This is a genomic window from Actinopolymorpha sp. B17G11 (assembly GCF_040196095.1).
Lineage (GTDB): Bacteria > Actinomycetota > Actinomycetes > Propionibacteriales > Actinopolymorphaceae > Thermasporomyces.
The window spans coordinates 57,672-105,132 of record NZ_JBEFTW010000030.1 but is presented as its reverse complement, the minus strand read 5'-3'; the positions used below and the strand labels follow the sequence as shown (position 1 = coordinate 105,132).

General features: G+C 69.8%; 44 protein-coding genes and 1 riboswitch (1 of these 45 running past the window's edge). Of the genes, 23 read left to right on the top strand and 21 right to left on the bottom strand.

Annotated elements, in window-relative coordinates; genetic code table 11:
- Positions 1 to 300 precede the first annotated feature (300 nt).
- The 4 genes from ABN028_RS26200 (at position 301) to ABN028_RS26185 (ending at position 4,898) form a co-directional block, all read left to right on the top strand.
- Positions 301 to 1,038, top strand: coding sequence for a formylglycine-generating enzyme family protein (locus ABN028_RS26200; RefSeq protein ID WP_349698456.1), 738 nt, complete (start codon positions 301 to 303; stop codon positions 1,036 to 1,038).
- A 135-nt stretch (positions 1,039 to 1,173) separates the two neighbouring features.
- On the top strand, positions 1,174 to 1,953 hold the full coding sequence (gene hisF / locus ABN028_RS26195; RefSeq protein WP_349698455.1) for an imidazole glycerol phosphate synthase subunit HisF: 780 nt from the start codon (positions 1,174 to 1,176) through the stop codon (positions 1,951 to 1,953).
- Between the two features lie 12 nt (positions 1,954 to 1,965).
- The gene (locus ABN028_RS26190) at positions 1,966 to 2,820 is read left to right on the top strand and encodes a phosphotransferase family protein (protein WP_349698454.1); all 855 of its coding nucleotides are present in this window, start codon (positions 1,966 to 1,968) and stop codon (positions 2,818 to 2,820) included.
- Positions 2,821 to 3,053: 233 nt separating this feature from the next.
- Complete coding sequence (locus tag ABN028_RS26185; RefSeq protein WP_349698453.1) at positions 3,054 to 4,898, top strand: glycoside hydrolase family 15 protein; 1,845 nt, start codon at positions 3,054 to 3,056, stop codon at positions 4,896 to 4,898.
- A 96-nt stretch (positions 4,899 to 4,994) separates the two neighbouring features.
- On the opposite strand, the gene ABN028_RS26180 is transcribed toward ABN028_RS26185, so the two are convergent.
- The 6 genes from ABN028_RS26180 to ABN028_RS26155 form a co-directional block, all read right to left on the bottom strand.
- Positions 4,995 to 6,662 (bottom strand): dipeptide ABC transporter ATP-binding protein, encoded by a 1,668-nt coding sequence (locus tag ABN028_RS26180; RefSeq protein ID WP_349698452.1) that lies wholly within the window; start codon positions 6,660 to 6,662, stop codon positions 4,995 to 4,997.
- The gene (locus ABN028_RS26175; RefSeq protein WP_349698451.1) at positions 6,659 to 7,537 is read right to left on the bottom strand and encodes an ABC transporter permease; all 879 of its coding nucleotides are present in this window, start codon (positions 7,535 to 7,537) and stop codon (positions 6,659 to 6,661) included. The genes ABN028_RS26180 and ABN028_RS26175 overlap by 4 nt, the downstream gene beginning before the upstream one ends.
- Positions 7,534 to 8,481, bottom strand: a complete 948-nt coding sequence (locus ABN028_RS26170; protein WP_349698450.1) for an ABC transporter permease — start codon at positions 8,479 to 8,481, stop codon at positions 7,534 to 7,536. The genes ABN028_RS26175 and ABN028_RS26170 overlap by 4 nt, the downstream gene beginning before the upstream one ends.
- 12 nt (positions 8,482 to 8,493) lie before the next feature.
- Entirely contained in the window at positions 8,494 to 10,089 is a 1,596-nt protein-coding gene (locus ABN028_RS26165) for an ABC transporter substrate-binding protein (RefSeq protein WP_349698449.1), read from the bottom strand.
- Between the two features lie 99 nt (positions 10,090 to 10,188).
- Positions 10,189 to 10,878, bottom strand: a complete 690-nt coding sequence (locus ABN028_RS26160; RefSeq protein WP_349327997.1) for an HAD-IA family hydrolase — start codon at positions 10,876 to 10,878, stop codon at positions 10,189 to 10,191.
- A gap of 79 nt (positions 10,879 to 10,957) precedes the next feature.
- Positions 10,958 to 11,857 (bottom strand): DUF4037 domain-containing protein, encoded by a 900-nt coding sequence (locus ABN028_RS26155; protein WP_349698448.1) that lies wholly within the window; start codon positions 11,855 to 11,857, stop codon positions 10,958 to 10,960.
- 133 nt (positions 11,858 to 11,990) lie between these two features.
- Here ABN028_RS26155 and ABN028_RS26150 point away from each other — a divergent pair, with 133 nt between their 5' ends.
- Complete coding sequence (locus ABN028_RS26150) at positions 11,991 to 13,274, top strand: hydroxyacid-oxoacid transhydrogenase (RefSeq protein ID WP_349698447.1); 1,284 nt, start codon at positions 11,991 to 11,993, stop codon at positions 13,272 to 13,274.
- A 16-nt stretch (positions 13,275 to 13,290) separates the two neighbouring features.
- Here the strand turns inward: ABN028_RS26150 and ABN028_RS26145 are convergent, their stop codons facing one another.
- The 4 genes from ABN028_RS26145 to ABN028_RS26130 form a co-directional block, all read right to left on the bottom strand.
- Positions 13,291 to 14,880, bottom strand: a complete 1,590-nt coding sequence (locus ABN028_RS26145; RefSeq protein ID WP_349698446.1) for a glycosyltransferase family 39 protein — start codon at positions 14,878 to 14,880, stop codon at positions 13,291 to 13,293.
- A 139-nt stretch (positions 14,881 to 15,019) separates the two neighbouring features.
- Positions 15,020 to 16,696 carry an ArnT family glycosyltransferase gene (locus ABN028_RS26140; RefSeq protein ID WP_349698445.1) on the bottom strand — a complete coding sequence of 559 codons (1,677 nt, stop codon included), beginning with the start codon at positions 16,694 to 16,696 and terminating at the stop codon, positions 15,020 to 15,022.
- 156 nt (positions 16,697 to 16,852) lie between these two features.
- Positions 16,853 to 18,466, bottom strand: coding sequence for an ArnT family glycosyltransferase (locus tag ABN028_RS26135; RefSeq protein ID WP_349698444.1), 1,614 nt, complete (start codon positions 18,464 to 18,466; stop codon positions 16,853 to 16,855).
- Positions 18,467 to 18,545: 79 nt separating this feature from the next.
- Positions 18,546 to 19,280, bottom strand: a complete 735-nt coding sequence (locus ABN028_RS26130) for a hypothetical protein (protein ID WP_349698443.1) — start codon at positions 19,278 to 19,280, stop codon at positions 18,546 to 18,548.
- A 577-nt stretch (positions 19,281 to 19,857) separates the two neighbouring features.
- Between ABN028_RS26130 and ABN028_RS26125 the strand changes: the two genes are divergently transcribed.
- Together ABN028_RS26125 and ABN028_RS26120 are read left to right on the top strand one after the other, a co-directional pair.
- Positions 19,858 to 20,739, top strand: a complete 882-nt coding sequence (locus tag ABN028_RS26125) for a helix-turn-helix domain-containing protein (protein WP_349698442.1) — start codon at positions 19,858 to 19,860, stop codon at positions 20,737 to 20,739.
- Between the two features lie 20 nt (positions 20,740 to 20,759).
- Positions 20,760 to 21,026 carry a DUF397 domain-containing protein gene (locus ABN028_RS26120; protein ID WP_349328005.1) on the top strand — a complete coding sequence of 89 codons (267 nt, stop codon included), beginning with the start codon at positions 20,760 to 20,762 and terminating at the stop codon, positions 21,024 to 21,026.
- 11 nt (positions 21,027 to 21,037) lie between these two features.
- On the opposite strand, the gene ABN028_RS26115 is transcribed toward ABN028_RS26120, so the two are convergent.
- The 7 genes from ABN028_RS26115 to ABN028_RS26085 all read right to left on the bottom strand — a co-directional run bounded on the left by ABN028_RS26115 (position 21,038) and on the right by ABN028_RS26085 (position 29,028).
- Entirely contained in the window at positions 21,038 to 21,844 is an 807-nt protein-coding gene (locus ABN028_RS26115) for an energy-coupling factor transporter transmembrane component T family protein (RefSeq protein WP_349698441.1), read from the bottom strand.
- On the bottom strand, positions 21,841 to 23,406 hold the full coding sequence (locus ABN028_RS26110) for an ABC transporter ATP-binding protein (RefSeq protein WP_349698440.1): 1,566 nt from the start codon (positions 23,404 to 23,406) through the stop codon (positions 21,841 to 21,843). Before ABN028_RS26110 ends, ABN028_RS26115 begins: the two co-directional genes overlap by 4 nt.
- Positions 23,403 to 24,032 (bottom strand): ECF transporter S component, encoded by a 630-nt coding sequence (locus ABN028_RS26105; RefSeq protein WP_349328008.1) that lies wholly within the window; start codon positions 24,030 to 24,032, stop codon positions 23,403 to 23,405. Before ABN028_RS26105 ends, ABN028_RS26110 begins: the two co-directional genes overlap by 4 nt.
- Positions 24,033 to 24,179: 147 nt before the next feature.
- Positions 24,180 to 24,298: riboswitch (TPP riboswitch) on the bottom strand.
- A gap of 93 nt (positions 24,299 to 24,391) precedes the next feature.
- Positions 24,392 to 25,027 carry a TIGR03085 family metal-binding protein gene (locus tag ABN028_RS26100; protein WP_349328009.1) on the bottom strand — a complete coding sequence of 212 codons (636 nt, stop codon included), beginning with the start codon at positions 25,025 to 25,027 and terminating at the stop codon, positions 24,392 to 24,394.
- Entirely contained in the window at positions 25,024 to 28,323 is a 3,300-nt protein-coding gene (locus tag ABN028_RS26095; RefSeq protein WP_349698439.1) for a GH92 family glycosyl hydrolase, read from the bottom strand. Before ABN028_RS26095 ends, ABN028_RS26100 begins: the two co-directional genes overlap by 4 nt.
- 49 nt (positions 28,324 to 28,372) lie before the next feature.
- Complete coding sequence (locus ABN028_RS26090) at positions 28,373 to 28,573, bottom strand: DUF6186 family protein (protein ID WP_349328011.1); 201 nt, start codon at positions 28,571 to 28,573, stop codon at positions 28,373 to 28,375.
- Positions 28,570 to 29,028 carry a hypothetical protein gene (locus ABN028_RS26085; RefSeq protein ID WP_349698438.1) on the bottom strand — a complete coding sequence of 153 codons (459 nt, stop codon included), beginning with the start codon at positions 29,026 to 29,028 and terminating at the stop codon, positions 28,570 to 28,572. Before ABN028_RS26085 ends, ABN028_RS26090 begins: the two co-directional genes overlap by 4 nt.
- A 67-nt stretch (positions 29,029 to 29,095) precedes the next feature.
- On the opposite strand from ABN028_RS26085, the gene hisI reads away from it, so the two are divergent.
- From hisI to ABN028_RS26065, 4 genes are all read left to right on the top strand, one after another.
- Complete coding sequence (gene hisI / locus ABN028_RS26080; RefSeq protein WP_349698437.1) at positions 29,096 to 29,500, top strand: phosphoribosyl-AMP cyclohydrolase; 405 nt, start codon at positions 29,096 to 29,098, stop codon at positions 29,498 to 29,500.
- 2 nt (positions 29,501 to 29,502) lie between these two features.
- Complete coding sequence (locus ABN028_RS26075; protein WP_349698459.1) at positions 29,503 to 31,002, top strand: anthranilate synthase component I; 1,500 nt, start codon at positions 29,503 to 29,505, stop codon at positions 31,000 to 31,002.
- Complete coding sequence (locus tag ABN028_RS26070; protein WP_349328014.1) at positions 30,999 to 31,688, top strand: Trp biosynthesis-associated membrane protein; 690 nt, start codon at positions 30,999 to 31,001, stop codon at positions 31,686 to 31,688. The genes ABN028_RS26075 and ABN028_RS26070 overlap by 4 nt, the downstream gene beginning before the upstream one ends.
- A gap of 91 nt (positions 31,689 to 31,779) precedes the next feature.
- Positions 31,780 to 32,073: an HGxxPAAW family protein gene (locus tag ABN028_RS26065; RefSeq protein ID WP_349698436.1), complete on the top strand. Its 294-nt coding sequence runs from the start codon at positions 31,780 to 31,782 to the stop codon at positions 32,071 to 32,073.
- A 16-nt stretch (positions 32,074 to 32,089) separates the two neighbouring features.
- Here the strand turns inward: ABN028_RS26065 and ABN028_RS26060 are convergent, their stop codons facing one another.
- The gene (locus ABN028_RS26060) at positions 32,090 to 33,190 is read right to left on the bottom strand and encodes a Gfo/Idh/MocA family protein (RefSeq protein ID WP_349698435.1); all 1,101 of its coding nucleotides are present in this window, start codon (positions 33,188 to 33,190) and stop codon (positions 32,090 to 32,092) included.
- A gap of 6 nt (positions 33,191 to 33,196) precedes the next feature.
- Complete coding sequence (locus ABN028_RS26055; RefSeq protein ID WP_349328017.1) at positions 33,197 to 33,787, bottom strand: P-loop nucleotide/nucleoside kinase family protein; 591 nt, start codon at positions 33,785 to 33,787, stop codon at positions 33,197 to 33,199.
- Positions 33,788 to 33,879: 92 nt separating this feature from the next.
- On the opposite strand from ABN028_RS26055, the gene ABN028_RS26050 reads away from it, so the two are divergent.
- The 4 genes from ABN028_RS26050 to ABN028_RS26035 all read left to right on the top strand — a co-directional run bounded on the left by ABN028_RS26050 (position 33,880) and on the right by ABN028_RS26035 (position 38,938).
- Complete coding sequence (locus tag ABN028_RS26050; RefSeq protein WP_349328018.1) at positions 33,880 to 34,335, top strand: Lrp/AsnC family transcriptional regulator; 456 nt, start codon at positions 33,880 to 33,882, stop codon at positions 34,333 to 34,335.
- Between the two features lie 192 nt (positions 34,336 to 34,527).
- Positions 34,528 to 35,418 carry a dimethylargininase gene (gene ddaH, locus ABN028_RS26045; protein WP_349698434.1) on the top strand — a complete coding sequence of 297 codons (891 nt, stop codon included), beginning with the start codon at positions 34,528 to 34,530 and terminating at the stop codon, positions 35,416 to 35,418.
- Complete coding sequence (rocD, locus tag ABN028_RS26040) at positions 35,415 to 36,653, top strand: ornithine--oxo-acid transaminase (protein WP_349328020.1); 1,239 nt, start codon at positions 35,415 to 35,417, stop codon at positions 36,651 to 36,653. The genes ddaH and rocD overlap by 4 nt, the downstream gene beginning before the upstream one ends.
- A 191-nt stretch (positions 36,654 to 36,844) precedes the next feature.
- The gene (locus ABN028_RS26035; protein ID WP_349698433.1) at positions 36,845 to 38,938 is read left to right on the top strand and encodes a GxGYxYP domain-containing protein; all 2,094 of its coding nucleotides are present in this window, start codon (positions 36,845 to 36,847) and stop codon (positions 38,936 to 38,938) included.
- Between the two features lie 45 nt (positions 38,939 to 38,983).
- Here the strand turns inward: ABN028_RS26035 and ABN028_RS26030 are convergent, their stop codons facing one another.
- Both ABN028_RS26030 and ABN028_RS26025 read right to left on the bottom strand, forming a co-directional pair.
- The gene (locus ABN028_RS26030; protein ID WP_349698432.1) at positions 38,984 to 39,424 is read right to left on the bottom strand and encodes a DUF2752 domain-containing protein; all 441 of its coding nucleotides are present in this window, start codon (positions 39,422 to 39,424) and stop codon (positions 38,984 to 38,986) included.
- Between the two features lie 171 nt (positions 39,425 to 39,595).
- Positions 39,596 to 40,216 (bottom strand): hypothetical protein, encoded by a 621-nt coding sequence (locus ABN028_RS26025; RefSeq protein WP_349698431.1) that lies wholly within the window; start codon positions 40,214 to 40,216, stop codon positions 39,596 to 39,598.
- Positions 40,217 to 40,255: 39 nt separating this feature from the next.
- On the opposite strand from ABN028_RS26025, the gene ABN028_RS26020 reads away from it, so the two are divergent.
- From ABN028_RS26020 to gltB, 8 genes are all read left to right on the top strand, one after another.
- On the top strand, positions 40,256 to 40,699 hold the full coding sequence (locus ABN028_RS26020; RefSeq protein ID WP_349328024.1) for an RDD family protein: 444 nt from the start codon (positions 40,256 to 40,258) through the stop codon (positions 40,697 to 40,699).
- 252 nt (positions 40,700 to 40,951) lie between these two features.
- The gene (gene trpC, locus ABN028_RS26015; RefSeq protein ID WP_349698430.1) at positions 40,952 to 41,755 is read left to right on the top strand and encodes an indole-3-glycerol phosphate synthase TrpC; all 804 of its coding nucleotides are present in this window, start codon (positions 40,952 to 40,954) and stop codon (positions 41,753 to 41,755) included.
- Positions 41,756 to 41,764: 9 nt separating this feature from the next.
- A complete protein-coding gene (gene trpB / locus ABN028_RS26010) occupies positions 41,765 to 43,042 on the top strand; it encodes a tryptophan synthase subunit beta (protein WP_349328026.1) in 1,278 nt (425 codons plus the stop codon).
- A 3-nt stretch (positions 43,043 to 43,045) separates the two neighbouring features.
- Positions 43,046 to 43,846, top strand: a complete 801-nt coding sequence (trpA, locus tag ABN028_RS26005; protein WP_349328027.1) for a tryptophan synthase subunit alpha — start codon at positions 43,046 to 43,048, stop codon at positions 43,844 to 43,846.
- Complete coding sequence (locus ABN028_RS26000) at positions 43,836 to 44,399, top strand: MauE/DoxX family redox-associated membrane protein (protein WP_349698429.1); 564 nt, start codon at positions 43,836 to 43,838, stop codon at positions 44,397 to 44,399. Before trpA ends, ABN028_RS26000 begins: the two co-directional genes overlap by 11 nt.
- Complete coding sequence (locus tag ABN028_RS25995) at positions 44,396 to 45,157, top strand: DsbA family protein (RefSeq protein WP_349698428.1); 762 nt, start codon at positions 44,396 to 44,398, stop codon at positions 45,155 to 45,157. The genes ABN028_RS26000 and ABN028_RS25995 overlap by 4 nt, the downstream gene beginning before the upstream one ends.
- A 92-nt stretch (positions 45,158 to 45,249) precedes the next feature.
- On the top strand, positions 45,250 to 46,290 hold the full coding sequence (gene lgt, locus ABN028_RS25990; RefSeq protein WP_349698427.1) for a prolipoprotein diacylglyceryl transferase: 1,041 nt from the start codon (positions 45,250 to 45,252) through the stop codon (positions 46,288 to 46,290).
- Positions 46,291 to 46,558: 268 nt separating this feature from the next.
- Positions 46,559 to 47,461: the 5' end (the start) of a glutamate synthase large subunit gene (gene gltB / locus ABN028_RS25985; protein ID WP_349328031.1), read on the top strand. 3,651 nt of this gene lie beyond the right edge of the window; the window shows 903 of its 4,554 coding nt (coding positions 1-903); the start codon lies at positions 46,559 to 46,561; its stop codon lies off the right edge, out of view.

Sequence of the window (47,461 nt, the reverse complement as noted above, 5' to 3'; positions counted from 1 at the left end):
TCGCACCCACGAACCAAGAACGTCCCGATCACCGTCATGCAACACCAACGCCGCAGCAGGAGGATGAGCCATACCAGCATCCTCCCAGGAACAACCGTCCAATCATTAACGCCACGCCGTACTAGGGGCGCGGCATCCCGGCCGGCTTCGGGTGTCTGTTCGAGTCGCGTTGGCCGCATCGTCTACGCATTGCGTCAGGCTGTGGCCTGACGCGACGTTCCTGCTCCGATAGTGGGTGCCTCCTCAGTTCACTCCAGAAAGATCGACAGAGCAGATGATGACGCCGGGTAGGGTGGCTTGGTGGAATCGGGGCCAGACAACGAGATGGTCGCGGTCCCGCCAGGACAGGTGACCATCACAGACCGGCGGACGCAGACGAGTTGGCCGGTCGAGGTTGCACCGTTCCAGATGGCAGCGATGCCAGTCACTCAGTCGTTGTACGCACAGGTCACCGGTCTACGGCCGAGCACTGCCCAAGGCGACCGGTTCCCTGTTGAGGGCGTTTCGTGGTGGGACGCGGTCCGGTTCTGCAACGCGTTGTCCCGGCGTGAGGGGCTGACACCCGCCTATCGACTTCATGCCGACGAAGAGGCGGTCGAATGGAACGCCTCTGCCGATGGGTACCGGCTGCCAACCGAGGCTGAGTGGGAGCACGCCTGCCGTGCGGGTACCGCCGGCCCTCGGTATGGCCAGCTTGACCAGATCGCTTGGTACCGGGGCAACTCGGACTGGCAAATCCGCCCCGTTGGCGGCAAGGAGCCCAACACGTGGGGTCTGTACGACATGCTGGGCAATGTGTGGGACTGGTGCTGGGACGTCTACGACGCCGAGGTGTACGGCACCTACCGTGTGCTCCGTGGCGGTGGATGGGCCGACGAGCATTGGAGCTGCCGGGCCTCGGTTCGGCGGCGCAGCCACCCGACCTTCCGCATCGACGACGTGGGATTTCGCATCGCGCGCTCACCCCTGCCTTCCAGAGGTCGCCAACATCCCGTGGCTTCTGCCCTGGCGCAGCACCATCCGGTCCGCTCCGGGTAGGGGCGGGCATCTGACTCCTCCCGGTGATGACATCTGGGCTCGAGCCACCGCGGCGGCGGTGTCGAGTCTGCGCCGCGAGGATGGCACACCCCGCTCGGCGGGGAGGCCAGACCGGGGGCGGCTAAGGTTCGCCGTATGAGCAACAGCCTCGCGGTGCGGGTGATCCCGTGCCTTGACGTCGACGCCGGCCGGGTGGTCAAGGGCGTCAACTTCGCCGATCTGCGCGACGCGGGTGATCCGGTGGAGATGGCGACGATCTACGACGCGGAGGGTGCGGACGAGCTGACCTTCCTCGACGTCTCGGCCTCCGCCCACGGCCGCGAGACCACCTACGAGGTCGTACGCCGGACGGCCGGCCAGGTCTTCATCCCGCTCACGGTCGGAGGCGGAGTCCGGGCGGTCGAGGACGTCGACCGGCTGCTGCGGGCGGGTGCGGACAAGGTGGGGGTGAACACCGCGGCGATTGCCCGGCCGGAGCTGGTCGCCGAGATCGCGCAGCGGTTCGGTTCGCAGGTGCTGGTGCTCTCGCTGGATGCTCGGCGCGCGGTCGGCACCGCCGACCAGCTCCCGTCCGGCTTCGAGGTCACCACACACGGCGGCCGGCGCGGCACCGGCATGGACGCCGTCGCGTGGGCGGCCAGGGGAGCCGAGCTGGGTGCCGGGGAGATCCTGCTCAACTCGATGGATGCCGACGGCACGAAGGCCGGCTACGACCTGGAGATGATCCGGGCCATCCGGGCCGTCGTCGACATCCCGCTCATCGCCAGCGGTGGTGCCGGGACGCCGGAGGACTTCCCGCCGGCCGTCGACGCGGGAGCGGACGCGGTTCTCGCGGCGAGCGTCTTCCACTTCGGTGAGCTGCGGATCGGGGATGTCAAGGCGCGCCTGCGGGAGGCCGGCCATGTCGTGCGTTGAGCGGGCGGGCCGGTGAGCACGGGCGCGGCATCCCGGAACGCACGGCGCGAGCACGACCTGCCGGAACTCCTGGCCAGCGTCGGACTCCCGGCCGACGCGACGGCCGAACCTGCCGGCGGAGCCACCGGCCAGCTGTGGAAGGTCACCGCACCGGGTGGTCCGTTCGCGCTTCGGACCGGATCCGCCTTCACCATCGGGCGCCAGCAGTCGGTCATGGGGGTCGCGGGCCGGGCCGGGCTCCCCGTGCCGGAGGTGCTCCGGCGGGTCGACATGGGCTTCGACGCCGTGCTGCTGCTGTCCTGGCTTCCGGGTGCGACGGTGTTCGACGCCGTACGCACCAATCCCGCCGATGCCCACCGGATCGGCGCCCTCATGGGCGAGGCGCAACGGCGGCTGCACGCACTGGCGGCACCGCCGGCGCTCAGCGCCGTCGTCGATGGCGAAGGTGGCGGTTGGCCCACCTCTGGCGTACCCCCGATCGAGGGACTACCGCAGGGCACCTCGCTGCTCCACCTGGACTGGCACGGGCTCAATCTCCTCGTCGACGGCGACCGGATCAGCGGCGTCCTCGACTGGGACAACGCCCGGGCGGGGCATCCTCTGCTCGACCTCGCCCGCAGCCACACCCTGCTCACCGTGGAGCCGACCTTCGCGACATTGCAGCCGTACGAACGCGAGCTGCTCGCCACCCTGGCTGACGGCTGGGCCACGGGATACGGCGAGGAGGCGCGATCGATCCCTGCGTCCTGCCTGGCCTGGGCGGGCCGGGCGATGCTTGCCGACCTGGCCGGACGATACGCCGACAAGCCGGAGGTGCTCGCGGATCTCCAGCGGTGGACCGGCTCCCAGGAACGCCTCGGTTCCTGACGGGAGGACCTTTGGGTCTGGCGGTCCCACCTTCGTCGGTGGTCGCCTGGCCTGCATGAGCGCGAGGAGCCCCCGCGGAGGTACGCCGAGGTACGAGGTGTGCCGGAGTGAGGCACCGCAGTGGTCATGCGAAAGGGGCACGGCATGAGCGCGAGGAGCCCCCGCGGAGGTACGCCGAGGTACGAGGTGTGCCGGAGTGAGGCACCGCAGTGGTCATGCGAAAGGGGCACGGCATGAGCAGTACGCCGATCGCCAGCTATGCCGTGCTCTCGGATCGGCACTCGGCCGCGCTCGTGAGCCGTGACGGGTCGCTGGACTGGCTCTGCTTTCCGCGCTTCGACAGCCCGTCGGTCTTCGCGCGGCTCCTCGACGAGGATGCCGGCCACTGGTCGATCCGCCCGGTCGGCGACTATGCCGTGACCCGGGAGTACCGGGAACGGACGATGGTGCTGGACACGACATTTCGTACGCCTCGCGGGACTGTCGTCCTCACCGACGCCCTCCTGCTCGGCCGCCACAACGGCGACCACCTGCTCGGTGTCGGCGCGCCGCACATCCTCGCCCGGGAGGTCACGTGTGTCGAGGGTACGGCGGAGATCGAACTCGAGTACCGCCCGCGCCCGGAGTACGGCCTCATCACTCCGTTGCTGTCCGCGGTCGACGACGGCGTCACCAGCCGCGGTGGTGCGGAGTGGTTGGTGTTGACGACGCCCGTGGCGCTCACGCCCAATGCCGGAACCGTGCGCGGTTCCACCACGCTCCGACGGGGGGAAACACTCAGATTCGCGTTGCATCGTTCGACCCTGGACGAGACCCCGGCACGGGTCTGGGAGCAGGGGCAGATCGCCGGGTGGCTGACCGATACGGTCAGGGCGTGGCGTTCGTGGTCCGATCTCCATCAGGCGTACGTCGGTCCTTGGCGTGACCTGGTCCACCACAGTGGTCGGGTCCTTGAGGCACTGTCTTTCCAACCCAGCGGCGCGATCGTGGCGGCCGCGACCACTTCGCTGCCCGAAGGTGTGGGCGGTGAACGCAACTGGGACTACCGCTACTCCTGGGTCCGCGACGCGAGTCTCACCATGGACGCCCTCTGGGTGGCGGCCTGCCCCGACGAGGCCAGCGACTTCTTCGCTTTCCTTGCCACCGCCGCACCGTCGCTCGACACGGACAAGGCGCTGCAGATCATGTTCGGTGTCGGTGGCGAGCACGACCTCACCGAACGCACCCTGCCGCACCTTCGCGGTTGGCGCGACAGCCGGCCCGTACGCATCGGCAACGACGCATGGACCCAGCGGCAGATCGACGTCTACGGCGAACTTCTCACCGCCGCGCACCGGCTTGCCGACCAGATCGTCGACATCGACGTCGACACCCGCAGGTTCCTGCGGACCTGCGCCGACGTCGCGGCCGAACGTTGGCGGGAACCAGATCAGGGAATCTGGGAGATACGCGGCGAACCGCGGCACTTCCTCTACTCCAAGGTGATGTGCTGGGCCGCCGTCGACCGGGCGATCGAGCTTGCCGACGCCTTGGAGGCGGGGGACCGGATCGACCGGTGGCGGCAGGTGCGTGACGAGATCTGGCAGACCGTCGTAGGCGAGGGATGGTGCGAGTCCGAGGGCGCGTTCACGCAGTACTTCGGGTCCACAGCATTGGACGCCTCCGCCCTGATGATGCCGGTCGTCGGCTTCCTTCCCGCGGACGATCCGCGCATGCTCGCCACCATCGACGCCATCGAGGATCGGCTCACGGACGAGCGAGGGCTGGTGTACCGCTACCGGACAGCGCGGGGTGTCGATGAGCACGGGGTGGACGGCCTGGCCGGTACGGAGGGGACGTTCGTGATGTGCACCTTCTGGCTTGCGCAGGCGCTGGCGTTGTCCGGCCAGGTCGAGCGCGCCCGGTCCGCCTTCGAGCGCGCGGTCGCCTGCGCCAACGACGTCGGGTTGCTCGCGGAGGAGGTCGACCCGGCCACCGGTGAGTTGTTGGGCAACTTCCCGCAGGCGTTCAGCCACATCGGTCTCGTGAACGCCGCCTGGGCGATCAGCGAAGCCGAACAAGGTCAGCCGCGGACCTGACACGGTGGTGAACGCCGGTGCCGGATGCCCGTGCAGCATGCCGTGCCGGATGCGCGGCGCGGACCTCCTCTGCCGCGGTGACTAGGGCCTGACTCCTCACCCAGGCAGGGTGGGAACCGCCGCGAGGAGGGCCCGAGTGTACGCATGCGCCGGCCGTTCGTAGACCTCCTCGGTCGGGCCGTGTTCGACGATCTCACCCTGGTGGAGGACGGCCACCGTGTCGCACACCTGCCGCACGACGTGTAGGTCGTGGGACACCAGGACCAGCGTGAGGTCGTACGCATCCGCGAGCGATGCCAGGAGGTCGAGGACCTGCGCCCGGATCGAGGCGTCGAGCGCGCTGACCGGCTCGTCGGCAAGGAGCACGGTGGGCGAGGGTGCGAGGGCGCGAGCGATGGAGATGCGTTGGCGCTGCCCACCGGAGAACTGGTGCGGATAGCGGTCCGCGGCATCGCGCGGAAGTCCGACCGCGGCGAGAAGTTCGTCGACCCGACCGGAGTGCGCGCGGACCCGCGACCGCCGGCCGCCGCCGCGGGCGACCAGCGGTTCGGCCACGATCTCACGTACCCGCATCCGAGGATCGAGAGAACCGGCCGGGTCCTGGAACACGACCTGGACGTCGTCCCGCACGAACCGCAGTCGATGTTCCGGAAGGTGGCCGATGTCTTTGCCGGCGAAGTGGACGGAGCCACCGCTCGGTCGGTCCAGGCCGGCGAGCAACCGGAGCAGCGTGGACTTTCCCGAGCCGGACTCACCGACGATGCCGAACCGCTCTCCTGGTGCGATCTGGACGCTGACGTCGTGGAGAGCCCGCACCCGGGGTGGTTTCGCCAGCAGCGTCGTGCGGCGCCGCGGGAAGGTACGGGTGACATGGCGGAGCTCGAGCACCCGCGTCTCCGTACCGCTGTTACGGCGTACCGGATGGCGACGGCGCCGCTCGCGACCGCCGTGACGAGTCGCGTCGATGAGCGCCTGCGTGTGGGGATGGTTCGGCCGGGACAGCACCTCGGCGACCCGCCCGTCCTCGACGATCTCGCCCGCCCGCATCACCATCACCCGGCTACACACGGCCGCGACGACCGCGAGGTCGTGCGAGATGAACAGCAGGCCGGCGTCCCGGCGCAGGGGCCCGTCGGCGATCAGGTCGAGTATCTGGGCCTGCACGGTGACGTCGAGCGCGCTCGTCGGCTCGTCGCAGATGAGCACCGCCGGGTCGTTGGCGAGTGCCATCGCGAGCATGACCCGCTGGCGCCCGCCGCCGGAGAGCTGATGGGGGTACGCACGCGCCGTCCGCGCCGGATCGGGTAGGCGCACCTGGTCCAGCAGGTCGACCGCCCGGGTGCGCGCCACCGCGCGATCGGCCTCGGGCCGGTGGATGCGTACGGCTTCGGCGATCTGGTCGCCGACCCGCAGCACCGGGTTGAGCGCGGACATCGGCTCCTGGAAGACCATGCTCATGCGGTGGCCACGCAGCCGGGAGAGTGCGCGTTCGCCGGCGCCGAGCAACTCGTGGCTGGCACCGGCGAGATGCACCGACCCGACCGGTGCGAGGCCGTCGGGGAGCAGGCCCATGAGGGCGAGTGCCGTCAGTGACTTTCCGGAGCCCGACTCGCCGATGAGTCCGACCCGTTCGCCGGGGGCCACGGTGAAGGTCACGTCGCGTACGAGGGGGTCGCCCCGCCGCCCGACACCGAGCCCGGTGACAGTCAAGACGTCCTTGCGTACGTCCGGGGCGTCGTCGGTCAGCGCTGGAGGTGTGCTCACCGCTCCTCCATCCGCGGGTCGAACCGGTCGCGCAGGCCGTCACCCAGCAGGTTGAAGCCGAGGACGGCCGCGACGATCGCGAGTCCTGGCCAGACCGCCAGCAGCGGATGGATGAACAGCAGTTCCTGCGACTCCTGCAGCATCCTCCCCCACGAGGGCGTCGGCGGGGCCGTGCCGAAACCGAGGAAGGAAAGGCCGGCCTCGGCGAGTACGGCGATCGCGAACGACACCGACGCCTGGACGATGACGAGTCCCATGACGTTGGGGAGCACGTGCCGCAGCCCGATGCCGAACCGCCGGCGTCCCGCAGCCCTCGCCGCAAGGACGTACTCGGTCGCCATCACCCGCAGCGTGCCGGCGCGCACGATCCGGACGAACGCCGGAACGCTGGCGAGCCCGATCGCCACCATCGCCGTCAGCGTGCTCGCTCCGAACACCGCACCGAACATGATGGCCAGCAGCAGCGCGGGAAACGCCAGCGCCAGATCCGAAGCGCGCAGGAGGAGTCCGCTCCGCCAGCCGCGAGCCATCCCGGCGACGACGCCGAGCGGGGCGCCGACCAGCGCGGCAGTCCCGACGGCGACGACCCCGACGAACAGGGTGGTCCGCGCACCGATCATCAGCCTGCTGGCGATGTCGCGGCCGAACTTGTCGGTGCCGAGCCAGTACGTCCCGGTGGGGTCGAGCAACCGGAGGGCGCTGTCGATCCGGAACGCGTCGTGGGGAGTCCAGGCGTAGGACAGCAAGGCCACGACGACGATCGCGCCCACGAGGACTCCGCCGGCGAGCAAGGACGGGTTGACAGCTCGTCGCCGCGGCCCCCGCCCCGGCGGCGCAGGTGCGGGCGCGACCGATGGTGTCTCGAGGGGCTTCATTGGCTCACCCGCAACCGCGGGTCGAGGGCCGTGTAGCACAGATCGACGACATAGTTGACGATCAGGACCACGACGACGATCACCATGACGACGCCCTGCACGAGCAGCAGGTCACGGTTGGCCACGCCGTCGAGTAACAGGCTGCCGAGCCCCGGGATGACGAAGACGCGTTCGATCACGATGGCGCCCACGAGCAGGGTCGCGAGTTGCAGCCCGAGCACGGTGGCGACCGGGATCGCGGCGTTGCGGAACCCGTGCCGGACAAGGGCCCTGCCCGGAGTGAGTCCCTTGGCCCGGGCGGTGCGGAGGTAGTCCTCCCGGAGCACGTCGAGGATCGCCGAACGCACGTACCGCGCCAGCACGGCGGCCTGCGCGACACCGAGCGCCGCCACCGGAAGGACCAGGTGACGGACGAAGTCCACCGGACTCTCGGCCGGTGCCACCCACCCACCCGATGGCAACCAGCCCAGGCGTACGGAGAAGAACGCGACCGCGAGAATCCCACCCAGGAACGCGGGAACGGCGATGCCGAGCTGGCTCATTGCCGACAACGCGAGGCCGGACAGCTGGCGGTGCCGGAGCGCCATGACCGTGCCGAGCGGCACTGCGAGCACCAGCGCCACCACCATCGCCGACCCCACCAGCCACAAGGTGACGCCGAGCCGGTCGACGACCTGCGGGCCGATCGCCTCGTGCGTGACGTAGGACCGGCCGAAGTCACCGACGGCGAGTCCGCCCACCCAGTCGAGGTACCGCGCCGTGAGCGCCCGGTCGGTGCCGAACTCCTTCTGCAGTTGGGCAACTGCCGCCGGCGTGGCGTTGACACCCAACGCGACACGGGCGGGATCGCCGGGAAGCACCGCCATGAACGCGAACACCACGACGCTCGCGCCGACCAGGCTGGCGGCGAAGACACCGGTACGGAGGACGATGCGGTACAGCATGAGGCGGCGGGCTCAGGTCGGACGGACCGACACGGAGGTCAGGTCGAACGACTCCGACACGACGTTGGTCGGCAGGCCCTTGACCTCGGGTGTGGTCACCATGAGGTTCGGCAGCAGGAACAGCCAGTCGGCCGCGGCATCGTCGGCGAGGATCCGCGCTGCCCGGCGTAGCAGTGCAACCTGCTCGGCGGGGGTGCCGGCGTCGGCCTCGGCAAGCAGCGCCCGCACCCGGGGATTGTCGTAGCGCCAGTAGTAGTCCGGGTTGCCCCAGCTGGCGAGGTCGCGCGGTTCGACGTGGGCGATGATCGACATGTCGTAGTCGGCTTTGGTGAACACGTCGTCGAGCCAGCGGGCCGGGAACTCCAGGACATCGATCGACGCGGTCACGCCCACGTCGGCGAGTTGGCTCTTGACGACCTGCGCGGCCGCCACCGCGTAAGGCAGGTTGGGGATCCGCAGCCGGAGCCGGAGCGACCCGACGCCCGCATCGGCGAGCAGCCGCTTCGCCCGGGCGGGGTCGTGGGGATAGGTCCGCGACAGGTCTTCGTACCACGGATCCGTCGGTGGCACCATCGAGCCGATCAGCGTGCCGTGACCCGCCCAGGCGGTGTCAAGGATGGCTTGCCGGTCGATCGCGAGGCACAGCGCCCGCCGCACCCGGCGGTCTGTCAACGGTGCCTTGCCATGGTTGAACGACAGGACCACCTCGCCGTTGCTCGTCCCCTCGATCACGCGGTACTTCGACGTGTCGGCGAACTCCGCCAGGCTCTCCGGCGTCTGCACCGTGCTCACGACGTCGATTCCGCCCGTACGCATGGCATTGTTCATCGCCGTCGGGTCCTTGAAATACCGCAGCGTCACCGCGTCAAGGTCCGGTTGACGTCCCCAGTAGCCCTTCCTGGCCTCCAGCACGAGGGCGTCGCCGCGCGTCCACCGCGACATCACGTAGGGTCCGGTGCCGACGGGGATGGTCGCGAGATCGGAGACGCCGTCGGTCGAGAACATCGCGCCGATCCGGGTCGTCATCGCGAAGAGCCAGGAGTTGCTGGGCCGCTTCAGCGCGACCCTCAGCGTCGTCGGCGAGACCGCATCGGCCCGCTCAACCACGTCCATGCCCGACTTCAGCGAGACCGTCCAGTCGGTCCTGACGCGGTTGATGCTGAAAACGGCGTCCTCGGCGGTGAAGTCATCGCCATTGCTGAACCTCACCCCCTCCCGCAGGGTGAACGTGTAGGTCCGGCGGTCCGGACTGACCTCCCACGCCTTCGCCAGCAACGGCACGATCTCGCCGTCGCCGTCGAGCTTGACGAGCCCTTCGTAGACGTTGACGAGCAGCGCCTGGGGGATCGCGGCGCCGTCGTTCTTCGTGAAGTCCAGGCTTGCCGGCTCGGCGATGAAACCGACGTCGAGTGCGGACCCGCGTCCGGGGCCAGGGCCGGACGTGTTCGATCCGGTCCGGCTGCCTGCGGTGCACGCGGTGAGGGCGAGGACGAGTGCGAGGACGCACGCGGACACGGCAGTGTGGAGCGTCGGCAACGCGACGCGGCGGGGCGCCTCCGCCGTGGCGGCTGCTCGGGCGTCGACGTTCCGGAAAGGGGATGCCCCCATGAGTGACCTCCTGCGGGTGTGCCCTGCATGCCGACAGGTGCCACGGCCACGACAGGGCCGGGTTCCTCGCCGATCACACGGGCTGAACAGGACGACCCATCATGCCTCGCCGTTCACCACGATGGTGAGCGCGGCACCGTCAAGCTCGACGCGAAGGTTCTGTAGCCCTTCGACAACGACGTCGGCGTCGAGGTCGGCCGCGGGGTGCGTCGTCGTCACGCCGATCGCCCGCATCCCGGCCGCACGGGCGGCGGCGAGGCCGGCCGGCGCGTCCTCCACGACGAGACACCGCGCCGGGTCAGCCCCGACCCGCCGCGCGCCGAGAAGGTAGGGCTCGGGATCGGGCTTGCCCCTGCCCACGTCGTCGGCGGTGACCAGGACGGTCGGCTCGGGGAGGCCGGCTGCCCGGAGCCGCGCCCTCGCGACCAGCTGGTTACCGGACGTCACGATCGCCCAGCGGTCGGGTGGGAGGGCGGCTACCAGGGCCTTCGCGCCCGGCAACGCCGTGACGTCGGCGACGTCAGCGGTCTCGAGTTCGCCGACCCGCGCGAGCCCGGCTGCTCTCCGCTCCGGCGGAAGCAGCCGCGCGACGATGGCCGCCGCGGTCAGCCCATGTCCCAGGGCCGCGCGCACCTGGGCGGGGGTGAGGGCGTGCTCCTCGGCCCACTGGCTCCACGACCGGATGAGGGATGGCAGCGAGTTGACCAGGGTGCTGTCGAGGTCGAGAAGGACGGCGTCCGCGGTGAGGGCGGCTGTCGTGCGGCCCGGGCCGCCTGTCGTCGTGGTCACGTCCTCCGACGGTACCTGGTAGGCGAAAACGGCAACCGAACGCGGCGTGACCGGTACGTCCACCACGAGTCGCCGCTGGTCAGCTCGCCGGAAGCTCGTCGAGGGGGAGGCGACGGTGGCCGAAGACACGCCGGAGCCGGTCCACGTCAGCTTCGGGCAGGCCGGCTTCCACCAGGTCGAACGTCTCCCGCACGAGGTCGGTGAGCAGCGTTGCCGCGACGTCCGGTTCCGACGCGAACACGGTGCCGATGCGGTCGGCCAGACCAGGCGGCGCGTGGTCGAGGGACGCGGCGATCGTGGGGAGCCACTTCAGGTTCGGTCCGTACCGCCTGTTGAGCGCGAGGAGCATCATGACGACCCGCTCGCAGACGGCGGCGAAGTGCTGGGCCAGCATCGCCGGATTCCGTCGTTCGGCGTACATCTCCCAGCGCCAGAAGTGGTCGATCACGCCAGCCCGCTCGACGACCGCGACCGCGAGCTCACGCGGGTACGCCGCTGCCCGTCGCTTCCAGCCGGCGAGTAGCTCCTGACCGTGGTAGGCGATCCCGTCCACGACACCCTGGGCGCGGTTCAGCCCGGCCGGGTCCGGATCGTGGTCGTCGAAGACGTCGGCGAGTGCCTTCTCGGTGGCCACGGTCTCGGCGTGGACGACCTCCACCAGGAGGCCGGACCCGATCGGCCCGCCGAGATAGATGTCGTCGCACCAGACCGCTTCGGGCTCGTAGAGCGGGAAGATATGGGCGTCCCGCATGCCGCCTGCCAGGGCGAGCCGCCGACGCTCGTCCTCTGCCGGAGGACGCGACCAGAACACCCCGATCTCGGCATCGGACCAGCGGTCGGCGTTTCCACGGGCGGCCGAGCCACTGAGCATGACCGCTTCGACGTCGGGCTCTCCGGCGTACACGTCGATGAGCGGTTGAACGGCATCGCGGCGCCAGCACGCGGCTTCCGACGGTGTGTTCGGTATGGGTCGTGTCATCGGTGCTCCTGAGGGGTCCGGCACGATCCGTTGGCTGCCGCCGCCTTGCGTTCCGGCGGCATGTGGGTCACGGTCACAGCAGGCAGCGCCGGCGCGCAAACCCATTTCCGAACGTCGCGGGAGGCGGTAACGCATGCGGGAGACGGTAGGCATGCAGGAGACGGTGTTCACCTGGGGCGGACCGGCACTGAAGTTCGGAGCCGGTGCCATCGAGGAGATCGGGTACGACGTCGCCGCGCTGGGTGCGACGCGGGTGCTGGTGGTGACCGATGCCGGCGTCGCCGCCACGGGGACACCTCAGCGGGTCGTCGAGCAGTTGCGGGCGGCCGGGCTGGTCGCCGCTCTCTACGACGGTGTCCACGTCGAGCCGACCGACGAGAGCATCCAGGCCGCCGTCGACACCGCCGCCGGCGGGCGCTGGGACGGGTTCGTCGCGGTCGGCGGCGGTTCGAGCATCGACACGGCCAAGGCCGTCAACCTGCTGACCTCGTATCCGGGCGACCTGCTCGGCTACGTCAATCCGCCGATCGGCCGCGGGCTCGCGCCGCCGGGACCGGTCAAACCGCTGGTCGCGGTCCCGACGACCGCCGGCACCGGCGCCGAGAGCACGGCTGTCTGCGTCATGGACCTGCTGGCCGAACGGGTGAAGACCGGCATCAGTCATCCGCGGCTGCGACCGGTGCTGGCCGTGGTCGACCCGTCGGTCACCCTGTCCGTGCCGCCCGGCGTCACGGCGGCGACGGCGTTCGACGTGTTGTGCCATGCGTTGGAGTCGTTCACGGCAAGGCCGTACGACAGCTTCCCGAGGCGCCGGCCCGAGCAACGGGTGGCCTACTGCGGCGCCAACCCGATCTCCGACATCTGGGTCCGGCAGGCGCTGCCGTTGCTCGCCCGCTCGCTGCGGGTCGCCTACCGTGACGGGAACGACGTCGCGGCCAGGACCGACCTGTTGCAGGCGGCGCTGTTCGCCGGTCTGGGCTTCGGGAACGCGGGTGTCCACCTCCCGCATGCGTGCGCCTATCCGATCGCGGGACAGGTACGCGACTTCCGCCCGGCCGACTATCCGGAGAGCGAGGCGATGGTCCCGCACGGGATGGCGGTCGTGCTGACCGCTCCGGCGGCGTTCCGGCGTACGTACGAATCCAGCCCCGATCGCCACCTCGAGGCGGCGCACGTACTCGATCCCGCCACGGACACCATGGCCGACGCGAGGGAACGGCTACCGGAGGCGATTCGCCGGCTGATGCGCGAAACCGGCCTGCCCAACGGCCTCGGCGCGGTGGGCTACGAGCCGACCGACGTCGACGCCCTGGTCGACGGCGCCCTCAAGCAGCAGCGGATCCTCGCGCTCGCGCCGATCGAGGCCACCGCCGGACTCCTGGGTGAGGTCTTGGCCGACTCCTTCACGCTCTGGTAGCCCGCGGGCCCGCCTGTCAGCGGACCTCGTAGACCTGGACCACGTCGTCGTCGGTGGTGAACACGAGCCGCCAGGTCGCCGGCGGGCTCGCCGGCCGGCTGTCGAGAAGGACCTCGGCGTTGCCCCGGCAGTATCCGCAGATCGTGGACCGGAGGCTGTAGAACATGACGTGATCGCCTGCCTTCGGCGCCCCCGCCGCCATGCCGGCCGGCACCTGCTCCGGCGTGTACCAGGTGGCGATCCGACCGCGCCAGACGGGCTCGCCGAACGTGCCGTTGACGAAGACCCGCACCAGCCGGACCGAGCGCTGGTCGGCCCAGATCGTGTCGACGTCGCCGCCGTCCGCGGCCAACCAGGAGCGGAACTGTTCCAGCTGCGTACCACCGTTGACGGCGTACGTCGCGTTCAGCGGATCGTCGCGATCGGTTATGCGGACGTGCTGGGCGATGCTCACGGGCACCACAGCGACCGCGAGAGCGGTGACACCCGCGACGACTCCGGCGTACGCACGAACGGGCGGCGCCCGCCGCACCACCGCATGAACGACGAGCCAACCGGCAACCACAGCGCCCAGCATGATCGCGGGCATGAGCGGCAGCCAGTAGCGCTCCTTGAGGATCCGGACCATCGGATGGTCGGGATCGATGACGCCACCGAACGCGACCAACGGGACGTAGAACAGTACGGCCCAGGCGGCGAGGACCACCAGCTTGCGCGAGAACACCGCACCGAGCACCGTGACGACGAGCGCGCCCTTGAGCCACTGACCCTCGGGCGCCGCGCCGAGAACCGCGAGCACCCGGGTCAGATACCAACGGCGGCTGTGCCCGAGGAAGTCCGTGACCGCCGGCGCGACGCTCCCGTGTGCGGCGGAGGCGTGCAGGCGCGCCAGTGGGTCGCCGAAGAGGACCGCGTTGACGATGGCCTCGCCGCCGCCGATGACCACGAGCGGCAACGCCACCCACAGCCACCTGCGCAGCGGAACCCGCCGGAGGAAGAGGAGCGGGATGAGCGGCCAACAGAACACGATGTACTCACGGGTGAGATAGCTCCACCCGAGGAGTACGCCCAGGACGAGCAGCGCAACGGTCTCCCGCCGCCGGGTCACGGTCACGACGCGCCGACGCTGCCGGATCGCGACCGCGACGACGACGGCCCAGCAGAAGAGCGACGTGGCGAGCAGGTCGGGCAGAGGCTGGGTGAGCTCCGGGAAGACGATGGAGTTGCCGACGGTGAGGACGGCGCCCGCCACCCCCACCGTGCGGTTGAGGAGAAGGACGCCGAGCAGATAAACGCCGACGGCGAGAGCGACTCCGGCGGCGACAGGCACCAACAGATAGGCCCCCTGCGAATACCCGAAAACCTCCTGGGCGAGACGCATCGGAAAGACAAGTCCGTACCGCAGGAACTGATGAACGAATCGCTGGAGAAAAAGTGAGTTGTCGGCCAGGGGACTAGCGGGAAAACTCTCGGCGAAATCGAAGTAATAGAGCTGGTCGGAGGGATACGGCGGAAGCCGGTAGACGATCTCGACCAGCACTGTGGCAATCGCGAGCAGACCCCCGACGACAAGCGTGTGGAGCCGTTCGCGGGCGCGCACAGGCATCGGCGGACCGTCCCTTCCGAAAAAGGAGCACCATCAAGGCGATGGCGGCGTGATCGGAAACGGGCCGAGAATAGTCGACGTGGCACGAGTACAACGGACCAGGGGAGTGGCAGAGCAGGCCGGGAAGACGGAACCTGATTCAGCGAACTCGGTAGACCTCGACCTGCCGGTCGTTGGCCTGGAAGACAAGCCGCCATGAGGCGGGGATCCGGACCGGATCGCCGAGGATGTTCTGCGCGTGGACCATGCAGGCGCCGCAGGTCGGCGTCCGGGCGCTGTAGAGCACGACGTGATCACCGGGCTGCGGATCATCCACCCGATGCCAGACCGTCAGCTCGCCGTCCCACGCCGGCCGGCCGAACGTCGGGTTGAGGTAGATCCCCACGACCCGGTTCGTACTCGGGTTCGCCCAGAGGGTGTCGACCGAATCCGTCCGCTGCAGCCAGGATCGGAAGTCCTCGAGTTCGGTGGCACCGTTGGCGGCGTAGCGTGCGTACGGATCGGTGTCCCCGGTGGCGCGGGCGTGCTGTGCGAGGCCGACCGGCACCGCCACGGCCGCCAGCACCGCCAGCGAGGCGAGCGCCGAGCGGAGCCGGGCCCGCTCACGCAGGAACGGCACCACCCTGGCGCGGTTGCTGACGAGCAGCCAGGTGACGGCCACGAAAGCGAGCACGATGGCGGGAATCAGCGGCAGCCAGTACCTCTGCACGTTGATCCGCAGCCGCGGCTGGTACGGATCGAGCAGGCCGCCGAGCGCGACCAGCGGCACGTAGAACAGCAACGCCCACACCAGCAGGAACCCGATCCTGCGGTGGAAGAACGCACCGACGACGGTCGCCGCGACGGCGGCCTTGAGCCACAGCGCCTCCGGAGCCGCGCCGACGATGGCCGCGAGCCGGGTGAGGTACCACTGGGCGCTGTGTCCGAGATGTTCGTTGCGCCACGGCTCGTCGCTCAGCGGCGGTCCGTCGCCATGGTGTGCGGCGACGTGCAGCCGGGTCAGCGGATCGCCGTAGGCGAGCGTGTTGAGGAGGGCTTCCCCGCCGCCCACGACCAGCAGCGGGACGATGAGCCAGCCGAGCCGGATCATGCGTACCCGCCGGATCAGCATCAGCGGGATCAGCGGCCAGACGAACACCATGTACTCGCGGGCCAGGTAGCTCCATCCGAGCAGGGCGCCGACGATCAGGAGCGCCACGATCTCCCGTCGCCGCGTCCCCGCCACGAGGAGTCGGCGTTGCCGGAGGGCGAGCGCGACCGCCAGCGCGGCGCACATGAGCGCGGTCGCCAGCACGTCGGGCAACGGAGTCGTCAGGTTGGGGAAGACCACGGAGTTGCCGACCGTGAGGACGGCCGCGGCGAAACCGACCGTCCGGTTGAACAACAACAGCCCGATGACGTAGACACTCACGGCCAGGAGTACGCCGGACAGGATCGGGACCGCGAGGAAGGCGGCCTGGGAGTAGCCGAAGAGTTCCTGCGCCATCCGGATCGGGACGGTCAGGCCGTGCCGGAGCACCTGATGATCACTGATGTACGACGTATGACTGGGAAAGCCCCACGCGGCGTCGAAGTAGTTGACCTGGTCGAAGGGCACCGGCGGTAACCGGTACAGCACCTCGACCACGCCGACGCCGACCGCGAGAAGGCAGCCGATGGCGACGGTGAGCGGGCGCGAATGCCGCCAGCGGTCCACGCGGGTGGGAGTGCGTGGCGTGCCCCCGGCGGTCGGAACGGCTGGGCCCGCGCCGGTCCCGACAGGTCCGGCAGCGGCCGCAGCCGACACGACGTTCGGCGGGGAGGTGGCAGTAGACAAGATCAGGGTCTCCCGTTGCGTTGCTTCCCCTGCCCGTTATGGCTCAGCACAGCGGAGACTAAACGCCCGGGACGGAAGTTTTGTCGAACAGGCAAAGCGGCTGCGGACGGCGAGACGACTCCGGACCACCGCCGTCCTCGTCAGCCCGTCGATCCGTCACCGGACCTGGTAGATCTCCACCACGCGGCGGGAACTGATGAACGCCGGCTGCCAGGACGCCGGCACGTGGACCGGACTGCCCAGCAGCGCCTCGGCGTTGTCCCGGCACGGTCCACAGACCCCGGAGCGTGGGCTGTAGAGCACCACGTAGTCGCCGGGAAGCGGCTGCGGGTGGCTGGCGCCGGGAAGCCAGAGTTTCAACTCTCCGGACCAGACCGGGCCGCCGAAGGTTCCGGTGGCGAAGAGCTTGACCAGGCGGTACGTCCGCGGCTCCGCCCATACCGTCGTCACTCCGGTCGAATGCTGGTCGAGCCAGGGGCGGAGGTGCTCGAGTTGCACGCCACCGTTCGCGGCGAAGCTCGCGTTCTGCGGAGTGGGTTCGGTCATCCGGGCATGCTGCGCGATGCCGACCGGCACGGCCACGACGGCGAGCGTCACCCAGGTGGCGACCACCCGCGAACGGCCGCGCAGCGCCGGCACGACCGTGGCACGGTTACGCGCCAGGAGCCAGACACCCGCGACCGCGCACAGGCAGACCGCCGGCATCAGGGGAATCCAGTACCGCTCCTTGGTGATCCGCAGCATCGGGTGGTCGGGGTCGAGGAACCCGCCCAACGCGATCAGGGGCAGGGCGAAAATCGCCGCCCAACCGGCGAGGAACGCGAGCCTGCGGGAGATCAGGGGCGCCGCCACTGTCGCGAGGAGCGCCGCCTTGAGCTTTTTTATTTTAGGGGTACCACCGAGAATCGCGGCGGGCCGGGAGAGGTACCACTGCCGGCTGTGCCCGATGAAGCTGGTACTCCTCGGCGACTGGCCGTGCGAGGCCGAGGCGTGCAGCCGGGCGAGCGCATCTCCCGAGGCGGCGGCGTTGAGGCCGAGCTCCACGAGTCCGATGGCCGTGAGAGGAGCCACGATCCACAGCAGCCGTCGGTACGGCAGCCGCTTCCAGAGCAGGAAGGGAACGAGCGGCCAGCAGAAGACGATGTACTCACGGGTGAGGTAGCTCCAGCCCAGCAGGATGCCCACCATGACGAGGGCGCCGGCCTGCCGGCGTGCGCTCGCGGTGACGACGTGACGCCCCTGTCTGATCGCGAGGGTGAGCGCCACCGCACCACACAGCAGGGCGGTCGCCAGGAGGTCCGGTAGCGGTGCGGTGAGGTCGGTGAAGACGATGCTGTTGCCCACGGTGAGGACCGCCGCCGCGAAGCCCACCGTGCGGTTGAAGAGCAGGACACCGAGGGCGTAGACGGCGACCGCGAGCCCGATCGCCGCGAGCGTCGGGACGAGCAGGTACGCCCCCTGCGAGTAGCCGAACAGCATCTGCGCCAGGCGCAACGGGACGATCAGGCCGATGCGCAGGAGTTGGTGCTCACCACCGCCGGTGCTCGACCGGTGAGGAAACTCGCGCGCGGCGTCGAAGTAGTTGAGCTGGTCCGACGGATACGGCGACAGCCGGTAGAGCACCGCGATGGCGGCCACCCCGAGGGCGAGCAGGATCCCGACCAGGACCGTGGTGACTCCGGGGTGCGGTCGGGGCTGCTGATCGACGTGATCCTGCGGTGGAAGGGTGCGTGTCGGAGCGGACGAGGGCGCGCTCACCTCGGGCGTCATGGGATTGCTCGAACCTCACGATGGTGCGTACGGGAACGGTGCCCGAGTGCCGATGGCACTCGTCGGGCGTCGGTCCTCCTCAGAGCCGCCAGATCCGGCCGGAGCAGCGGTGCCCGAGCCAGGCGAACTGGCCGAAGGACGTCACGCTGAGACCGAACGAGTCGAACGCCGGTTGGTCGTGGTCCAGCCACCACTTGTAGGCGGCCTCGATCTCCCGCCACAGCAGGCGCGGGCCGTGTTGCTCGACCTGGATCTCCCCGGACGGACCGCGGACGGCGCAGGCGCAGGAGGTCCCGTCGTAGACCCACCGCCGGGACTCGGCCTCGGTCCCGTCCGGGCGCGGAGTCATGTCCTTCTGCGCCTGGTCCGCCCTTGGTAGGCGTTGCGGGCCTGTCCTCTGGCCGACCGACCGCAGCCGGGGGAGTCGGACACCCAGGGCGAAGAGCGCGGCCGGGTCGGACCACACGGTGTCGGGATCGAGTGGCGTGGTCGTGCGATACCACGGGACCGCGTTCTCGGCCTCGGCGATCACTGGTGTGGGTTCGTCCTCGCAGGCGACGTCGGCGAGTTCGACGAAGTTTCCGGCCGCCCGCCCGTCGGCGGCGACGCTCAACCGTGCGATGGCCGCTCCCGCGAACGGGTTGTGCCACGTCACCACCAGTTCGCCGCCCGGGCGGACGAGCTGCACCCAGGGGTAAGGCACGTCGCGGACCGGGACGGTCGCGATGACCTGGTCGTAGGTGGCGCCGAGGTTGCCCGCGTCCGGCGCGGTGTCACCCGGGCCGATCTTCAGGGTCAGCGAGGATGTCGTCATGGGCTCTCCTCGCAGATCTCGCGGCTGAGGTTGCCGAGTGTGGACAGCCGTCCATGCGCCCACGCGGCCGGCGGGCAGAGCCACTGCCGTCCGCAGAAGACACAGTGCGAACGCTCCAGGGTGGGCCAGGGAACGAGCCTCCATCGGCGGCGCCAGCTGAGTGCGTCACGTTGGGGCCGATGGATCGTCGCCAGCTCGCGTGCCCGGCGGTCGAGTTCGTCTTCGACAGCTCCGGATGGGCGTGCGCCTGCCGCCAGGAACCAGACATCGGCGTGCGACGCCGGTGTTCCCGCTGGTTTCCGCGTGCCCCTCTTCCCTGGGCCCCTTTTCCAGGTGACCGTGGGTGTCGTCGTTGCCATCGCTACGAACCTCCCCGTCGAGGTGATGGCGCTGCGGCACTGCTTCTGCACCGACGGTAATCCTGTGGTAGTGCGCGTACACCACGAATGCGCAAATTTGCACTTGTGTCGTTCACTACGCGGGCCAAACGATCATCGCCGATGATGTGCCGGGATGCGCGAGATCAGACATTCGCGTCACCTACGGCCACATTCCCCACCAGAACCGGAAGAAACGGATGTACGCCACACGCTCCGGAACGAAGTCCCCCACCATCCAGCGCCGGCGACTGGCGGCCGAACTGCGCCTCCTCCGCGAGCGCGCCCAACTCACACTCGAGGATGTCGGCGCCCGGCTCGGCTGGTCCGTCGCCAAGATCAGCCGGATCGAGACCGCCGTCGTCGGCATCAGCGCCAAGGACCTGGGCCACCTGCTCGATTCGTACGGCGTCGAGGGTGAGCGCCGGACGGCGATCCTCAGCAAGACGCGCACCGCGCGGACGAAGGGCTGGTGGGACGCCTACGCGGAGTTCGTGCCCAGCGACTACGCCGACTACATCGAGGTCGAGGCGCAGTTGGCAGGGATGCGCTGCTACGACGCACACCTCGTCCACGGGCTGATGCAGACCGAGGACTACGCTCGCGAGATCATCCATGCCGCATCGATGGGGCTGTCCTCGCCAGCCGAGATCGACCGCCGGGTGGAAGTACGCATGACACGGCAACGGCTGCTCACCCGGGAGGAGAATCCGCCTCGGTTCTGGACCGTCCTCGCCGAGCCTGCGCTCTCCTGGCTGGTGGGTTCGCCGAAGGTGATGGCCGAGCAGTACGACCGGCTCCGCGCCTTCGCCGCACAGGACAACATCACCCTGCAGGTCCTACCGACCTCCGCCGGAGCGCATCCGGCGACGAGCGGGACATTCGCGATCCTGGAATTTCCTGAGCCATCTGAGCCGGATGCCGTCTATGTCGAAACTATGACGGCTAATCGATATGTCGAGCGAGATGTCGAGATCTACCGGTATAGCCTGGCTTTCGACCACTTGCGTGCGATGGCCCTCAGCCCAATGGATTCGGTGGACTATCTCGCGCAGGCGGCCGACAAGATCATCAGAAGTTGAATCCGACGAGGGGATTGACCATGCGGGTTTGCACACCGGACCCGTTGCGCCTGGCGTGGCGGACGAGCAGTTACAGCGGTAACGGTTCCAACTGTGTCGAGGTCGCTGCGTGGCGGGCCAGTAGTTACAGCGGTAATGGTTCCAACTGTGTCGAGGTCGCCGGGCTCGGTCCGCAGATCGCGGTTCGCGATTCGAAGGACCGTGGCGGACCGATTCTCGCGTTCAGCGTTGGCTCGTGGCAGGCGTTCGTCGCGGGTGTGCGGGCCGGCGATTTCGAGACCGCCTGATCAGCAGCCCGTCACCAGAACAGGAACCGCCAGGTTCCCAGGCCGAGGCTGAACGCCGTCGCGCCGACCATCACCGCGACCGTCGCGAGGAAGAACACGCCGTCGGCCGCTCGGAGGGGTTGTGGTCGGGCAAGCGTCCGACCGTGCTCGCCAGTGAACCCCCGCGACTCCATCGCCGTCGCCAACCGGATCGCCCGCCTGATCGCGCAGACCAGGAGAGCGAAGACCCCGGAGGCGAAGAGCCGGACCCTGCGTAGCGGTGATCGGCCGGGGTCGATCCCACGCGCGCGCCGGGCCAGCATCAGGGTGCGCCACTCGTCGCCCAGGACCGGCACGAGTCGCCACGCGGCAAGGGCGCCGAACGTGAAGCGTGGTGGCGTACGCAGGTGCTGGACGAGCGCGTCGGCGAGCTCCGTCGGATCGGTGGAGGCGAACACCACGACTCCCGGGAGAGCGATCGCCAGGATCCGGAGGCTGATCGCGAGGGCCGCGAGCGCACTCTCGGTGGTCACCAGGAGCGGCCCGGCGTCCAGGAGGGGAGCCCCACCCTGGCGGTCGGTGAACAGCAGTGTCGAGGCCGCGAGCCCACCGGTCAGGAGGATCAGCAGCCAGAGCCTTCGCAGGAAGACCCGCCACCTGACACCGGCCGCCGAGACCGCGGCGAGTTCGGCGGCGAGCACGAGCGCAGGTGTCACGGCGTCACCGGTGAAGAGCAGGCCGACCATGACGATCGTGGCCGCCGCGAGTTTGGTGACGGGGTTGAGGCGCCCGAGCAGGGCCTTCGGGTTGGCGACGATCGGCTCCGCCAGCACACTCATGCGCATTCTCGCTTCGCTGCCATCCGCTGGTCGCTCTCGTGGACAAGCCGTCCCGCCCGCATCTCGAGCGTGCGGTCGGCGAAGGCCGCTACAAAGTCCGCGTCGTGGCTCACGAAGGTCACCGCATGTCCTTCGTCGCGCAGGTTCGCCAGCAGGTCGAGCAGTTCGAGCCAGGTGCTCCTGTCCTGTCCGAACGTCGGCTCGTCGAGCACCAGTGCCGCCGGCCCGGTCGCGAGAGCGGTGGCGACGGAGAGGCGCCGCTTCTCTCCACCGGAGAGGGTGAACGGGTTGGCGGCGGCGAGATGCGCGAGCCGCAGGCGGTCCAGCAGGTCGTCGACGCGCGACGTCACCTCGCCGGGGGAGCAACCGATGAGCCGGGGACCGAGCGCCAGCTCGGCGCGGACGGTTGAGGTGAGGAACTGGTGCTCGGGGTCCTGGAAGACGGTGCCCATCGCGCGGACGAGCTCCGTCGCCCGCCAGGTGTGCAGCGGTGAGTCGCCACTCTGCCGCTGGAACAGCCGACGTCGGGCAGCCGTCCACCGGGGGTCTAGCCCGGCCCGGAGGTACAACGACGGCATGGCACGGACGTGGCCCGCCGACGGAGGCAGCAGCCCGGCGAGCAGCATCGCGAGGGTGGACTTGCCGGACCCGTTGGTACCGGTGAGCGCGAGTGCCTCGCCGGCGTGGAGCCGTACGTTCGCGTCGACCAGCGCGGGCCGGCCGGCGGCGGGATAGGTGTGGGTCAGCCCCTCCGCTGCCAGCAGCGGTTCGGTGGCGGGTTCCGGTGCGCGCCGCCGAGGCGGCCGGTGCCCTGGAACCCACACCCCTGCGGCGGCCAGCCTCTCGCCCTGGGTGGCGAAGACCTGCGCCGGTTCGCCGTCGGCGAGGACACCACCGCCGGCGCGCAGGACCACGACCCGGGAGACGAGCGGCAGCCAGTCGTCCACCCGGTGGTCGACGACGATCAGGGTGCTGCCGCGAGCCGCGACGACCCGTTCGACCGCCGTACGCACAAGGGCGGCGCCGTCCGGGTCGAGGTTCGCCGTGGGTTCGTCGAGCAGCAGGAGGGCGGGAGAGAGCGCCATGACGCCGGCGAGGACCAGGCGCTGTTTCTCGCCACCGGACAGCTGACCGGTGGGCTGGTCCCGGTCGTACGGGAACCCGGTGAGTTTCAGTGCCTCCTCGACCCGCGGCCAGATCGCGGGTGTCGGCACTCCGCGGTTCTCCAACCCGAACGCCACGTCGTCGCCGGCCCGGGCCATGACCAGCTGGCTCTCCGGATCCTGGAACGCGATGCCGACCCGCTCCCGTACCTCCCTCGGCGGAGCCCCGCCGACGGTGAGGGCGCCCTCGACCTCGCCTGCCTGTTCGGGGTCGAGGAGTCCGGCAAGGGCCGTGAGAAGCGTGCTCTTGCCCGCGCCGGACGCGCCCGCGAGCAGGATCCGTTCCCCGGGCTCGACGGTGAGGTCGAGCCCGCGGACGGCCCACGCCTGCCGACCGGCATGGCGGTAGCCCCAGGCGCGGGCGCGGACGCCCAGGGCCGCTGGGTGCGCCGGTGTCATGTCGTGGACTGCTCGCGCCCCGCGGCGAACGGTGCGAGGACACCGGTGCTGGCCAGCGCGCGCACGAGCACATAGCTACCCACTCCGGCCAGGGCGACGGTGCTGGCCACGACCAGGACGCCGTAGGCGAGCATCCACGCCGGTGCCCACGCGGCGTTGTAGAGGATGTTGTCGAGGACGGCTGGTACCAGCCCGGCCGTCAGACCTGCGACCAACGCGGCCGGCAGCCGCCAGGACCGGTAGCGCAGCGCCGCGAATCCCAGCTCCGCGCCCATACCTTGCACCAGCCCGTACACCACGATCATCAGCGGGGCGGGCGCGCCGAAGAACACCGAGACGGTGGCGGCGACGAGTTCGGTGAACACCGACGCACCGGGCTTGCGGATGACCAGGCCGCCGAGCACACCGGGAACGAGCCACATGCCGTAGAGCACCGCCTGGGCGGGGGGAAACCAGGTGAACGCTGGAGCGGTCGCGGCCCACAGTGCGTTCCACCCGGCGAACACCACACCGAACGCGGCAGCGAGCACGGCCGCCACGATGATGTCGACGGTCCGCCAGCGAAGGCGGGTGGTGGGTGGGGAGTCGAGGCGACCGGTCGGGGTCTCGGTGGAGTCATGGGACATGGCGTTGCCCTCCCTGCTCGTGCAGAACCCTGCCCACGCAGAGCCTGCTCACGCAGATGACGGGCGACCGCGTCCTGCCGGATCCGTTCGGGCGCAACAACGCACCTGCTCGTGGGGTCCGAGTCAGGTGCGTACGTCACGTTGCCGTGGCCGGACAGACCGACTTCCTGCGCTGGAATTACCCAGATCAGGTTCGAGGGTCTGCGGGTGTGCCAGTTTGCGTGGCCCCGCACTCTCAGCGCTTCCGCGCTCCCCTGTCGTCTGCTGCTTTGTCGCTGGTTACATCATTGGGTCGACGCGTCGATGCGGCGACCTGACCCGGAGGCTAGCACGACGCCCGCGACCAGTCAGGACACGCGCTAGAAACCGAGCGGAGCCTGGGCGAGAGCCTCGACGGCGGCGTCAGGTCCGCTGGTCTCGACCAGGGCGACATCCTTGCGTCCCCACATGTAGAGCGCGATTTCGCTCGGCTTTCCCGCGAGCACGGCGGTGGGCTCCCCGTTGCGTACGCGGACGGTGGAGCCGTTGGGACGGACCACGAGTAGACCGACGGCACAGCGGCGGAACAGGAACCGGCCCGGCCCGGTGACCCGGCGCCACAGTGTCTCCTCCAGGTCGGCCGGCAACTCGCGTGGCTCCCAGTCCGGCCTGGCCCGGCGGACGTCCTCGTGGTGGACGTAGAACTCCATCGTGTTGGCCGCCTCGTCGATGCCATGGATCCGCATCGGTGACCAGCGAGGTGGGCCCTTCCGGAACCGGTCGACGACCTCGGTGTAGCCGAGTCGCCGCACCATTGCGTCCATCGTCGTCTTCGTACGACCTGCCAGTGGGCCAATCACCATGCCGGCCGCGGCCACGACGTCGCTCTCCCGGATGACGAGATGCGCCACGAGATCGCTGGTCGTCCAGCTACCGCACAGCGTGGGGGCGTCGGGACCGACCTCGAAGAGGAGGTCGGCCAGCGCCTGGCGTTCGGTCCGGGCGTGGTCGCTCATGCCTCGATCCTAGTGTTCGACCCGCTCGCGGCCGGCTCGGCGAGGAGCTCGATCTGGGCAAGGGCGAACGGCTTGCCGTCGCCGCCGGTGAACTCGAACCGGTAGTGCGTGCAGGCCGCCGGCCGTGCGAGGGCGAACACCCGGGTCTGCGAGCGCCACCGGAACTCCTCGTCCGTACGCGTGTCGAGCACGTCCCACCCCACACCGTCTCGCGAGCCCTTGACCACCCACGCGCTCGGGTCACGTCCCACGGATGCCGAGGTGAGGGTGTAGAGCTCGACCTGCGTCGCGCTGTCAACCTCGCATTGCACCCAGGCGTCGGGTCGGTCGAACCCGACGTCCACACTCGCCGTGTCGTCGAACAACCGCGCCGCCACGATCCCCGGGCCGGCGGTGACCTCGCCAGCAGTCGTGATGTCAACGAGGGGTTGCGGCAGGGCGCCGGTCGCCGTCAGTGACGGCGGCGCGCTGCGCGGATCCGTGCCCCACGTGGACGGTCGTGATCCCATCACGAACTCCAGCACCGCTCCCTCGGCGAGCAGGTCGTGGGGGAGCGTCGTCGCGTCGTACGCCTCACCATTGACGGTCAACGACTGTACGTAGGGAGTTTCCGGGCCGTTGCCGGGTGCACTGACGACCAGGCGGCGGCCATTCTCGAGATGGATCGTGGCCCTGGTGAAGAGCGGCGAACCGACGGCATACGCCGGTCTGCCCACCTGCAGAGGGTAGAGGCCGAGGGCGCTGAACACCTGCCAGGCCGACATCTCGCCGTTGTCCTCGTCGCCCGGGTAGCCCTGGCCGATCTCGCTGCCGAGATAGAGCCGGGCGAGGACGTCGCGCACCTTCTCCTGAGTCTTCCACGGCTGGCAGGCGTTGAGGTACATGTACGCGATGTGGTGGGCCGGCTGGTTGCTGTGGCCGTACATTCCCATGCGTACGTCCCGCGCCTCGGTCATCTCGTGGATGACCTGGGAGTACCACCCCTTGACCTCCTCGGCTCCGGTCTCAGGTGTCGCGAAGAACTCGTCGAGCTTGGCCGCCAGCTTCTCCCTTCCCCCGTAGAGATTCGCGAGACCCTCCCCGTCGTGTGGGGCGTGGAAGGCCATGTTCCACGCGTTGGTCTCGGTGTAGTCGAAGCCCCAGATCCGTGGGTCGAACTCCTCAGGCGACAACCGCCGCCGGCCGTCGGCGAGCCTGCCCTGGAAGAATCCCACCGCCGGGTCGAAGAGGTGGACGTACCCTCGCGCCCGCCGGGAGAAGTACGCCTGCTCGGCCAGGTAGCGGTCCCGGCGCGGATCGTCGCCTTCGCAGCGTTCGGCCAGCTTCCCGGCCATCATCGCGATGCCGAAGTCGTTGATGTAGCCGTCCATCGCCCACGACATCGCCTCGTGGGTCGACTCGTCGGCGGTGTAGCCGAGGAAGCGGGAGCTGTCGATGCCCTTCCGGCCCACATGGTCGTTCGGCGGGCGCACGGTGGCGTTCTTCAGCGCGGCGTCGTAGGCCGTCTCGACGTCGAAACCCGTGACGCCCTTGACGAACGCGTCGGCGAACGCCACGTCGGAGCTCGTCCCGACCATCAGATCGGCGTAGCCGGGTGAGGACCAGCGCGAGATCCAGCCGCCGTCGCGGTACTGCTGCAGGAAACCGTCGACCAGTTCGCCCGCCAGACTCGGCGTGAGGAGGGCGTACGCCGGCCAGGTGGTGCGGTAGGTGTCCCAGAACCCGTTGTTCACATGGACCTTCCCGGGCACGACCCGGGCGCCGGTGGAGGTCGGCGTGCTCGGTGGCGTGGTGACCGAGGACTGGACCGCGTGGGCGTAGACCGGTTCGGCCGCCGTCCCGATGTTCTCGTACGCGGAGTTGGGATAGAGGAAGAGCCGGTACAGGTTCGAGTAGAGCGTCACCAGTTGGTCCTCGCTGGCGCCTTCCACCTCGATGACGGCGAGCTTCTCGTCCCACTGTCGCTGTGCGCGCTCGCGGACGCCCTCGAACGTCTCGTCCGGGCCGAGCTCCAGCGCGAGGTTGCGTTCGGCCTGTTCGAGGCTGATGAGCGAGGTCGCGATCCGCATGGTGACCGTCTTGTCGGTGGAGGTGTCGAAGCGCACGTAGCCGCTGGCGTCGCGGCGCTCACCGGTGCCGGTCGGCCGCCCACTCGCCACGACCGGGTGGTCGAACGACGCAACGACGAACATCCGGGTCGCGCCGTTGGAGAGCCGGCTGCGTACGTCGGTGAACCCGGTGACCACGTTGCGCCCGGGGTGCACCATCACGCCCGCGTCGGCGTTCACGTTGTCGAAGAGCAGGGTCGACGTGTCGCCCGGAAAGGTGAACCGGAACATCGCCGCATGGTCGGCCGGCGCGATCTCGGTCCTGATGCCGTTGTCGAACGTCACCGCGTAGTAGTGGGGTCGGGCGATCTCGGCGTCGTGCCCGAACGCGAGCGCCCGCGCGGAGCGGTCACCGTCTGGCTCACCCTCGGCGCTTGACGGCATCACCTGGAACGTCTGCCGGTCGCCCATCCACGGACTCGTCTGGTGGCTCAGTGCGAACGCCTGCAGCTCCGGCCGGTTGTCGGCGTTGTTCGCGCGGTGGTATTCGTACACCCAGGTCAGGGATCCGGCGTCGGTCACCGGCGTCCAGAAGTTGAAGCCGTGCGGCACGGCGGTCGCCGGAATCGTGTTGCCGCGGGAGAACTCCGCACTGGAGTGGGTGCCCCTGGTCGTGACCACCTGGTCGGAGGGGCGGGCCGGTGGTGGCGTCCTCGGCCGCTCGTCGAGTCCGATGGCGTCGACCCAACCCGAGACGCTGCCGGGTCCCACCGGAGCGTCGTAACCGACGAGGACGGCGCGGACGGTGCGCCCGGCGGCGACGTCACCGATCCGCGCGTACCGGTAGTTCCACTGGTCCACCGAGAGTGTCCGCGCCTCGCCCTGCTCGCGCGGGCCGAGGACGACGCCGTGCTGGTCCCGGACGCCCAGGTCACTGAGCCGGGTGCCGTCACCGAACTCGAGGTCGACGGCGGTGAAGGTCGCGAGATACCGCAGGTCGCCTGGGGCGAAGTCCGGGAGGAGGACGTAGGACAGCACGGTGTCGGTCGTCACCTCGACGTCGACCTCGAACAACCGGGCGGCCGCGCCGGAGCAGACCGCGCTCCCCTCGAAGCGGTACGCCTGCCGGCTGGTGAACCCCACGCCTGCCTTCGCCGCCGGCGCAGAAGCCGGCCCGCCGCCACCACCACCGAAGGCCCGCAGCTCGCCGGGTTGCCCGCTCGTCGATGTCGGAATCGGTGTCTCCATGGTCGGTCAGCCTGCCACGAGTGCCGCGGCCTCCCGTTCCGGGTCGGCTTCAGCGGGCCAGGGCGTGCCAGCCCAACCAGGCCCAGCCGCAGAGTACGAGGATCCGGACCTCCGCACGCACCATCACGTGGGCGAGGGCCTCTCCGAGGGTGGCCAGCTGCACTCGGTGGATCCGCGCCAGGATGACCAGGGAGCAGGCGAGCAGCAACAGCACCACGAAGCCGGCGATCACGACGAGCCGGGTGGTCACGGTCGCGCCAATCGAAGCCCCGCACCGAGCCACGCGAGCCAGGCGACGAACCGTACCGGCCGCAGCTCCAGCAGCGGATCCAGCAGGACCGACAAGGTGGGGTAGTCGGCGCTGCTGACGTTCCATGCCGGCTGGTGAACGAAGGCGTACGCCTCCCACCCGAGCGCGGCCGCGAGCAGGACCGCCCAGCAGATGACCGCCCGCCGCAGCCGTGGCGTGGCCACGCGTCGCCGCGTCCGCGTCCCGGTTGGTGCCCGGGACCTGGTCCGGCGCAACGCCAGGATGCCGACGCCCAGCGCTGTGGTGACGACGAGTGCGGTCGACGGCCAGGTGTGCGGACGAAGGCCCGATCCGAGCCACGCGAGCACGACGACCGCCGCCACCACCAGCACGCTGCCGAGCACCGGCCATCGGCCGCTCAGGTGCACCTGCGTCGGAGCTGGCTCGGTGGTCACGTTTCCATGATGCGTCCGGGTGCACCCGGGCCGGAAGCCGTCCGACCCACCGGCGAGAATGGCGGCCATGCCCGGTGACACACCGCTCGCACCCTCCAGCGGGCTCGACCCCGAGATCGCGGCACGTCTCTCGCGCGACGCCCAGGGACTCGTTGTCGCGGTCGTCCAGCGCCACGACTCCGGCGAGGTCCTGATGGTGGGCTGGATGGACGACGAGGCGCTGCACCGCACCCTCACGACCGGGCGTACGACGTTCTGGAGCCGGAGCCGCCGGACGTACTGGGTCAAAGGCGAGACTTCCGGGCACCGCCAGTGGGTCAAGGAGGTACGCCTTGACTGCGACGGCGACAGCATCTTGGTCAAGGTCGACCAGGAGGGACCGGCCTGCCACACCGGGGACCGCACGTGCTTCGACGCCGACCTGCTGGATGCCGTCGTCGGCGTACCCACCCCGCAGGGAGTGCCCCGGTGACGATGCTCGGTACGACAAACCCCGATCTGGCGGGATTCCGCGACCTTGCCCGGAACCTGCGGGTCATCCCGGTCACCCGGAGGTTGCTCGCCGACGCGGAGACGCCGCTCGGTGTCTATGCCAAGCTCGCCCGCGACGAGCCGGGAACCTTCCTGCTCGAGTCCGCCGAACAGGGTGGGGTGTGGGGGCGCTATTCGTTCGTGGGCGTCCATTCCGCCGCCACCCTGACCGAGCGCGATGGTGCCGCGCACTGGCTCGGCACCCCACCGGTCGGCCTGCCCGAAGGCGGAGACCCGCTCGAAGCGGTCCGGGAGACGCTCACCCGTCTGCACACGCCGCACCTTCCCGACCTGCCGCCGCTCACCGGAGGTCTGGTGGGTTACATCGGCTACGACGCCGTACGCCGGCTCGAACGCCTGCCCGACCTCACCACCGACGACCTGCACCTTCCTGAGCTCTCGCTCATGCTGGCCACGGACCTCGCCGTTCTCGACCACGAGGACGGCACGCTGCTCCTGATCGCCAACGCCGTGAACTGGGACGACAGTCCCGAGCGGGTCGACGAGGCGTGGGCCGACGCGGTAGAGCGGCTCGACACGATGACCAAGGCCCTCAGCCAGCCGACGCCGTCGTTCGTCGCGGCCGCTGACCTGCAGGCCGATCCGGCGTACGAACGGCGCCGGACTCAGGCCGAGCACATGGCGGCGGTCGAGCGGGCGAAGGAGGAGATCCGCGCCGGTGAGGCATTCCAGGTCGTCGTGTCCCAGCGCTTCGAACGCCGGACGACGGCGCGCGCCTTCGACATCTACCGCGTGCTGAGGTTCTCGAACCCGTCGCCCTACATGTACCTCCTGCGCTACGACGACTTCGACATCGTGGGGTCGAGCCCCGAGGCGCTCGTGACCGTGACCGGCGAGAAGGCGATGACGCATCCGATCGCGGGCACCCGACCCCGCGGCAGCACCCCAGAACACGACCACGCCCTGGAAGTCGAGCTGCTCGCGGATGCGAAGGAACGCGCCGAGCACCTCATGCTGGTCGACCTCGGCCGCAATGACCTCGGCCGCGTCTGCGCGCCCGGGACCGTCGAGGTCGTCGACTTCATGACGGTCCGCCGCTACAGCCACGTGATGCATCTGGAGTCGACGGTCGTCGGGCGCCTGGCCGAGGACAGGACGGCGTTCGACGCGTTGTGCGCCTGCTTCCCGGCGGGGACGCTGTCGGGCGCGCCGAAGCCCCGGGCGATGGAGATCATCGAGGAGCTCGAGCCGACCCGCCGGGGGCTCTACGGCGGCGTCGTCGGCTATCTCGACTTCGCGGGAGACCTCGACGCCGCCATCGCCATTCGTACCGCCCTGCTGCGCGAGGGTGTGGCCTACGTCCAGGCCGGCGGCGGCATCGTCGCCGACTCCGACCCACTCGCCGAGGACGCCGAGACCCGAAGCAAGGCGGCGGCGGCCCTGCGGGCCGTGGCGGTCGCGGAGACGTTCACGCAGCCATGACGCCCCGGCGGGAGATGACGGTCGCACTCGTCCTGGTCCTGGCGGGTGCCGCGCTGGCGTTGTTCGCGGCGGGTCGTACGTGGGTGAGTGCCGAGTGGGCAGTCCCCGACTACCCGGCCGTTCGGGTGATGGTGGGTGGGGTAGAGGCCGCACCCCTCGTCCGCGCCGCCGGCCTGGTCGGGCTGGCCGGGCTCCTGGCGGTACTCGCCACCCGCCGGTCCGCCCGGCGGATCGTGGGCGTCGTGCTCGTCCTCACCGGTGTGGCGATGGTGGCGGCCTGCGTGGCGTTCTGGCTCCAGGACTCCGCGATCGCCGACAACGCGCTCGCGACGGCGGTGGGGGACCCGACCCTCACCGTGCACGCGTCGGCGCGGGCGACGAGCGGCTGGCCGGTGGCCGGCTGCGTGGCCGGCGTACTTGTCACCGTCGGTGGTCTGTCGACCGCACTCGGTGGTTCCCGCTGGCCCGCGATGGGCAGCCGGTACGACGCGCCGGGTGGCTCCGGGGTGGCCCGCTCCACCAGACCGGCCCACTCCACCAGACCGGACGGCGCCACCGAGTCGTCTCGCGCCACCAGCGCAGCGCGGGCAACCGGGTCGGCACCGCCGGAGCGGTCCAGCCATCCAGTGGCCGATGATGCCTGGGCCGCTCTTGACCGGGGCGAGGACCCGACCACCCGCGGCTGAGGACCACCCCGCCGTGATCGCCGCCCCCTGGGCCGGCCGATCTGGGACGCGGGAGACAATGATGAAGGCAACGGGCGAAGGAGAGGTACGAATGTCGGACGCACCGGGCGGCTCGATTCACCCAGGTCACGGCAACAGTCCAGCGGCCTGGACGACCGTCACGATCATCTTCCTCGGCTCCGTGGTGGCCGGTGTGGCTGTCGTCATGGCGGAGTGGTGGCTGTTCTTCGTCGGTGCGGTCGGCGTGCCGTTGGTGGGTCTGGTGATCGGAAAGATCCTCTCGAGCGCCGGCCTGGGCACCGGCCGACCGCCGCGCTACAGCGCCGAGGACGTCGCGCATGCGGGTGCCCGGAAGTCCCGGGAGGAAGGCGCCGAGACCTCCTGACGGCCACGCTCGCCGGTCAGAGTGCGACGGCGCGTCGCTCCTGCGAAGAGCGCCCGATCGCCTCGATGAGGCGGTGGCGTCGAAGTGCCTGGGCGAAGTCAGGGTCGTAGGGTTCGCCGTCGCGTAACGCATGGGCGATGCGGTGGTAGGCCTGTGCCACGTTCCACGGGCTGCCCGCCGGAGTGTCGCCCGGGATCGGTGTGTAGCGCGCCGGCGGGGTGAGCTCGGTCATCGGGTCCGAGCCACGCGCGCCAACAAGCTGGTTGGGGCCGATCTGGGCAGACGGGCCGGTGAGAACCAGACTCCCCTCGCTGCCGTGGATCTCGATCCGCGTGCCGGTCGGGTTCGTCGGCACGGTGGCGACCTGGAAAGCGACCTCGGCGTCACCCACCAGGCGACCGGCCACGCTGATGCTGTCGGGAGCGGTGACGCGGACCTCTTCACCGGTGTCGGTGTGCCGCCAGTGCCGTATCCGGGTCGCCACCCGCGCCGACACCTCCGCGAACTCGCCCAGCAGGAAGCACAGCGCGTCGATGGTGTGGCCACCGGGGATGGTGAGCGGGTTCGCCCCGTTCGCGAGGTCGGCCTGCCAGATACGTCCCGTGCCCCGCTCGGTGATCGCCTGGGGTTTGACCGTGACGTTCGCGACCAACACCTCACCGACGTAGCCGTCCGCGATGAGGTCGCGGGCATACCTGACGTGGGAGTCGCTGCGCGCCTGGAGCCCCACCATCGTGCGCAGTGACCGCTCACGGGCGGCGTCGGCCATCTCCTGGGCCTCGGTGAGATTGGCGCCAAGTGGCCACTCGCAGAAGACCGGCTTCCCGGCGCGCAGTCCGGCCATCACCAGGTCACGGTGCCAGGGCACACGGACCACGACAGCAACGAGGTCGACGTCCGGGTGGGCCACCATCTCGTCGATGTCGTGGAACGCCAACTCGGCGCCGAACGCCTGTGCAGATGCCCGGGCAGTGCCTTCGCGGGAGGTACAGACAGCCTTGAGTTCGAACTCGGGAAGGGCCTGCAGCGCGGGCACGTGCGCATTGGCTCCCCAGCCGCTGCCGCCGGTCGTGACGGTGGCACCCACGATCCCGACGCGGACTGGTGTGGTTGCCATGGCTCGTCAACCTCCTGGATGTGGGCTTCGACCATTCTCCCAAGACTGGTCCGAGGACTCGCACCAGGCGGCCAGCTGGTCGACGTCGACGTCGCCGCTTGTGTCGACCCTGCGGACGGGGCCGAGCGCCAGTGGTTGCCCGTGTTCCACCATCCGCGCCCACTCCTCGCTGTGGCTCATCAGGGCGCCGTGGATCGGGTGGGACGACTCCGCCCGCGCGACGTACCGCGACCAGGCAAGCTCGGGTGAGACGTCACACCACACCTCCACCGGGCAGCTGACGCCGGCGTGGGTGAGGCCCGCTTGCACGAGCGGGCGGACGTCCGCCCGCCAGGAGCTCTCCAGGACCGCTCCGGCCGATGCGTACGCCAGCAGGGACCACATGGTCTCGCTCGCGGCTCGTCCCAGGGCGGCGTTCCACTGCCGTTGTGTCCGGCCGTCCGGTGAGGCGACGCCGAGCACGTCGGCATGCGTCTCCTTGATGACATCCTTGCTCAACAGCGGGAGGCCGAGCGCCCGCGCGAGCTTCGGGGCGAGCGTCGACTTGCCCGCGGCGGGTAGGCCATTGACCAGGACGACGAGCCGGCGCGGAGACATGACCCGCAGACTAGGGGAACACCCCTTGAGCGACCATGTGCGGCAGGTTCGGTTGCCACGGTCGACCGCGATCCCGCGAAGGAGCGTGACCTGTGCGGCTTGACACCCTCGACGAACGGATCGTCTCGCTCCTCCTCGACGACGGTCGGGCGAGCTTCGCCGACATCGGCGCCAAGGTGGGCCTGTCGGCGCCCGCGGTGAAGCGCCGGGTCGACCGGCTGCGCCAGTCGGGCGCGATCACCGGTTTCACGGCGAAGGTCGAACCGGAGGCGCTGGGTTGGACGACCGAGGCCTACGTCGAGCTGTACTGCCAGGGCAAGACCTCGCCGACGACGATCCGCGACGGGGTCGCGAGGTTCCCGGAGGTGGTCTCGGCCTGCACGCTCACCGGGGAGGCAGACGCGCTCGTCCACGTGCTCGCGGCCGACATCCGCCACTTCGAGGAGGTGCTGGAACGGATGAACGCCGAACCTTATGTCGTACGCACGAAGAGTGCTCTGGTCCTGACCCGGCTGTTGGACCGGCCAGGTCTCACGCCGGCCGGCTGAGCATTCCCGTCGGACACAATGGACGCGAGCGCTCCCACGCAATGATTCGCTGTCTGTGCCCGAGATGACGCAACGATCCGCTACCTGGAAGGACGTGCCGCGCATTGGATCGCCCCTGGTCGGCGACCTACGCTCATGACGTACGTACGCGAAGGGGCGACGATACGTACGCATCGGGGCAAGGGGGGCGCGATGACCGAGCGTCGTGAGGTCATGCACAGGCAGAGCACGCGGCCGGCGACCCGGCGGCGGTATCTCATGTGCCGGCCGAGGTATTTCACCGTGGCGTACTCCATCAATCCGTGGATGCATCCCGACGACCCGGCCGCTCGCGTGGACGGCGAGCGCGCGCTGGCTCAGTGGGAGACGCTCCGGCAGACCTATGTCGACCTCGGCCACGAGGTGCACCTGATCGACCCGGTGCCCGGCCTTCCCGACATGGTCTTCGCCGCGAACGGCGCCGTCGTCGTCGACGGCCAGGCGTTCGGTCCGCGGTTCCGTCACGTCCAACGGCTGCCCGAGGCGGTGCACTACCTCGCCTGGTTCAAGACCCACGGCACGACGGTGGGGGTGCGCGACACCTACGTGCCCCTGTCGGTCGCCGAAGGCGAGGGTGACTTCCTCACCATGCCCGACCTGATTCTCGCCGGTACCGGTTTCCGGACCGAGCCGGGTGCCCATCGCGAGCTGGCCGAGTTCACCGGTCGCCCGGTGGTGTCCCTCGACCTGGTCGACCCCCGGCTGTACCACCTCGACACGGCACTGGCAGTGCTGGACGAGGAGACGATCGCGTACTACCCACCGGCGTTCTCGCCGGAGAGCCAGGATCGGCTGCGGGAGATGTACCCGCACGCGATCCTCGCCGACGAGGCCGACGCCATGGTCCTCGGGCTGAACGCCGTGTCCGACGGGCGCCACGTCGTCCTCCCGGTCCAGGCGACCAGTCTCGCTCGTCAGGTCGCCGAGCGTGGCTTCGAACCGGTCACGGTCGACGTGTCGGAACTCCGCAAGTCCGGTGGCGGCCCGAAGTGCTGCACGCTCGAGATCCGGCCGGCACGGGAGCGCGAGGAGGAGCGGCGATGATCAGCGACGTGACCTCGCGGGCGGGCGAGGCCATCGGCCTCGCCGAGCGGTACGCCGCGCACAACTACCACCCACTTCCGGTCGTCGTGGCGGAGGCCGAGGGCGCCTGGGTGACCGACGTCGACGGTCGTCGCTACCTCGACTGCCTCGCCGGCTACTCGGCGCTGAACTTCGGTCACCGGCACCCGCTGCTCCTCGCCGCCGCGCGGGAACAGTTGGACCGGGTGACCCTGACCAGCCGGGCGTTCCACCACGACCAGTTCGGGCCGTTCTGCTCCGAGCTCGTCGCGCTCACCGCCACCGCGGGCCTGCCCGACGACGCGATGGTGCTCCCGATGAACACCGGAGCGGAGGCCGTCGAGACCGCGTTGAAACTGGCGCGCAAGTGGGGCTATGAGGTCAAGGGCGTGCCCGACGGAACGGCGAAGGTCATCGTCGCGAGCGGCAACTTCCACGGTCGCACCCTCAGCATCGTGAGCTTCTCCGACGACCCGGACGCACACGACCACTACGGTCCCTACACGCCGGGCTTCGTCACCGTGCCGTACGGAGACGCCGGCGCCCTCGCCGACGCGATCGACGACACGACGGTCGCGGTTCTTCTCGAACCGATTCAGGGTGAGGCCGGCGTCATCGTGCCGCCGGACGGCTACCTGGCCGCGGTACGCCGGGTGTGTACGCAACGCGGTGTGCTGCTTCTCGCCGACGAGATCCAGTCCGGCCTCGGGCGTACCGGCACGACACTCGCCTGCGAACTGGCCGGTGTGGTGCCCGATCTCGTGATTCTCGGCAAGGCATTGGGTGGTGGGATCGTCCCGGTGTCCGCGGTGGTCGGCTCGCGTGAGGTCGTCGGCGTCGTGCGGCCGGGCCAGCACGGGAGCACCTTCGGTGGCAACCCGTTGGCGTGCGCCGTCGGTCGCGCGGTGGTCGGCCTCCTGCGGGAGGGTACGTACCAGGCCCGCGCCCGCGAGCTGGGCGCGGTGATGCACGAGCGCCTGCAGGGCTTGGTGGGTTCCGGGCTCCACGCGGTGCGCGGCGTCGGCCTGTGGGCCGGCCTCGACGTCGACCCGGCCCTCGGCACCGGCCGGGACATCTGCGCGTCGCTCGCTGAGCGGCGTGTGCTCGCCAAGGACACGCACGGCTCCACCATCCGGCTCGCACCGCCCCTGACGGTCGAGCCCGCGGACCTCGACTGGGCACTGGACCAGCTGGCTGACGTCCTGCGTACCCGCTGAGCCCGACCCGTCGGATGGCCCGCCGCAACGCCCGGCGGCCTGCTGTGGCCAACGACCTTGTCGACCCCGCCACCGTCCTCCACAATCTCACTCGACCGGCGACGGGTCCCCGTCGCATCGGACGAACTTCCTTGCATTGTTGAGGATTCGCGCCTGCCCTCCTCAAGGGTCGGGCATGAGAGGTGTGGCATATGCGACCCGAGATCCAGGGCGCGGGGGACGACCGTTCCAGCATTCTTCCTACGCCGTCGCGCCGGTCCGTCCTCGGCGGCATCGCGGTCGGCGTGCTGGCCTCGACCGTCGGCACACAGACCGCGACCGCGGCCACTGGCGGCGGGATCAGTTGGCCGAAAGGCCAGGCCCTCCCGCGCTTCGCCGTGCCGACGCGGCTCGACGCCGCCGACATCACGACGCTCTCGGGCGACGAGAAGCTGTTGCTCGGCACGCTTCAGGGCATCGTCAACCGCACCTCGCCCAGGGTCTACCTCATCGGTGACGACGCGACGGGCGGCGAGGGTCGCACCACCTGGCTGGAAGCCGTGGGCGTTCCCTTCACCATCCACGACAACGCGTGGACGCTGGTGGACGAGTACCACACCACCGCACGCGGCATCATCGTCTACGACCCCGACCTCCCCGACTCGATCAACGTCGCCACCACCCTGGCCGGGCTGGAGAACGCGGTCGTGGCGAGCCCCGCACTGGCCGACCGGCTGACCGGCGACTACGGCTTGCAGGTCCTCGAGGATCTGCGGGGGCGCTTCACCAGTCGGGTCGAGGCGTACACCTGGCAGTTCGACCACCTCTGGTCGCGTACCACGCACCGCATGCTGGTCGGACTTCCGCCACAGCGCGACGTCAACCTGCCGCCCGGTGTGCCGGACGGCTACACCACCTTGGCCAAGGTCGACGCACACGAGCACGACGCCGCCAACCGGCAGGTGTACGAGTTCGACCTGACCGACCACCTCGGCACCGAGGGTGTGTGGGTGCGCTTCGACGACGCGTTCACCGGTGACGGCTGGGGACCCGCCGTCACCGAGGTCGTCCTCACAGCGGACGGGGCCGAGGTCGCGCGGTTCACGCCCGGCACCGACGTCGAGGAGCCGTACCTCTTCGACGCCAACAACTCCCAGACCAGCCTCGGTCCACCGCTACACCGGTTCGCCGACGGCGACCGCTACTTCGTCTACCGGTTCGAGCCGCCGGCGGGTGCTCAGCAGCTCACGCTGTCGGTCGAGATGTGGAACGAGTTCACGCTGTCGGTGACGGGCGTCGAACCGGTGATCCCTGGCCAGGAAGGGTTCGCCTACCTGCGCGACTACGCGGTGGCGAACAAGGCGATGACGTTCTGGCTCGACCCGAACGTGCCGGAGGAGCGGGCCCTGTTCGAGCAGATCATGTCCGACGTCGCGCCGACGACGCCGTACCTCGGCTGGTTCGCGCAGGACATCGCGGGGGAGTTCGGCGGCACCGAGCTCTGCTCCACGCACGGTGTCTACGTGCTCGCGGCGGACTGGTTCGAGAACATGAGCGTCCACTCGGGTGCGAGGGCGCCGATCTCCGACGAGCAGAAGCCAGCGCCGAAGGTCCCGCTGGAGAACAAGATCTACGTCACGTTCACGATGTCCGAAGGTGACAACCTGCAGTACAACGAGCACCGGCTCCGCGTCCTGTGGGACAACCCCGCCCGCGGCGACGTGCCGATCAACTGGACGACCACACCGATTCTGAAGGACGCGGCTCGACACTTCCTCAGCTACTACCAACGCACGGCCACAGAGAACGACCTCCTCGTCGCCGGTCCGTCGGGCGCCGGCTACATCTACCCAAACCCTTGGCCGGACGAGACGTTCGCCACGTTCACCAAGCAGACCCGGCGCTACATGGCCGACACCGGCATGGACATCATGTACGTCCTGAACCGGGTCGATCACGCCGACGTCGACCTCAGCGAGGCGAAGGCCCGTGCCTACGTCGAGGACGTCGGTCCCACCGGGATGCTGCTGAACTGGGGCGGGACGAGCGAGACCTCGTTGCTCCTCGGTCGTACTCCGCTGTCGACCATCCGCGGTGTGGGCGCCGTCGACGAGGCGCAGAACACCTTGGCAGCCGCCCTCGAAGGCTGGGACGGCACCTCGCCCGCGTTCGTCGCTCTCGGCGTCAACGCCTGGAGCGTCACCCCGGAGGACCTGGTGACGGTGACCGGGTCGCTGGGTCCGGAGTTCCGCGTGGTGCGAGGCGACCAGTACTTCGACCTGGTGGCGACGGCGCTCGACGCCTGAGCCGGTCAGCGCATCGCCTGGGCAGATCAGACGACGGCTGGTCGGTCAGGCGCCGAGGACGGTGAAGGGCTCCCAGGGCAGGTTGCGTACGACCATGAACACCACCGCAAGGCCGATCAGTGCGCCGGTCAACCGGTGTCGGCCCACAGGCGTGAGGCGGGGGCGCGGCAACCGCAACCGGCGGTTCCCGTGCCGCTCCAGCACCCAGCTCATCCAGACGTAGCCCGCCACCGTTGCCGCCACGAGAACCGGCGCGTTGAAGAGGAGCGCGCTCGTGAGGTCGCCGTGCAACAGTGCGGCGACCATGCGGGTCGTCCCGCAGAACGGGCAGGCCAGGCCAGTGGTGCTCCGCAGCAGGCAGGGGATGCGGAGGGTGCCGCCACTCCAGGAGTAGATGCCCGCGATACTCAATCCGCCGAGCGCGGCGACCGCCATTCCCGCCAGGACGCTGGCTGGCGGGGTGGCTGGTGGATGGGAGTCCGGCACACCTCAACGGTAGCCGTCGGCAGGCGCGCGGCGCGGGTCCGAGGCGTACGACCCAGGGTTGGTGTCGGCGCCTGGTAGCGCGTGGTCGCCATGGACGGCAGACTCTCTCCCTGGGACTCACCCGGGAGCTGTTCCCTGCGCGCCTGCGGGTCGCTAGCCTGCTCGGGTTCACTAGGACACTTTCGAATGGAGACGGTTGTGAGTACGCCGAACCCGCCTGCGGGCTCTGACCCCCACGAGCAGGGACAGTCGTCGGGCCGCGGCGGGCAGCAGCCCCACGGTCAGGGCGAGTACGGCCAGCCGGAATACGGCCAGCCGGAATACGGCCAGGGCGAGTACGGCCAGACTGGGCAGTCGGGTCAGCAGTACGGCCAGGGCCAGTCCGGCCAACAGCAGTACGGCCAACAGCAGTACGGCCAGCAACCGTATGGCCAGCCCCAGTCGGGTCAGGGTCAGTACGGTCAGCAGCCGTATGGCCAGGGTCAGGGCCAGCCAGGTCAGGGCCAGTACGCCCAAGGCCAGGGCCAGTACGGCCAGCAACCGTATGGCCAGCCTCAGCCGGGTCAGGGCCAGTCGGGTCAGGGTCAGTACGGTCAGCAGCCCTATGGGCAGCCTCAGCCGGGTCAGGGTCAGCCGGGTCAGGGGCAGTACGGCCAGCAACCGTATGGCCAGCCTCAGCCGGGTCAGGGCCAGCCGGGTCAGGGCCAGCCGGGTCAGGGTCAGTACGGCCAGCAGCCGTATGCCGGTCAGCCCTACGGTCAGCAGGCCTATGGCCAGGGGCAGTACGGCCAACCGGACCCCTACGGCCAGTACGCGCAGCAGTACGCCCAGATGGTGGGACAGCCCGGTCCGGACCAGCTCGGCACCTGGTTGCAGCGCGTCGGCGCCACTCTCCTTGACGGACTGGTCACCGGCATCCCCCTTGCCGTGAGCTATGCGCTCTACATCCCGTCGCTCGCGCAGGGCACTCCGCCGGACGGCGTGACCGGCATCATCGCCGGCCTGCTCGGGCTTGTCAGCCTCGGGTTGGGGATCTGGAACGTCGTCATCCGGCAGGGGAGTACCGGTCAGACCGTCGGCAAGCAGGTCCTTGGCCTGAAGTTGCTCCGTGAGTCCGACGGTCAGCCGGTTGGTGCCGGGGTGGCGTTCGTGCGTGCCCTCGCCCACGTTCTCGACGGCATGGCCTGTTACATCGGCTATCTGTGGCCCTTGTGGGACCAGAAGCGCCAGACGTTCGCCGACAAGATCATGTCCACCCTCGTCGTCAAGGTGTGACTCCTCTCCGTACGACGATTCCTCAGGGCCCCGCGCTGTGTGCGGGGCCCTCGCTTGTGTCCCGGCTCGGGTCGACTCGAGGCGGGCTTGGGGCAGGCTCGGGGTGGGCTTGGAGCACGCTCGGGGGAGCCATCCGGTGTCGGCCCGGCGACAGGGCGTCGTTAGTCTGAACCTCGTCCTCAGGGAGTGCACGGGCCGCGGGGAATCGGGTCCGTTCGAGCCCTGGTAGCCGCGCAGGAAGGACCTGACCGCGTGAGCGTCCTCGACGACATCCTCGACGGCGTGCGTGCCGATCTAGCCGAGCGCCAGGCGAGAGTCTCGATCGAGGATCTCAAGGCTCGGACCGCGCACCTGCCGTATGCGATCGACCCGATGCCGATGTTGCGCGGCGACCGAGTGGCGATCATCGCCGAGGTCAAGCGCTCGAGCCCGAGCAAGGGTGCGCTGGCCGCGATCGCCGATCCGGCCGCATTGGCGGTGGACTACCAGGCCGGCGGCGCGGCGGCGATCAGCGTGCTCACCGAGAACCGCAGGTTCGGCGGCACGATCGATGACCTGCGGGCGGTCCGGTCCGCTGTCGAGGTCCCCCTGTTGCGCAAGGATTTCGTTCTCACCAGTTATCAGTTGTGGGAGGCCAGGGCCTACGGTGCCGACCTGGTGCTGCTGATCGTCGCGGCACTGGACCAGAACGCACTGGTCTCGCTCATCGAACGTGCCGAGTCGATCGGCCTCACTCCGTTCGTCGAGTGTCACACCGAGGAGGAGGTCGTCCGCGCGGCCGACGCGGGCGCGAAGGTCATCGGTGTCAACGCCCGTGACCTGAAGACGCTCGAGGTCGACCGGACCGCGTTCGCCCGGCTCTCGCCCAAGATCCCCGACAACATCGTCAAGATCGCCGAGTCGGGCGTTCGTGGACCCCATGACGTGATCGAGTACGCACGAGCCGGCGCCCACGCGGTGCTGGTCGGCGAGAGCCTCGTCACCGGCAAGGACCCGCGCTCGGCGGTCGCGGATCTCGTCGCGGCCGGTGCGCATCCCGCCCTTCACCACGACTGAGTGGCGCCCATGACCGATCTTGTGACGAGCTTCCCCGCCGGAACACCGGCCGGACCCGACGCGACCGGGCACTGGGGCCGCTTCGGCGGCCGGTTCGTTCCTGAAGCCTTGATCGCGGCCCTGAACGAACTGGACGCGGCACGGGCAGAGGCGCTCGCGGACCCGGAGTTCACCGGAGAGCTCAACCGGATGCTTCGTGAGTACGCCGGCGTGCCAAGCCTGCTCTATGACGCGACCCGCCTTTCCGAGGTCGCCGGTGCCCGGATCCTGCTCAAGCGGGAGGACCTCAACCACACCGGCGCCCACAAGATCCGCAACGTGCTCGGGCAGGCCCTGCTCACCAAGCGGATGGGCAAGCGACGCGTCATCGCCGAGACAGGCGCGGGCCAGCACGGCGTCGCCGCCGCGACCGCCGCCGCCTACCTCGACCTGGAGTGCCTGGTCTACATGGGCGAGGAGGACACCCGTCGGCAGGCGCTCAACGTCGCCCGGATGCGGATGCTCGGCGCCGAGGTGGTTCCCGTCCGTTCCGGCAGCCGCACCCTCAAGGACGCGATGAACGAAGCGCTCCGCGACTGGGTGGCGACCGTCGACCACACGCACTACCTGATCGGCTCGGTGGCCGGGCCGCACCCGTTCCCGGCGATGGTGCGTGACTTCTGCCGCGGGATCGGCGACGAGGCGCGCGCCCAGTCGCTCGAGCTTCTCGGCCGGCTGCCGGACGCGGCCTGTGCCTGCGTCGGTGGTGGCTCCAACGCGATGGGGTTGTTCGCGGCGTTCGTTCCCGACGAGGACGTCCGGCTGTACGGCTTCGAGGCCGGTGGCGATGCCAGCGAAGCAGCAATCCGACATGGCGAGACGGGGCGGCACGCGGCGTCGATCAGCGGTGGGCGGATCGGTGTCCTCCACGGGTCCCGGTCCTACGTCCTGCAGGATGACGACGGCCAGACGATCGAGAGTCACTCCATCTCGGCCGGGCTCGACTATCCCGGTGTCGGCCCCGAGCACAGCTGGCTGCATGACACCGGTCGCGCGACCTACGCGCCGGTGTCCGACGCGGAGGCGATGGAGGCGTTCCGGCTGCTCACCCGGACCGAGGGGATCATCCCGGCGATCGAGTCGGCGCATGCCGTGGCCGGGGCGCTCAGGGTCGCGAAGGAACTCGGACCCGACGCGGTCCTCCTCGTCGGACTGTCCGGGCGCGGCGACAAGGACATGGACACCGCCGCGCGGTGGTTCGGATTGCTCGACGAGAAGCCCGGCTCGGACGCGCAGGAAGAGGAATAGGACATGAGCGTCACGCCCCTCTTCGACAAGGCGCGGGGGGAGAACCGCGGCGTACTCGTCGGCTGCCTCCCAGCCGGCTTCCCGACCTACGACGACGCGATCGCGGTCATGAAGGCCATGGTCGACGGCGGGGTCGACGTGATCGAGGTCGAGTTGCCCTACTCCGACCCGACGATGGACGGACCGGTGATCCAGGCGGCGTCGGAGCAGGCGCTGCGTGGCGGGATTCGTACGACCGATGTGTTGCGGACCATCGAGGCGGTCGCCGGAACCGGTGTCTGCGTCATCCTCATGACCTACTGGAACCCGATCGAGCAGTACGGCCTCGACCGGTTCGCCCGCGACTTCTCCGCGGCGGGCGGGTCGGCCCTGGTCACACCGGACCTGATCCCGGAGGAGGCCGGCGAGTGGATCGCGGCGTCCGACGCGACCGGCCTCGACCGTGTGTTCCTCGTCGCGCCGTCCTCGACCGACGAGCGGCTCCGGATCACGGCCGACGCCTGCCGCGGCTTCGTCTACGCGACGTCGGTGATGGGGGTCACCGGAGCCCGGGCGCAGACCTCGCGGATCGCGCCGGACCTCGTGACCCGTACCCGCGCGGTGACCGCGCTGCCGGTGGGCGTCGGGCTCGGCGTCTCCAACGGTGACCAGGCCGCCGAGGTCGCGTCGTACGCCGACGCGGTGATCGTCGGTTCGGCGTTCGTCCGCCGGGTCCTCACCGCCTCGGATGGGCACGCCGGCCGGACGGGGGTCGAGGAGCTCGCCCGGGACCTGGCCGCTGGAGTCCGGCGTCGTGGGCACTGACACGGCCGACCCCACCGCCGCCATATCAGCTCCCGGAAGGCACCGCTGGCGCGCCAGCGCGCCCTGGGTCTCGTTGGCTGCGCGGCTGGTCCTTGGCGGTGTTCTGCTCGTCGCCGGAATCCTCAAACTCGGCGTCGCCCCCACCGAACAGGTCCGGGCCGTGCGGGCGTACCAACTTCTGCCGTACGGCGTCGACGCGGCCGTCGGCTACACCCTGCCGTTCGTGGAGATCGTTCTCGCGGTGGCGCTCATCCTGGGTATGGGGACCCGGGTGGCGGCCGTCTTCTCCGGGGTACTCATGCTGGTGTTCGTGGCCGGTATCGCCTCGGTCTGGGCGCGTGGGCTGTCGATCGACTGTGGCTGCTTCGGCGACGGCGGACCGGTGGACCCCGCCCAGACGAAGTACCTCGAGGAGATCCTGCGAGATCTCGGACTCACCCTCTGCGCGGCGTGGCTGGCGGTCTTCGGCGCCGGTCGGTTCGCGCTCGACACCAGACGGACGCTCGACACCAGTCAGACGCTCGACACCAGTCAGACGGGGGAACCGACATGACCAAGAAGTCGGCCCGCGACGCGCTCAAGGCCGAGCGAGAACGGCAGGCGGCGCAGGAGCGGCGGCGCGAGAACTTCGCCCGGGTCGGCATCGCCGTCGTGGTCGTGCTCGCCATCGTCGCCATCGCGGGCGTCGTCCAGTGGCAGCGATCGCGGATCGACGCCGACGCGGCCGCCCCGGCCGGCGTCGTCGAGGGCTATTCCAAGTCGAGCGGAGCGGGCACCGGAGCCGCCGGCCTGGGCAACGGCGTGGGCCTGGGTGAGGCCGATGCGCCGGTCGTCGTCGAGGTGTTCGAGGACTTCTCCTGTCCGCACTGCCAGGAGTTCGAGACCGGCGCCGAGAAGATGATCGGCCAGCAGGTCGAGAGCGACAAGGTCCGGGTCGTCTACTACCCCGTGACGCTCGACAACTTCGGTCGCCCGACGGAGCTGTCGGCAAACGCCTTCGCCTGTGCCGCCGACGAGGGCAGGGCGAAGGAGATGCACAACGCGCTGTACAGCAACTTCCGGCAGGACTGGACGACCGACCAGCTGGTAGCCCTGGGCCGGTCCGTGGGACTTGACTCCGGGTCCTTCCGCTCATGCGTACGCGAGGAGAAGTTCGCCGAGTGGGTCCAGTCGATCGACCAGACGGCGACAGACCGGGGCGTTTCCGGAACCCCCACCGTCTTCGTCGACGGCAAGCCGCTCGATCCCGAGGACACGAGCCCGACCGCGCTGAGACTCGCCATCACCGATGCGCTCGCGGGCAAGCGGTGACCGGGTAGTGTCCGTCCGGTAAGCGCGGCCCCACCGGCGCGAGGCCGCCCGCAGGGCCGCGCATCCCGAGGAGCACAGGAGTACACCCGCCCATGCTGATCCAGGCCTTGATTCCCAGCCCGTCCCAGGGAGTCTGGCACCTTGGTCCGGTGCCGATCCGGGCGTACGCCCTGTGCATCATCGCCGGCGTCATCGTCGCCGTCTGGCTGGGCAACCGCAGATGGGTCGCCCGCGGCGGCCGACCCGGTACGGTCGCCGACATCGCCGTCTGGGCGGTGCCGTTCGGCCTGGTGGGTGCACGGATCTACCACGTCGCCACCGACTACCAGCTCTACTTCGGAGCTGGGCGTGATCCGCTCCGTGCGTTCGCCGTCTGGGAGGGCGGCCTCGGCATCTGGGGTGGCATCGCGTTCGGTGCCCTCGGCGCCTGGATCGGCTGTCGGCGGCGGGGGATCCCGCTTCCGGCCATGGCCGACGCTCTGGCGCCGGGGATCATCCTCGCCCAGGCGATCGGCCGATGGGGCAACTGGTTCAACCAGGAGCTCTTCGGCGCTCCGACGTCGATGCCGTGGGGCCTTCAGATCGACTCGGCGCACCGCCCGCCTGGCTACGAGCAGTACGAATCTTTCCAACCCACCTTCCTGTACGAAAGTGTCTGGAATGTCGGGGTCGCCGGCCTGGTGATCTGGGCAGACCGTCGGTTCAAGCTGGGCCACGGCCGGGCGTTCGCGCTCTATGTGGCGGGCTACACGCTGGGACGGGGCTGGATCGAGTACCTCCGGATCGACCCCGTCAACCAGGTCGCCGGCCTGCGGCTCAACGTGTGGACGTCGGTGGCGGTGTTCCTGGCGGCGGTGCTCTACATCGCCATCTCCGCCCGACTCCGGCCGGGCCGCGAGACGGTCACCGAGCTGGGCGACGACAGAGCCGCGGTGGCTACGGACGGTAGCGCCCACACCGACCCGCGGGTCGGCGCGCCCGGCAGTGACGCCCACGGGGACCGCGACGAGGCTGAGCAGCACGAGCTCGGCGACCAGCGGGGCGTTCCGGTCGAACTCGGTTTCGAGGTCCGCGGCCCGGAGTCGGCGGGACGAACGTCACAGGGCGGGTCCCGGCCCAAGGATGCACAATGATGTTCGGGACGATGCACAATGTCAGGTAGGTAGCTCGACGCCGAGCCGCTTCGACCCGTTTCCGCTCATTCGGACCGGGTCAGTCGTCCCTGGGCCACTTCGGGCCGCATGGCCATCAGGAGAGGGATGATGGCCGGCGCCCGGATCGCTCCGCTACCCTGCATGCAATCTCCAGGGCCAACGTCGTCCCTCGAGCACGTTCGGGGGTCCGGGGGTCGTCCCCCGGGCTAGTACCTTCAAACGCGAGTTCGACGACGGGAGTATCCACATGCTCGGAACGCCCCCGCCGCCGCACGGCCTTTACGACCCGCGGTTCGAGCACGACGCCTGCGGCGTCGCCTTCGTCGCGACGTTGAGCGGTGAGCCCAGTCGGCAGATCGTCGATCAGGCGTTCACGGCGTTGCGCAATCTCGACCACCGCGGTGCCTCCGGGAGTGAGCCCGACTCCGGTGACGGAGCCGGGATGCTGATCCAGATTCCCGATGCGTTCTTCCGTGCGGTTTGTGACTTCCCACTGCCGCCTGCGGGGGAGTACGCGGTCGGGACCGCGTTCGTGCCCGATGACGACGATGCCGATGCCGCCGTCGTACGCCGGGTGGGGGAGGTCGCGGCCGAGGAGGGTCTGGTCGTCGTCGGCTGGCGTGACGTCCCGGTTGCGCCTGAGCTGCTCGGCAAGACGTCCCGTGCGGTGATGCCGCGGTTCCGCCAGCTCTTCGTGGCGAGTGTCGAGGGCGGGGCGCTTCCCGGTCTGGCACTGGAGCGACGGGCGTTCGCGCTGCGCAAGCGCGTCGAGAACGACACGGACGTGTACTTCCCCTCGCTGTCGTCGCGCACCCTTGTCTACAAGGGAATGCTGACGACCGAGCAGTTGGAGCCGTTCTTTCCCGATCTGTCCGACCGGCGGGTCGAGAGTGCGATCGCGCTGGTGCACTCCCGTTTCTCCACCAACACGTTCCCGTCCTGGCCACTCGCCCATCCGTACCGCTATCTCGCCCACAACGGCGAGATCAACACGGTCATGGGCAACCGGAACTGGATGCGCGCCCGCGAGGCCCTGCTCGCCTCCGACCTGCTGGCGAAGCCCGGGTCGGACGACCAGCATGGTGCTGGCGACCTGCAGCGGCTCTACCCGATCTGCACGCCAGAAGCGAGTGACTCCGCCACCTTCGAC

What these genes read in the sequence shown, in the direction of transcription:
- hisI (WP_349698437.1), top strand. Translation starts at nt 29,096, where the DNA reads ATGCCCGGTGACACACCGCTCGCACCCTCCAGCGGGCTCGACCCCGAG.
- ABN028_RS26135 (WP_349698444.1), bottom strand. Translation starts at nt 18,466, where the DNA reads ATGACGCCCGAGGTGAGCGCGCCCTCGTCCGCTCCGACACGCACCCTT.
- ABN028_RS26020 (WP_349328024.1), top strand. Translation starts at nt 40,256, where the DNA reads ATGGTGGGACAGCCCGGTCCGGACCAGCTCGGCACCTGGTTGCAGCGC.
- ABN028_RS26175 (WP_349698451.1), bottom strand. Translation starts at nt 7,537, where the DNA reads ATGAAGCCCCTCGAGACACCATCGGTCGCGCCCGCACCTGCGCCGCCG.
- rocD (WP_349328020.1), top strand. Translation starts at nt 35,415, where the DNA reads ATGATCAGCGACGTGACCTCGCGGGCGGGCGAGGCCATCGGCCTCGCC.
- ABN028_RS26035 (WP_349698433.1), top strand. Translation starts at nt 36,845, where the DNA reads ATGCGACCCGAGATCCAGGGCGCGGGGGACGACCGTTCCAGCATTCTT.
- ABN028_RS26055 (WP_349328017.1), bottom strand. Translation starts at nt 33,787, where the DNA reads ATGTCTCCGCGCCGGCTCGTCGTCCTGGTCAATGGCCTACCCGCCGCG.
- ABN028_RS26155 (WP_349698448.1), bottom strand. Translation starts at nt 11,857, where the DNA reads ATGACACGACCCATACCGAACACACCGTCGGAAGCCGCGTGCTGGCGC.
- ABN028_RS26110 (WP_349698440.1), bottom strand. Translation starts at nt 23,406, where the DNA reads ATGACACCGGCGCACCCAGCGGCCCTGGGCGTCCGCGCCCGCGCCTGG.
- trpB (WP_349328026.1), top strand. Translation starts at nt 41,765, where the DNA reads ATGACCGATCTTGTGACGAGCTTCCCCGCCGGAACACCGGCCGGACCC.
- trpA (WP_349328027.1), top strand. Translation starts at nt 43,046, where the DNA reads ATGAGCGTCACGCCCCTCTTCGACAAGGCGCGGGGGGAGAACCGCGGC.
- ABN028_RS26070 (WP_349328014.1), top strand. Translation starts at nt 30,999, where the DNA reads ATGACGCCCCGGCGGGAGATGACGGTCGCACTCGTCCTGGTCCTGGCG.
- ABN028_RS26100 (WP_349328009.1), bottom strand. Translation starts at nt 25,027, where the DNA reads ATGAGCGACCACGCCCGGACCGAACGCCAGGCGCTGGCCGACCTCCTC.
- lgt (WP_349698427.1), top strand. Translation starts at nt 45,250, where the DNA reads ATGCTGATCCAGGCCTTGATTCCCAGCCCGTCCCAGGGAGTCTGGCAC.
- ABN028_RS26130 (WP_349698443.1), bottom strand. Translation starts at nt 19,280, where the DNA reads ATGACGACATCCTCGCTGACCCTGAAGATCGGCCCGGGTGACACCGCG.
- ABN028_RS26095 (WP_349698439.1), bottom strand. Translation starts at nt 28,323, where the DNA reads ATGGAGACACCGATTCCGACATCGACGAGCGGGCAACCCGGCGAGCTG.
- ABN028_RS26125 (WP_349698442.1), top strand. Translation starts at nt 19,858, where the DNA reads ATGTACGCCACACGCTCCGGAACGAAGTCCCCCACCATCCAGCGCCGG.
- ABN028_RS26170 (WP_349698450.1), bottom strand. Translation starts at nt 8,481, where the DNA reads ATGCTGTACCGCATCGTCCTCCGTACCGGTGTCTTCGCCGCCAGCCTG.
- ddaH (WP_349698434.1), top strand. Translation starts at nt 34,528, where the DNA reads ATGACCGAGCGTCGTGAGGTCATGCACAGGCAGAGCACGCGGCCGGCG.
- ABN028_RS26185 (WP_349698453.1), top strand. Translation starts at nt 3,054, where the DNA reads ATGAGCAGTACGCCGATCGCCAGCTATGCCGTGCTCTCGGATCGGCAC.
- hisF (WP_349698455.1), top strand. Translation starts at nt 1,174, where the DNA reads ATGAGCAACAGCCTCGCGGTGCGGGTGATCCCGTGCCTTGACGTCGAC.
- ABN028_RS26145 (WP_349698446.1), bottom strand. Translation starts at nt 14,880, where the DNA reads ATGCCTGTGCGCGCCCGCGAACGGCTCCACACGCTTGTCGTCGGGGGT.
- ABN028_RS26060 (WP_349698435.1), bottom strand. Translation starts at nt 33,190, where the DNA reads ATGGCAACCACACCAGTCCGCGTCGGGATCGTGGGTGCCACCGTCACG.
- ABN028_RS26065 (WP_349698436.1), top strand. Translation starts at nt 31,780, where the DNA reads ATGTCGGACGCACCGGGCGGCTCGATTCACCCAGGTCACGGCAACAGT.
- ABN028_RS25995 (WP_349698428.1), top strand. Translation starts at nt 44,396, where the DNA reads ATGACCAAGAAGTCGGCCCGCGACGCGCTCAAGGCCGAGCGAGAACGG.
- ABN028_RS26115 (WP_349698441.1), bottom strand. Translation starts at nt 21,844, where the DNA reads ATGAGTGTGCTGGCGGAGCCGATCGTCGCCAACCCGAAGGCCCTGCTC.
- ABN028_RS26105 (WP_349328008.1), bottom strand. Translation starts at nt 24,032, where the DNA reads ATGTCCCATGACTCCACCGAGACCCCGACCGGTCGCCTCGACTCCCCA.
- ABN028_RS26150 (WP_349698447.1), top strand. Translation starts at nt 11,991, where the DNA reads ATGCGGGAGACGGTAGGCATGCAGGAGACGGTGTTCACCTGGGGCGGA.
- ABN028_RS26120 (WP_349328005.1), top strand. Translation starts at nt 20,760, where the DNA reads ATGCGGGTTTGCACACCGGACCCGTTGCGCCTGGCGTGGCGGACGAGC.
- ABN028_RS26165 (WP_349698449.1), bottom strand. Translation starts at nt 10,089, where the DNA reads ATGGGGGCATCCCCTTTCCGGAACGTCGACGCCCGAGCAGCCGCCACG.
- ABN028_RS26075 (WP_349698459.1), top strand. Translation starts at nt 29,503, where the DNA reads ATGCTCGGTACGACAAACCCCGATCTGGCGGGATTCCGCGACCTTGCC.